Source organism: Terribacillus saccharophilus, assembly GCF_046592595.1.
GTDB lineage: Bacteria > Bacillota > Bacilli > Bacillales > Amphibacillaceae > Terribacillus > Terribacillus saccharophilus_C.
The window spans coordinates 115343-173013 of the sequence record NZ_JAWVPF010000001.1 but is presented as its reverse complement, the minus strand read 5'-3'; the positions used below and the strand labels follow the sequence as shown (position 1 = coordinate 173013).

55 protein-coding genes and 1 pseudogene (1 of these 56 cut by a window edge) are annotated in these 57671 nt (G+C 43.6%); 35 read left to right on the top strand and 21 right to left on the bottom strand.

Annotated elements, in window-relative coordinates; genetic code table 11:
• The first annotated feature begins 192 nt into the window (after positions 1 to 192).
• The 5 genes from SFC25_RS00760 (at position 193) to SFC25_RS00740 (ending at position 4326) form a co-directional block, all read left to right on the top strand.
• Positions 193 to 1176, top strand: coding sequence for a hypothetical protein (locus tag SFC25_RS00760; RefSeq protein WP_411213427.1), 984 nt, complete (start codon positions 193 to 195; stop codon positions 1174 to 1176).
• Positions 1177 to 1328: 152 nt separating this feature from the next.
• On the top strand, positions 1329 to 1940 hold the full coding sequence (locus SFC25_RS00755; RefSeq protein ID WP_411213426.1) for a pentapeptide repeat-containing protein: 612 nt from the start codon (positions 1329 to 1331) through the stop codon (positions 1938 to 1940).
• 232 nt (positions 1941 to 2172) lie between these two features.
• Positions 2173 to 2514: a toxin-antitoxin system YwqK family antitoxin gene (locus tag SFC25_RS00750; RefSeq protein ID WP_411213424.1), complete on the top strand. Its 342-nt coding sequence runs from the start codon at positions 2173 to 2175 to the stop codon at positions 2512 to 2514.
• Between the two features lie 144 nt (positions 2515 to 2658).
• Entirely contained in the window at positions 2659 to 3360 is a 702-nt protein-coding gene (locus SFC25_RS00745; protein ID WP_411213422.1) for an endonuclease V, read from the top strand.
• A gap of 321 nt (positions 3361 to 3681) precedes the next feature.
• Positions 3682 to 4326: a Bax inhibitor-1/YccA family protein gene (locus SFC25_RS00740; protein ID WP_411213420.1), complete on the top strand. Its 645-nt coding sequence runs from the start codon at positions 3682 to 3684 to the stop codon at positions 4324 to 4326.
• Between the two features lie 38 nt (positions 4327 to 4364).
• Here SFC25_RS00740 and SFC25_RS00735 read toward each other — a convergent pair whose 3' ends face one another.
• A complete protein-coding gene (locus SFC25_RS00735; protein ID WP_411213419.1) occupies positions 4365 to 5258 on the bottom strand; it encodes a fructose bisphosphate aldolase in 894 nt (297 codons plus the stop codon).
• Between the two features lie 266 nt (positions 5259 to 5524).
• On the opposite strand from SFC25_RS00735, the gene SFC25_RS00730 reads away from it, so the two are divergent.
• From SFC25_RS00730 to SFC25_RS00685, 10 genes are all read left to right on the top strand, one after another.
• The gene (locus SFC25_RS00730) at positions 5525 to 7270 is read left to right on the top strand and encodes a cache domain-containing sensor histidine kinase (protein WP_411213417.1); all 1746 of its coding nucleotides are present in this window, start codon (positions 5525 to 5527) and stop codon (positions 7268 to 7270) included.
• On the top strand, positions 7248 to 8414 hold the full coding sequence (locus SFC25_RS00725) for a response regulator (protein ID WP_411213415.1): 1167 nt from the start codon (positions 7248 to 7250) through the stop codon (positions 8412 to 8414). Before SFC25_RS00730 ends, SFC25_RS00725 begins: the two co-directional genes overlap by 23 nt.
• A gap of 5 nt (positions 8415 to 8419) precedes the next feature.
• Positions 8420 to 9685 carry an ABC transporter substrate-binding protein gene (locus SFC25_RS00720; RefSeq protein WP_411213413.1) on the top strand — a complete coding sequence of 422 codons (1266 nt, stop codon included), beginning with the start codon at positions 8420 to 8422 and terminating at the stop codon, positions 9683 to 9685.
• A gap of 175 nt (positions 9686 to 9860) precedes the next feature.
• Positions 9861 to 11330 (top strand): glycoside hydrolase family 68 protein, encoded by a 1470-nt coding sequence (locus SFC25_RS00715; RefSeq protein ID WP_411213412.1) that lies wholly within the window; start codon positions 9861 to 9863, stop codon positions 11328 to 11330.
• Between the two features lie 76 nt (positions 11331 to 11406).
• Positions 11407 to 12975 carry a glycoside hydrolase family 32 protein gene (locus SFC25_RS00710; protein ID WP_411213410.1) on the top strand — a complete coding sequence of 523 codons (1569 nt, stop codon included), beginning with the start codon at positions 11407 to 11409 and terminating at the stop codon, positions 12973 to 12975.
• Between the two features lie 210 nt (positions 12976 to 13185).
• Positions 13186 to 14409 (top strand): NRAMP family divalent metal transporter, encoded by a 1224-nt coding sequence (locus tag SFC25_RS00705; protein ID WP_411213409.1) that lies wholly within the window; start codon positions 13186 to 13188, stop codon positions 14407 to 14409.
• Between the two features lie 21 nt (positions 14410 to 14430).
• On the top strand, positions 14431 to 15153 hold the full coding sequence (gene pxpB / locus SFC25_RS00700; RefSeq protein ID WP_411213408.1) for a 5-oxoprolinase subunit PxpB: 723 nt from the start codon (positions 14431 to 14433) through the stop codon (positions 15151 to 15153).
• Between the two features lie 12 nt (positions 15154 to 15165).
• Positions 15166 to 15939: a LamB/YcsF family protein gene (locus SFC25_RS00695; protein ID WP_411213407.1), complete on the top strand. Its 774-nt coding sequence runs from the start codon at positions 15166 to 15168 to the stop codon at positions 15937 to 15939.
• Positions 15932 to 16879, top strand: coding sequence for a 5-oxoprolinase subunit C family protein (locus tag SFC25_RS00690; RefSeq protein WP_411213406.1), 948 nt, complete (start codon positions 15932 to 15934; stop codon positions 16877 to 16879). Before SFC25_RS00695 ends, SFC25_RS00690 begins: the two co-directional genes overlap by 8 nt.
• A gap of 158 nt (positions 16880 to 17037) precedes the next feature.
• The gene (locus tag SFC25_RS00685; RefSeq protein ID WP_411213405.1) at positions 17038 to 17313 is read left to right on the top strand and encodes a YqhV family protein; all 276 of its coding nucleotides are present in this window, start codon (positions 17038 to 17040) and stop codon (positions 17311 to 17313) included.
• Positions 17314 to 17350: 37 nt separating this feature from the next.
• Here SFC25_RS00685 and SFC25_RS00680 read toward each other — a convergent pair whose 3' ends face one another.
• Entirely contained in the window at positions 17351 to 17743 is a 393-nt protein-coding gene (locus SFC25_RS00680; RefSeq protein WP_411213404.1) for a hypothetical protein, read from the bottom strand.
• 182 nt (positions 17744 to 17925) lie between these two features.
• Here SFC25_RS00680 and SFC25_RS00675 point away from each other — a divergent pair, with 182 nt between their 5' ends.
• Positions 17926 to 19176, top strand: coding sequence for an MFS transporter (locus tag SFC25_RS00675; RefSeq protein ID WP_411213756.1), 1251 nt, complete (start codon positions 17926 to 17928; stop codon positions 19174 to 19176).
• A 39-nt stretch (positions 19177 to 19215) separates the two neighbouring features.
• Here the strand turns inward: SFC25_RS00675 and SFC25_RS00670 are convergent, their stop codons facing one another.
• The 6 genes from SFC25_RS00670 to ahpC form a co-directional block, all read right to left on the bottom strand.
• A complete protein-coding gene (locus SFC25_RS00670; protein WP_411213403.1) occupies positions 19216 to 19854 on the bottom strand; it encodes a YitT family protein in 639 nt (212 codons plus the stop codon).
• A 112-nt stretch (positions 19855 to 19966) separates the two neighbouring features.
• Entirely contained in the window at positions 19967 to 20758 is a 792-nt protein-coding gene (locus SFC25_RS00665; RefSeq protein ID WP_411213401.1) for an ABC transporter ATP-binding protein, read from the bottom strand.
• 14 nt (positions 20759 to 20772) lie between these two features.
• The gene (ssuC, locus tag SFC25_RS00660) at positions 20773 to 21558 is read right to left on the bottom strand and encodes an aliphatic sulfonate ABC transporter permease SsuC (protein ID WP_411213399.1); all 786 of its coding nucleotides are present in this window, start codon (positions 21556 to 21558) and stop codon (positions 20773 to 20775) included.
• An 11-nt stretch (positions 21559 to 21569) separates the two neighbouring features.
• A complete protein-coding gene (locus SFC25_RS00655; RefSeq protein ID WP_411213398.1) occupies positions 21570 to 22544 on the bottom strand; it encodes a sulfonate ABC transporter substrate-binding protein in 975 nt (324 codons plus the stop codon).
• 202 nt (positions 22545 to 22746) lie between these two features.
• Positions 22747 to 24276, bottom strand: coding sequence for an alkyl hydroperoxide reductase subunit F (gene ahpF, locus SFC25_RS00650; protein WP_411213397.1), 1530 nt, complete (start codon positions 24274 to 24276; stop codon positions 22747 to 22749).
• Positions 24277 to 24290: 14 nt separating this feature from the next.
• Entirely contained in the window at positions 24291 to 24854 is a 564-nt protein-coding gene (gene ahpC, locus SFC25_RS00645; protein WP_095221508.1) for an alkyl hydroperoxide reductase subunit C, read from the bottom strand.
• 892 nt (positions 24855 to 25746) lie between these two features.
• Here ahpC and SFC25_RS00640 point away from each other — a divergent pair.
• The 3 genes from SFC25_RS00640 to SFC25_RS00630 all read left to right on the top strand — a co-directional run bounded on the left by SFC25_RS00640 (position 25747) and on the right by SFC25_RS00630 (position 28961).
• Positions 25747 to 27378, top strand: a complete 1632-nt coding sequence (locus SFC25_RS00640) for an alkaline phosphatase (protein WP_411213395.1) — start codon at positions 25747 to 25749, stop codon at positions 27376 to 27378.
• Positions 27379 to 27557: 179 nt separating this feature from the next.
• Positions 27558 to 27833 (top strand): DUF4190 domain-containing protein, encoded by a 276-nt coding sequence (locus SFC25_RS00635; RefSeq protein ID WP_411213393.1) that lies wholly within the window; start codon positions 27558 to 27560, stop codon positions 27831 to 27833.
• A 78-nt stretch (positions 27834 to 27911) separates the two neighbouring features.
• Positions 27912 to 28961 (top strand): hypothetical protein, encoded by a 1050-nt coding sequence (locus tag SFC25_RS00630; protein WP_411213391.1) that lies wholly within the window; start codon positions 27912 to 27914, stop codon positions 28959 to 28961.
• Between the two features lie 90 nt (positions 28962 to 29051).
• Here SFC25_RS00630 and SFC25_RS00625 read toward each other — a convergent pair whose 3' ends face one another.
• On the bottom strand, positions 29052 to 30086 hold the full coding sequence (locus tag SFC25_RS00625; RefSeq protein ID WP_411213390.1) for a glycosyl hydrolase family 18 protein: 1035 nt from the start codon (positions 30084 to 30086) through the stop codon (positions 29052 to 29054).
• A 139-nt stretch (positions 30087 to 30225) separates the two neighbouring features.
• On the opposite strand from SFC25_RS00625, the gene SFC25_RS00620 reads away from it, so the two are divergent.
• On the top strand, positions 30226 to 30849 hold the full coding sequence (locus SFC25_RS00620; RefSeq protein WP_411213388.1) for a DUF2306 domain-containing protein: 624 nt from the start codon (positions 30226 to 30228) through the stop codon (positions 30847 to 30849).
• A gap of 180 nt (positions 30850 to 31029) precedes the next feature.
• Here SFC25_RS00620 and SFC25_RS00615 read toward each other — a convergent pair whose 3' ends face one another.
• Positions 31030 to 31155 (bottom strand): hypothetical protein, encoded by a 126-nt coding sequence (locus SFC25_RS00615; protein WP_411213386.1) that lies wholly within the window; start codon positions 31153 to 31155, stop codon positions 31030 to 31032.
• 77 nt (positions 31156 to 31232) lie between these two features.
• Between SFC25_RS00615 and SFC25_RS00610 the strand changes: the two genes are divergently transcribed.
• Positions 31233 to 32108: an EamA family transporter gene (locus SFC25_RS00610; RefSeq protein WP_411213385.1), complete on the top strand. Its 876-nt coding sequence runs from the start codon at positions 31233 to 31235 to the stop codon at positions 32106 to 32108.
• Between the two features lie 24 nt (positions 32109 to 32132).
• Here the strand turns inward: SFC25_RS00610 and SFC25_RS00605 are convergent, their stop codons facing one another.
• Positions 32133 to 32999, bottom strand: coding sequence for a helix-turn-helix transcriptional regulator (locus tag SFC25_RS00605; RefSeq protein WP_411213383.1), 867 nt, complete (start codon positions 32997 to 32999; stop codon positions 32133 to 32135).
• Positions 33000 to 33128: 129 nt separating this feature from the next.
• Between SFC25_RS00605 and SFC25_RS00600 the strand changes: the two genes are divergently transcribed.
• Positions 33129 to 35069 (top strand): glycoside hydrolase family 127 protein, encoded by a 1941-nt coding sequence (locus SFC25_RS00600; RefSeq protein ID WP_411213381.1) that lies wholly within the window; start codon positions 33129 to 33131, stop codon positions 35067 to 35069.
• A gap of 26 nt (positions 35070 to 35095) precedes the next feature.
• Here the strand turns inward: SFC25_RS00600 and SFC25_RS00595 are convergent, their stop codons facing one another.
• The 3 genes from SFC25_RS00595 to SFC25_RS00585 form a co-directional block, all read right to left on the bottom strand.
• On the bottom strand, positions 35096 to 35992 hold the full coding sequence (locus SFC25_RS00595; protein ID WP_411213379.1) for a manganese catalase family protein: 897 nt from the start codon (positions 35990 to 35992) through the stop codon (positions 35096 to 35098).
• 12 nt (positions 35993 to 36004) lie between these two features.
• Positions 36005 to 36226 carry a YuzF family protein gene (locus SFC25_RS00590; RefSeq protein WP_411213378.1) on the bottom strand — a complete coding sequence of 74 codons (222 nt, stop codon included), beginning with the start codon at positions 36224 to 36226 and terminating at the stop codon, positions 36005 to 36007.
• Positions 36227 to 36337: 111 nt separating this feature from the next.
• Positions 36338 to 38158, bottom strand: a complete 1821-nt coding sequence (locus SFC25_RS00585; RefSeq protein ID WP_411213755.1) for a DUF4084 domain-containing protein — start codon at positions 38156 to 38158, stop codon at positions 36338 to 36340.
• A gap of 179 nt (positions 38159 to 38337) precedes the next feature.
• Here SFC25_RS00585 and SFC25_RS00580 point away from each other — a divergent pair, with 179 nt between their 5' ends.
• Positions 38338 to 39051: a DsbA family oxidoreductase gene (locus SFC25_RS00580; protein ID WP_411213376.1), complete on the top strand. Its 714-nt coding sequence runs from the start codon at positions 38338 to 38340 to the stop codon at positions 39049 to 39051.
• A gap of 294 nt (positions 39052 to 39345) precedes the next feature.
• Positions 39346 to 40779 (top strand): Na+/H+ antiporter NhaC, encoded by a 1434-nt coding sequence (gene nhaC, locus SFC25_RS00575; RefSeq protein WP_411213374.1) that lies wholly within the window; start codon positions 39346 to 39348, stop codon positions 40777 to 40779.
• Between the two features lie 38 nt (positions 40780 to 40817).
• On the opposite strand, the gene SFC25_RS00570 is transcribed toward nhaC, so the two are convergent.
• The gene (locus SFC25_RS00570; RefSeq protein WP_411213373.1) at positions 40818 to 41540 is read right to left on the bottom strand and encodes a DUF421 domain-containing protein; all 723 of its coding nucleotides are present in this window, start codon (positions 41538 to 41540) and stop codon (positions 40818 to 40820) included.
• A gap of 115 nt (positions 41541 to 41655) precedes the next feature.
• On the opposite strand from SFC25_RS00570, the gene SFC25_RS00565 reads away from it, so the two are divergent.
• The 4 genes from SFC25_RS00565 (at position 41656) to SFC25_RS00550 (ending at position 46135) form a co-directional block, all read left to right on the top strand.
• Positions 41656 to 42201, top strand: a complete 546-nt coding sequence (locus SFC25_RS00565) for a DUF3267 domain-containing protein (RefSeq protein WP_411213371.1) — start codon at positions 41656 to 41658, stop codon at positions 42199 to 42201.
• A gap of 167 nt (positions 42202 to 42368) precedes the next feature.
• Complete coding sequence (locus SFC25_RS00560) at positions 42369 to 43406, top strand: polysaccharide pyruvyl transferase family protein (RefSeq protein WP_411213369.1); 1038 nt, start codon at positions 42369 to 42371, stop codon at positions 43404 to 43406.
• A 158-nt stretch (positions 43407 to 43564) separates the two neighbouring features.
• A complete protein-coding gene (locus SFC25_RS00555; RefSeq protein WP_411213368.1) occupies positions 43565 to 44977 on the top strand; it encodes a YfcC family protein in 1413 nt (470 codons plus the stop codon).
• Between the two features lie 18 nt (positions 44978 to 44995).
• Entirely contained in the window at positions 44996 to 46135 is a 1140-nt protein-coding gene (locus SFC25_RS00550; RefSeq protein WP_411213367.1) for a M20 metallopeptidase family protein, read from the top strand.
• Between the two features lie 38 nt (positions 46136 to 46173).
• Here the strand turns inward: SFC25_RS00550 and lacD are convergent, their stop codons facing one another.
• From lacD to pfkB, 3 genes are read right to left on the bottom strand one after another with little or no spacing between them, the layout of a single operon-like run.
• Positions 46174 to 47166 carry a tagatose-bisphosphate aldolase gene (gene lacD, locus SFC25_RS00545; protein ID WP_411213366.1) on the bottom strand — a complete coding sequence of 331 codons (993 nt, stop codon included), beginning with the start codon at positions 47164 to 47166 and terminating at the stop codon, positions 46174 to 46176.
• A 14-nt stretch (positions 47167 to 47180) separates the two neighbouring features.
• Positions 47181 to 49091, bottom strand: coding sequence for a fructose-specific PTS transporter subunit EIIC (locus tag SFC25_RS00540; protein ID WP_411213365.1), 1911 nt, complete (start codon positions 49089 to 49091; stop codon positions 47181 to 47183).
• The gene (gene pfkB, locus SFC25_RS00535) at positions 49081 to 50019 is read right to left on the bottom strand and encodes a 1-phosphofructokinase (protein WP_411213363.1); all 939 of its coding nucleotides are present in this window, start codon (positions 50017 to 50019) and stop codon (positions 49081 to 49083) included. Before pfkB ends, SFC25_RS00540 begins: the two co-directional genes overlap by 11 nt.
• A gap of 122 nt (positions 50020 to 50141) precedes the next feature.
• On the opposite strand from pfkB, the gene SFC25_RS00530 reads away from it, so the two are divergent.
• The 5 genes from SFC25_RS00530 (at position 50142) to SFC25_RS00510 (ending at position 53002) form a co-directional block, all read left to right on the top strand.
• Positions 50142 to 50924, top strand: coding sequence for a MurR/RpiR family transcriptional regulator (locus SFC25_RS00530; protein ID WP_411213362.1), 783 nt, complete (start codon positions 50142 to 50144; stop codon positions 50922 to 50924).
• Between the two features lie 21 nt (positions 50925 to 50945).
• Complete coding sequence (locus SFC25_RS00525) at positions 50946 to 51269, top strand: pyrophosphohydrolase domain-containing protein (protein ID WP_411213360.1); 324 nt, start codon at positions 50946 to 50948, stop codon at positions 51267 to 51269.
• A gap of 254 nt (positions 51270 to 51523) precedes the next feature.
• Positions 51524 to 51676, top strand: coding sequence for a hypothetical protein (locus SFC25_RS00520; protein WP_411213358.1), 153 nt, complete (start codon positions 51524 to 51526; stop codon positions 51674 to 51676).
• Between the two features lie 92 nt (positions 51677 to 51768).
• A complete protein-coding gene (locus tag SFC25_RS00515; protein ID WP_411213356.1) occupies positions 51769 to 52089 on the top strand; it encodes a hypothetical protein in 321 nt (106 codons plus the stop codon).
• Positions 52090 to 52210: 121 nt separating this feature from the next.
• Positions 52211 to 53002, top strand: a complete 792-nt coding sequence (locus SFC25_RS00510; protein WP_411213355.1) for an SDR family NAD(P)-dependent oxidoreductase — start codon at positions 52211 to 52213, stop codon at positions 53000 to 53002.
• A gap of 225 nt (positions 53003 to 53227) precedes the next feature.
• On the opposite strand, the pseudogene SFC25_RS00505 reads toward SFC25_RS00510, so the two are convergent.
• The 3 genes and pseudogenes from SFC25_RS00505 to SFC25_RS00495 all read right to left on the bottom strand — a co-directional run.
• A pseudogene (locus tag SFC25_RS00505) lies at positions 53228 to 53383 on the bottom strand (NAD(P)/FAD-dependent oxidoreductase); the annotation flags it as partial.
• Between the two features lie 49 nt (positions 53384 to 53432).
• Positions 53433 to 53873, bottom strand: a complete 441-nt coding sequence (locus SFC25_RS00500; protein ID WP_411213754.1) for an Rrf2 family transcriptional regulator — start codon at positions 53871 to 53873, stop codon at positions 53433 to 53435.
• 106 nt (positions 53874 to 53979) lie between these two features.
• Complete coding sequence (locus tag SFC25_RS00495) at positions 53980 to 54903, bottom strand: LysR substrate-binding domain-containing protein (protein WP_411213353.1); 924 nt, start codon at positions 54901 to 54903, stop codon at positions 53980 to 53982.
• 126 nt (positions 54904 to 55029) lie between these two features.
• On the opposite strand from SFC25_RS00495, the gene SFC25_RS00490 reads away from it, so the two are divergent.
• Positions 55030 to 57036, top strand: coding sequence for a YhgE/Pip family protein (locus tag SFC25_RS00490; RefSeq protein ID WP_411213352.1), 2007 nt, complete (start codon positions 55030 to 55032; stop codon positions 57034 to 57036).
• A gap of 97 nt (positions 57037 to 57133) precedes the next feature.
• A protein-coding gene (locus tag SFC25_RS00485) for a pentapeptide repeat-containing protein (protein ID WP_411213351.1) crosses the window boundary here: on the top strand, positions 57134 to 57671 show its 5' portion. The gene runs 95 nt beyond the window's last position; only the first 538 of its 633 coding nucleotides appear in the window; it begins with the start codon at positions 57134 to 57136; the stop codon falls past the right edge of the window.

Below are 57671 nucleotides of genomic sequence, written 5' to 3'. Positions count from 1 at the left end.
GAAATCACCATCGATGATATACTGAGCGGAGATAACTATTATGCCGATCAAATAAAGGCCTCTTTTGAAGAATGGAAAGTACAGAACCCAGACGAAGACATCAGTTATGAAGATTACCGCACTGCTGCCGTCAACACAAGAGCCTTTGAATATGAGTCCATTGAGGACGGGCAGTTTACAAAAGAGTTTTGGGTGAATATTGCAGCCCTCGTCGTCATTGTTGGCGTAACCGTTGTATGTCCGCCAGCTGGTGCTGTACTAGGAGCGGCTTATGCAACAGTGGAGATGGGAAGTGCTATTTCTGGTCAGGACTGGGCTTCAGGCCGGGAGCTGGACACTTCGGAACGATGGACGAGGGGTTTACTGGCACCGCTTGATGTTCTGCCTATAGGGAATGCGGTGACCAGCTTTGCTGGAACAGCGCGCACGACAAGCAAGGTAATTGATGTGGGGCAGTTTGCGAGTAGGTTAAATAGAACCGATAAGGCGGTACAGCAAGCTGACAATGTTATTGAACTGAAAATACCTGCAGATAGACTGGCGAGAACTTCTAATATGGATAGTGCCGCTGGTCAAGCGGATAATGTTGTTAGTTTGGCTGATTATGCTAATAGACAGACGGCTAATCGACTTCGTAATAGTCAGTGGGCTGTTAAGGAGCAGGATAGAGTTCAGGAGCTGCAGGTGGCTGCAGGAGCGGAGCATTTGCCGTTTAGTCAGAACCGTGCAGGTGATAATGGAAGTCCTGTAATGATGAGAAACGGGGATAGAAGCGGTGGTATAGAACCAGTAAAAGGTTCTTCGGTAAATCATGTTAGTGATAGCAATGTAGGGAAAGTACAATCTGGTACATCGAATGTATCGAGCGCGGAAGTGAAGTCAATTAAGGGTAAGGGATATACTGGTGGCAGATCGCAAGAAGAATTGGATGAGTTAGCTGGAGACCCTTCACATGGTTTTAGGATAGAAGCACAAGGAATAAAGGAGAGAGAAATCGGACTTGATTTGGAAAGTGATGGAAGGCTAGGCAGAATAGTAAGAGACCCAACTCCTGATAAAGGTGCTGAATTTATTGATACCACAACAGGTATAAAATGGGACGTAAAAAGTTTTGAGCTTATCCCAATGGACACACTTCTCCTAAAAAGGGAGCTTTTGCAGTCAATAGAGCTATGAAAAAAATTCAAGCTGAATGTAATCGAGAGCATAACGTCATAATTGATATAAGAAAATTAGTTCCTGATCATATTGCTCAGTTAAAGGAAGCAATAGAAGAAGCTGGGATATCAAATCGTATTATCTGGTATCCTGATTGAGGAGGGTTAATAATGATTAAAGAATTGGAACAGGAAGTTGTTCGGAAATTAGAATCTCATCAACACTGGGTTGAAACAAATGGTGAAAAAGGTGAAAAATTAGTAATTGACGAGGTAGACTTACAACAACTGAATTTACAACCATATAGATTAGACCAAGCAAATGTTACTGATTGCTTGTTTAATAATATGGATTTACAAGGAAAAGACTTTCACTCGTCACTTTTATGTTCTTCTGCATTTGTTTCGGCTAATTTAGTGAACGCCGACTTTTATAGGGCGGATATATCCTATGCGAATTTCTCTAATGCTAGTATGGAAAATGTAAGATTGGCTAAAGCGGATTGCTCAGAAACTGAGTTCCAAGATACAAATTTAAAAGGAGCCAACTTGGCAGCTTGCTTACTTTACCTTACCGATCTTCGGAATTCGGACCTAAGTGAGGCTGATATTAGTTCTGCTTCTTTTGAGGAAACGCTATTGAATGGTACAAGTTTAATAGCATTAAGAGGTATAGAAGAGGCTATTATAACCAGTATTAATATAGGTACTCCTGAGAACCCAATTCTTTTAGAGGGTATGGAAGCTAGGAATTGGATTATAAATAAATCGAAAAATAATTAGATATAATTTAAAAAAAGCCTTGAGACTTCATAAGCCTTCAAGGTCTTTTTGATTAAAGAGAATATAGTTTTGGTGCTTTGAGGCTATGAGAAGCAATTCGCAAAATGAAAGAATTCAATGAATAGAAGCAAAAAAATTGGACTTTATATAGAGTTAAGCAGTGAAACTTTCACATGCCCTCACTTTAATTATATAACTCAAGGATTTGAGTTTAGTTCAGAGGTGAAATGATATGGAAAAAAATATTTTTGATAAAGATTATGTGGTATCTAAGGGAACTGACTTTGTCGAAGAACTGTGGTTTTCTACACATGGCGATATAGTCTTAGATAAACCAGAGGAAGAGGGCGGTAAGCCATTTACTGGCTTGGTTTACGAGTTGTATAATAATGGTAACTTAAATTATTATGCTAACTACGTAAATGGCTTTATCGAGGGAGAATTAATTGAGTTTTATAAGAGTGGAAAGTTAAAAGCTATAAAAACATTAATTCATGGACAAAGTAATGGCCAGGAAAGAAGATGGCATGAGAATGGAAAAAAAGTTTTGAGGGAGATTATAAACTTGGTATAGCACTGCACTTTACAGAGTGGGATGAGGCAGGAGAGATAATTAAAGTGAAATCATCTCCTTCAGAAACTGAAGTAAAGCTAATTAACTCCCTCACTAAAAACTCAAAATGATAACTTTGTTAGATTTGTTGAGAGTTGGTTAGATATGAATAATAATCTTGAAAGAGAACTTAATAAAGTCCAAAATGATTTACGCTCTAAGATTAAGTTGAATAATACGTTTTCTCCCGAAGAAGTAGCTTTGGTTGCTGGAGTTGATCTCGCATATTGGACTGAAGATAATATTGATTATGCTGTTTGCTGTATTCAGGTTTTAGATTATCAAACAAAACAAGTTGTTGATAAAGCAGAATATACGGGTATTGTTGAATTTCCGTATATTTCAGGTTACTTAGCATTCCGAGAGTTGCCTTTTGTCCTTAAGGCAGTCGACAAACTGGAATATATTCCGGATATTTATATGTTTGATGGAAATGGATATTTGCATAGTCGTCACATGGGTATTGCGACACAAGCCTCGTTCGAACTAGGTAAACCTACTGTAGGGGTAGCGAAAACATACCTTAAAATAAATAACGTCGATTTTACCATGCCAGAAAATAAAGTTGGAGCTTTCAAGGATATAGTTATCGAAAACGAAGTATATGGACGTGTTTTAAGATCAAGAGTTGATGTAAAACCTATCTTTATCTCATGTGGAAACTGGATCGATTTAGATACTGCAACTGACATAACTATGCACTTTGTTGAACAGGAGAGCAGATTACCAGTGACAACTAGATTTGCAGATCTTGCTACACATGAGGCGAGAAGAAGACATCAAAATAAATTAACGCAAAAACCTTGAGGTGAATTCCTCAAGGTTTTTGAGCATTGATATATAGTTAAGACTTATACAATGATTATAGGGTACCATAGTAAGAAACCTTACCTTAGATGCTTAGGTTATTTCAAGGTATTTTTGTGAATTGCAATTAACCTTGATTTAGAGAATTTCTTCATTTGTTCTAAATTGTAGTCTCTAAGACAATCAAAATGTCTTTAAGAGAGCCAAGTCAGTTAAAAGGCATTTCTCTAGTCCATAATTCTAAATAAATTTGTGAAGAAAGTGAAACATTTGCTGACGAGTTGCGTATACAACCTAACAATATCTTTAGAAACTGGAGAGATGAACTTGGAATATGCAATATCCAATCAAAAGACAATCATGCAGAAGGTGCTGCAGACGTTCTTGATGACGCTGCTGTTGGCGACGCTTGGAATCTATGCTGGCCATTTTGTGCCGCCTGTGCTTATTCTGCCATTAATCGTAATTGAATTAGGTATGATAATTGCTGCCTTCTGGCTTAGAAGGAAAAAAGCTGTCAGCTATACGTTCATTTATATATTTGCCGTGATTTCAGGAATTACGACTTACCCGGCAGTAGCTTATTATGCTTCCATCGGTGGAGCCAATATTGTCCTGTATGCTTTCGCGACAACGTTTGTCATCTTTGGAGTAATGGCGCTGGTAGGGGTTAAATCAAAAAAAGATTTTTCCTTCCTTGGCGGATTCTTGTTTGTGGCCTTGATTGCGTTGATTGTAACAGGTTTGATCGGAATTTTTGTCCCGTATAGTGATGCGACAATGCTCGTTTTCTCGGGTATCGGTTCTGTCGTGTTTTCACTCTATATTCTGTATGATTTTAATCAAATGGCGAGAGACCATGTTACAGAAGAGATGATTCCTCTAATGGCATTGAATCTGTATTTGGACTTTATCAACTTGTTCATGAACTTACTTCGATTCTTGGGGATCATGTCTAAGGACTAATAAAAAACCGGAGAGCTGAACAGCTCTCCGGTTTTGTTTTACTTCTTATTAACAGAAGCATCATAAATCGTATCCACAGCATCCTTCAATGCTGCATCAAATTCTTCCTGAGACTGACCTGCGTTTAGCTCTGCTGCCAAAGCGCGGGAGAAGCTGGCGATTACGCCTTCGTTTTCTTTCAGCTTTTCGTTTGCTTCGTCGCGGGAGTAGCCGCCGGATAAAGCAACGACGCGGACAACGCGTGGATGCTCGGTGAGTTCTTTATATAGATTTGCTTTCGTTGGGATGGAAAGCTTGAGCATGACATTTTCTTCTTCGGACAAATCGTTTAGATGGCGGAAGATTTCATCCCGAAGGATTTCCTCGCATTTCTCTTTATCCTCGCTGTGAATATTCACTTCTGGTTCTATGATTGGAACGATACCAGCTGCGATGATACTTTTGCCGATTTCGAATTGCTGATCTACGACCGCTTTGATGCCGCTGACGTTAGGCTCTTTGATGACCGAACGCATTTTTGTTCCGAAAATATGTCGTTCGGATGCGCGGCCGAGTGTTTCGTTCAGGTTATCGATCGGTTTCATCAGCTGAACGCCGTCTTTTTCCTCTGCCAAACCTTTATCGACTTTCAAGAATGGCACAATCCCTTTTTCTTCCCAAAGGTAATCAGCTGTGTACTTGCCTTCGATTTCCCGATCCATCGTCTGTTCGAATAGGATAGCACCTAGAATCTTGTCTTTGTTGAATGCAGGGGAAGTGATGATGCGTGTTCGCATGTCGTGGACGAGCTTGAACATCTCGTCTTCGTTTGAATAAGCATCTTCGGATACGCCGTATTCTGCCAATGCTTTCGGTGTGCTGCCGCCGCTTTGATCCAATGCTGCGATGAAGCCTTTGCCGTTTTTGATGATGTCGAATTGCTTTTCGTTCATATCTGCCACTCCTTTGATTCGTTTTTTAGCTGAAAAAATGCTCCATGTTCACTGTTCCCTTTTATCCAGTGTTTTAACATTAAATGTTTGATAAGGTTTCCATTTCGGGATGTCCAGGCTGTGGAAGTGTATATGCGGGAGTGAAAACGATGTTTCGCTGTTTATCGGGACCTTTGAGTGTAACTTAAGTTGGATTGACGGCTGATTGGGCATGTTATAGGGTAAGTTTGACTATTTCAACGGACGGTATGGAAGGAAGGGCATTCATGAGCATTAGGACTCGGTTATTCATCATGCTGCTCTTATTCATCATTCTGCCTTATTTTCTCTTTGTGATTTTTATTTATGAGAATAGCAAATCGAGTATTGAGGAGCGGGATTTGGCAAGGAGCCGAGAGGAATTAAATGAGAGCGGTGCAGATTTGGAACAGTACGCAGATGAGATGGTCCGGCTGCCTTACAGCTTGTTCAATATGCCGGAGGTCCAGCAGGTACTGGAGAATGGCATGCTGGAAGAAACGACAGAACATGTGCGAGCTTTTGAAAATAGTGTGGAGACATATGCGGCGACTCGACCGGATATCCGGCAGCTGCGGTTTTATTTTCAGCAAGATCAGCAGTCTCTCACAGTTTACCAATCAAATGTTAGTGCTCCAAAGCCTGCTCCGGATTATCTGGAGCACTCACCTTTCAGGGAGATGAACGATTCGAAGGCAGCTTACATGCTGGAAACTCCTCATGTCCTCGAGAATGAAGACAAAGTAGCGATCGTTCCGGAATCGGACAATACAATCGTGCTGCCGATCCAGCATAGGATAACAGACGTACTGAGTGGAGAATTTCTAGGATTCCTGACGACTGATATAGAAGTATCATCTTTCTCGCGGCTGCTTGAGGCTGTTACAAGAGAAACAGGGACGCAGGTTTTGCTTGTAAATGGAAAGGAAGAGATCGTCTACAGCAAAGATTTTAAACAGATTGGCACTAATATGGACGAGTCTCAATTAGCAGCGGAGGGAGGAAATATCGTCCTTCGGGAGGAGCTGGGCAAGCCCTTGGCTGGCTGGCAGCTGATCAAGATTACATCAAAGGATGAGCTGTTCCGTGATGCGAGGGAGACGGCCTGGACGAATGTCGTATTAGGCATCGGCGTTGTCCTATTGGGGACCATACTGGTTCTGGTCGTTTCCCGTGTGTTTACAAAACCGATTATTACATTAAGTGAGAAGGTACGATCCATAGAAGGCGGTCAGATGAACGTCCAGCTAAAAACAGAGCGTAAGGATGAAATTGGCCACCTGTCTGCACATATGCAGGAGATGCTGAATCGTATCGATTCTCATATCGCACGTGAATATAAGCTTGAGCTAGAGGTGAGGGAGAGTCAGCTTAGAATGCTCAAATCACAGGTGAATCCGCATTTCCTCTTTAATGCACTGCAATCCATCGGAGCTGTTGCCCTGCGATCTGATGACCGGGAAGTGTACAAACTGCTCGTATCCTTATCCAAAATGATGCGGTATGCTTTGCAGGCCGATCAGCTCGTACCTGTACGGGAGGAGATTGGTTATATTGACTCCTATATCACCTTGCAAAAAGAACGTTTTGGAGCAGATTTGCCAATCGCTATTCAAGTGGAGAAAAGCATAAAGGAATACAGAATACCGAGCATGCTGCTGCAGCCGCTTGTTGAAAATTATTTTAAGCATAGCTATGAAACTATGCGAGATAAAAGCAGCTTTATCCTAAAAGGAACGGAAAGAGACGGATTGCTGGTGTTCAGTGCGGCTAGCTGCGGTGCAACAGTGAGCGCCGAAGAGGTTCGTCTGCTGCGCGAGGGAGTTGCTGGCGGAACGGGGCTGCAAAATATCGCGGAGCGTATACAGCTGCATCATGGCGATAAGGCAGCGTTTCAAATTGATAATATGAACGGAAAAGGGTTTGAGGTCACGATTTGTATTCCGGCACAGGAGCAGGGAGGTCAGAAGCATGAAGGTGTTACTCGTGGATGATGAAAGAAATGGGCGTGAGGTGCTGCGTGCGCTTGGTGAGTGGGAGCAGAATGGAATAACTGTTCTTTTGGAAGCAAGTGACGGGGAAGAGGCGCTTGAGCTTATTGAATCGGAGCAGCCGGAGATCATTTTCACTGATATCAAGATGCCGCGTATGAATGGCATTGAACTGATGGAGCAGTTGCATGCTGCTGACTACCGAGGGAAGTGCATTCTAGTAACTGGTTATGATGATTACCAGTTCATGCGGAAAGCTATTCAATTCAACAGCTTTGATTATTTGCTGAAGCCAATCGATCCGGAAGCTTTTACTAAGGTGCTGGAGAACGTGACGCAAGCCATTATCGCTGAAAAGCAGTCTTTGGAGAGCGAAGCAGAGGTTCTCGGGGATGCGAGGAGGCTGCTTTTGGAACAGCAGGTTTCGGCATTGTGCATGGGAGAGCTGAAGGATTTCACCATCTTACACAATGTTTTGCCGCAGGAAGAGAAAATCGATCTTACGTTGCTGTCTTTTTATCATATGCATCAGCCGGACCAAGTAATGGAAGCTCTGACGGGTGAATTGCATCGATATGCAATTGGTGATGTATTCCGTTTCCAGCAAGAGGATAACTTGTACGTTGTTTTGTCTGCGGCTGATCAGTGGCTGCAGATAGAGAATTGGCTGCGTCAGCATTTGGATATACCCGTACGGCTTGTACAAAAGACGCTGTGTTCTCTGGAAGAGATTTCTTCCGTATTCGAGCAGCTTACAGTAGAGCTGGCGGAGCATCGTTATCGCACCATCAGGAGACTTGAAGAACTGGAAAGTGAACAGCGCGGCCAAGACATCGTTGCTTATGTGCAGAGCTACTACATGGAGGATGTAAGCCTGGAGCGATTATCAAAGCTCTTCTTCCTGTCAAAGGAGCATATTTCACGTAAATTCAAGCAAGAGACCGGGATGACATTATCCCGGTACGTGACAGATTGCCGTATGAAGCAGGCGAAGCAATGGCTGGAGATAACCGACAAAACGATGTATGACATAGCCAGGCTGCTTGGCTATCAAGATGAAGTCTATTTCTCGAAGCTATTCAAAAAGGAAACAGGATTAACCCCGACTGCTTATAGAACTGAGCATAATGAGCAGGAGGAAAGATGATTATTATGAAAAAGAAACTGTTATACGGACTTTTTGCAATCCTTTTACTGCTGCTTTCCGCCAGCAATCTGCCGCCGGAAAAAGAGAAGAAGCAAGCAAAAGGAGCAGTCAGCCTTACAATTCGTAATCCAAAGGTGGAGGTTGCATCCGAGTTTGAGGACATGGTTGGCATGTATGAAAAGACGCATCCCCATGTTCATATCCAGGTAGAAACGGTGGGCGGTATTTCGGATGATTTCTCTGATTTAAAAACACAAATGGCTGTAGGGGAAGGTCCGGATATCTTCACTAACGTCGGCTATACTGCTACAAAAGAGTGGATGCGCTACTTGGAGGACTTGAGCGGGGAATCGTGGGTATCGGATGCTCGGGATGGTACACTCGATCCCATTACTGAGGGTGGGAAGGTGTATGGCATGCCGATGAATATTGAAGGGTTCGGCATTATTTATAATAAGGTGTTATTCGAAAAAGGGGGTATAAATGAGCTTCCTGATACGTATACAGAGCTTGAGAAAGCGGCGTCTCAGCTCAAAAAGGCAGGTGTGACACCTTTTGCGAATGGCTATTACGAGGAATGGAAGCTTGGACATCATTTAACAAGTTTAGCTTTCGCAGAGCAATCTGATCCCGAAGCGTTTATGTCGGAACTGGCAGAAGGTAAGGCAAGCTTTACGGATAATGATAGCTTTCGCAACATGCTGCGTTTTCTGGATCTGACACTTGCTTACGGAAAACCGCATGCAGCAACGACAGATTATTACGCTGAGATGGAAGCTTTCCAAAAAGGAGAGGCGGCCATGATTGTGCAAGGAAATTGGGTGGAACCTCTACTGGCAAAACAATCGTCGGATCTGGATGTGGGAATGTTTCCGATTCCGCTTGATGACGGAGTGGATGCGCAGCTGGTGACTGGTGTGCCTGGTTATTGGGTCGTCAATAAGCAATCCGGGGCAGCTGAGAAAAGGGAGGCCAAGCGATTCCTGAAATGGATGGCAGAATCTGAAGAAGGGCGTGCATATCAAGCAAAACACCTTCGCTTCATTTCTGCATTCCGCACGGTTCAGCTGCCTGAAACCAGCCTGAGCGGAGATGCGTGGAGACTATATGATCAGCAGGAGCGACGGAACTTTAATTGGTCCTCCTATTCGCCTTCTATGAAGGATGCCTTTGGCCGAATCCTGAAACAATACGTGAATGAAGAGATGTCGAAGCGGGATGCACTGCAGGACTTGGATCATGCATGGCGCCAAAATGCTTCCTCTCACTAGTGTAGAAGTCCCTGATCAGAAGGGACTTTTTGTATGGATATCAAATTTAGACAAAAATAAGATCAAGATAAGCCATCCCAGTTTTTGTTTTACTGTCCTATACTGAGCTCGTAAGTCAGGTTTGCCAAGGCTTGTCTTACACGGGATTAGCAATCATACATAGGAGGAATACGGGATGAAATTTCGGAAACGGGCGTTAAAAGCAAGTGTCGTTTCACTGAGTGCAGCGTTGGTGCTGGGGAGCAGTCTGACAGTGGCTTCGGCGAACAATGAGGGTGGAAATGTGAAGCCGTACAAAGAAACATATGGTACCTCACAAATCACACGTCAGGACATGAAGGAAATGATCGGGCAGCACGGGGACGAACGGTATACCGTTCCTAGCTTTGATGCTTCTTCTATCAAGAATATCGAGTCGGCTACAAAGATAGATGAGAATGGCAATGAAATCAAAATGGATGTATGGGATACATGGCCGCTCCAAAACCCGGACGGTACAGTGGCAGACTACAATGGATATCAAATTGTTTTCGGTCTGGCTGGTGATCCGAAAGATGCAAGTGACACATTCATTTACATGTTCTATAAAAAAGCAGGCGACGATTCCGTTGATGCATGGAAAAATGCCGGTCGTGTATTTGATGATAATGATAAGTTCAATGGGGATAAAATACTGGCTGGTCAGCAGGAGGAATGGTCTGGCTCTGCTGCCTTCATCGATGGCGAGATCCGCTTGTTCTATACAAACCGCGGCGGCTTTGATGAAAGCCAAGGCATCTTTGGTAAACAAACTTTGACAACTGCGCAGGTGAACGTGTCTGAAAAGGATACAAGCAGCTTGCAAGTTGATGGCGTGGAAGACTATAAGTCCATTTATGATGGCGGCAACGGAAAGACATATGAGAATGTGAATAAAGCATTTGAAGACCGTAATTTTGCAAACAACCACACATTGCGTGATCCGCATTACATTGAAGATAAAGGTAAGAAGTACTTAGTATTCGAAGCTAATACTGGTACAGAGTTCGGCTACTCTGGCGAAGAATCTCTTTATAATCGTGCATACTACGGCAATGGCATGAAGTTCTTCCGTGAAGAATTCAATCAGCTGCAAAACAGCGATAAGAAGTCCACAGCGGAACTGGCTAATGGTGCAATCGGTATTGTAGAGATCAATGATGATTACACATTGAAAAAAGAAATGAAGCCGCTCATCGTTTCCAACACGGTTACAGATGAGATCGAGCGTCCAAACATCTTCAAGAAAGATGGCAAGTTCTACTTGTTCACAAGTACGCGTGGTGCCAAAATGACAATCGATGGCATCGACGATGAGGACATCTATATGCTTGGTTATGTATCGAATAGTTTAACTGGCCCATATAAGCCAATGAACAAATCAGGTATCGTCCTGCATCAGGACTTGGATCCTAATGATTTGACTTGGACATATGCACATTATGTGATTCCGCAAAAGAAATCGGATGACTTCGTCGTAACGAGCTACATGACGAACCGCGGTTTCTTCCAGGATCATAAATCTACATTCGCGCCTTCGTTCCTTCTGGATATCGACGGTAAACGCTCTTCCGTTGTGGAAGATGGTATCCTGGAGCAAGGGCAAATCACGTACGAAGAGGAATAAATCAGAATCAGAAAAGGAAATGTCAGCAATATGGCATTTCCTTTTCCTTCATTTCAAATATAAGTGTGGTGACGATATGTTTAATGGATTTTCGAAAAAGAGGTGGACGATGCTTGGCGTGCTGATTTTACTAGTTGCTGCAGTGGTCGCAGCCTTTGTGCTAAGCAACGAGAAAAAAACTCAAAATCAAAGTCCAGGGAAGGCGCAAACTATCTCTTATCGTCCTGTCTTCCATTTCAGCTCACCTGATAAATGGAAGAATGATCCGCAGCAGCCGATTTATTATCAAGGCAAGTACCACTATTATTATCTCTACAATAAAGATTACCCCGAAGGCAACGGCACCGAATGGCGGCACGCGACATCAGAAGATTTAGTCCATTGGGAGGATCATGGAGTCGCGATTCCGAAATATACAACGGAAAACGGTGATCCGTGGACAGGATCTGTCGTCCACGATAAGCACAATACAGCCGGTTTTGGTGAGGATGCGCTAGTTGCGATTATGACCCAGCCGACGGGAGAGACTGGGCAGCAGGAACAGTATCTCTGGTACAGCATAGATGGAGGGGATACCTTCAAGCAGGAAAGTGAAGAGCCGGTACTTGCAAACCCCGGTACACAGGATTTCCGTGATCCGAAAGTGATATGGAATGAAGAAAAGAATAATTGGGTCATGCTTCTGGCAGAAGGAGATAAGATAGGTTTTTATGAATCTGCAGATTTGAAAAGTTGGACATTCACTGGAGATTTTCACACTGATGGAATTGGGGTACTCGAATGTCCGGACCTATTCCAGCTTCGCGCGCCGGATGGAACAATCAAATATGTGCTTGGTATGAGTGCGAATGGAGAGGGAAAAGGGGAACCAAAAACGTATGCCTACTGGACAGGAAAATTTGACGGTACAGCTTTTACACCGGATGGAGAGAATCCCAAATGGCTTGATTATGGCTTTGACTGGTATGGCGGGGTCACCTTCGAAGATGGACCGTCTGAGGATAAGCAAGCGAAACGGTATGCACTTGCTTGGATGAATAACTGGTCCTATGCCGATGAAACACCTTCGATGAAACATGACGGTTTCAATGGTACAGACTCCATTGTCAGGGAAATCACATTGCAGCAAGATCAGGATGGCTATTATCTAGCTTCCCGGCCGAATGCTGCACTGGATCATCATTTTCAATCAACAGACACAGTTGAGAATATAAATCTTCATAATGAGACGCGAACCTTGGATGTTTCAGCCGAAACATATCAATTGGATGCTGATATTTCGTGGACAGAAAGTCCGAACGTCGGGCTGCAGTTGCGGGGATCAAAGGATCACTCCCGCCATCTCGATGTTGGTATCGATGTCGCTGGAGGCTATTCATATGTGAATAGAAGCAACGTTCCCAATCCTGATCAAGCGGGAGACTACCAGGAAAGCCAGGCGCCTTTTAATACAGATAAGAAGCAGGCGCATGTCACCATTCTCGTAGATAAAACAAGTGTGGAAATGTTCGTTGATGATGGGAAAGTGGTGCACAGTCATACAGTATTCCCTCATTCGCAGGACCAAGCGATTAGCTTATATGCTGAAAATGGCAGTGCCGATTTTGATAATATTTCTATAAAAAGGATAAACAACACACAATAATTTTCTTAAAAAAGACCTGTAGCGGGTCTTTTTTTATTATCTGAAAGAGCTTTTACTTCCTGATTATTTGTGTGAGGTTATTTTACATCTTGTGTAAGCAATTATCTTCGAGTTATAATGATTATTGTTTATTAAATATTTGTGATAATGTATGAGAAGCAGTACATACTACAAATGATTTGTAAAAATCGTTACATAAGGGGGATTTACATGGCATCGAACAAAAAAGACTTACAGCAGCAGCAGTCTCCTTCCAAAGGGAAATGGGGCGTCCTGCTAGGGGCGGCCTTCCTGATGGGTTCATCCGCAATCGGACCAGGGTTCCTGACGCAAACAGCTGTTTTCACTGATCAATTATTAGCAAGCTTCGGCTTTGTTATTCTAATGAGCATCATTCTGGATGTTGGCGTGCAGATGAATATCTGGCGAATTATCGCTGTTTCCAGAATGCGCGGACAGGATATCGCAAATAAAGTCTTACCGGGGTTGGGATACTTCCTTGCTTTTGCAGTTGCACTGGGCGGTCTTGCATTTAATATCGGGAACGTTGGCGGTGCAGGACTGGGTTTGAATGTTATTTTTGGGTTTGATGCAAGAATTGGCGCTATTATAACTGGTATTATTGCCATTGGTATTTTTCTTTCCAAAGAAGCGGGCGCTGCAATGGATCAGATTGCTCGGATTCTTGGTGTAGTTATGATCGTACTGACATTATATGTGGCATTCCAGAGCGATCCGCCAGTCGGAGAGGCAATTACACGTACATTTGCTCCTACGGAGCTTGATGTATTTGCTATTATCACCCTTGTCGGTGGTACCGTCGGCGGTTATATCACGTTTGCTGGTGGTCACCGTTTGCTGGATGCAGGTATTTCGGGGAAAGAGAATCTTCACTATGTGACACGAAGCTCTATTACAGGCATCTTAATTGCTTCGATTATGCGGATATTCTTATTCCTGGCTGTATTGGGTGTCGTAGTGACAGGTGTCAACTTAGATCCAAATAATCCTGCGGCTACAGTTTTCCTTGAAGCTGCTGGTACAATTGGATATAAAATGTTCGGTCTTATTCTTTGGGCAGCTGGTATTACGTCGGTGATTGGTGCGGCATACACATCTGTTTCATTCTTAAAGACGTTATCCAAGTGGGTAGAGCGCCATCAGAAGCTCGTTACAATTGGATTTATCATCATCTCAACAATTATAATGGTATTGGTAGGACAGCCGGCAACATTGCTTGTCGTTGCGGGGGCAGTGAACGGTTTAATCTTGCCAATTGGTTTAGGAGTACTGTTGATTGCAGCTTATAAGAAATCAATCGTTGGGGATTATAAGCACCCGTTATGGTTGACGATCTTTGGGGCAATCGTGTTTATTGCAACAGCTTACTTGGCAATTGTGACGCTTATTGATAAAGTGCCGCAATTGTTTTAATACGAGAAGGAGGTCCTAAAAATGAAGCTTACCTATCATCCGTTAGGAGATACGGGCATTCAGCTCGTTTTCGGACAAACGATCTCAGAGGAAACAAATCGGAAAATCAGGCTGTTTGCAGAGCTGCTTAAAGCGGAGAAAATCGAAGGGATAATCGAATGGGTACCAGCTTATACAACGCTGTCCATTTTTTATCGGCCTGATAAGATCCGTTATCGAGCGCTGCTGGAACGGCTGGAGCGTCTATATGAAAATATCCAAGGAGGAGTGGCCGAGGCTGCTTCTCTTGTTTATGAAATACCTACCTACTATGGCGGGGAGACTGGTCCTGATTTGAATTTCGTTGCGGATCATAACGGTCTGTCTGTGGATGATGTCATCCGGATCCATACGAGCCGGGATTATTTGATTTATATGATGGGATTTGTTCCAGGCTTTCCATACCTGGGCGGTATGTCTGAAGAAATTGCGACACCTCGCCGTTCGGATCCTCGTCCGAAAATCGCTGCTGGTTCTGTTGGTATTGCGGGATCACAAACTGGTGTGTATCCGCTGGAAACGCCGGGAGGCTGGCAGCTCATCGGTCAGACGCCGGTGAAATTATATGATCCAGAAAGTAAACAGCCGATTTTATTGACTTCCGGGTCTTATCTGCGTTTTGTCCCCATTTCCAAAGATGAGTACGATTCGATAGCTGAAGCAGTGCGCCTTGGGGAATATAAGATTGTCAGCAAGGAAAAGTAAGGAGGGACTGGTATGAAGACGATTGATTTGAACAGTGATTTAGGTGAGAGCTTTGGCGCCTATACAATCGGTAATGATGAGGAAGTATTAAAGTACATATCATCTGCCAATATTGCGTGTGGATTCCATGCAGGTGACCATAATGTCATGCTTGAAACGGTGAAAACAGCCGCCGAGCTTGGTGTGGGAATCGGTGCTCACCCAGGTTTCCCTGACCTAGCAGGGTTCGGACGACGGGAAATGAAACTGTCTCCAAAAGAAATCCATAACCTGGTTGTGTACCAGCTTGGAGCAATTCAAGGAGCTGCCAAAGCATGCGGTACCTTTGTCCAGCATGTGAAGCCACACGGGGCACTATATAACATGGCCTCGAAAGACGCTGCTATGGCTGAAGCTATTGCAACGGCGGTTTATGCAGTCGATCCTGAATTAGTACTGTTTGGTCTTGCGGGCAGTGAGCTTGTACGAGCAGGTGAGAAAGCTGGTCTGCGTGTTGCGCAGGAGGTCTTTGCAGACAGAACCTATCAAGCAGATGGCACGCTGACACCACGTTCTCAAGCCAATGCGATGATTCATGATGTTACAGTAGCAGTTGATCGTGTCATCCGCATGATCCAGGAAGGTAAAGTGACTGCTGTAGATGGTACGGATATTGCCATTCAAGCAGATACTATTTGCGTGCATGGTGATGAGCCTGAAGCGCTCCTATTCGTTCAACAGCTCCGCAAAAGACTTCAGCTGGAACAAATCACAATTCAAAATTTCGGAGTCGGGAATCATGAGTGAAAAGCTATTTCAAGTGATGAAGCCGGGACTCCTGACAACTTTTCAAGATCTCGGTCGTACGGGTTATCAAGAATATGGGGTTGTTGTAGCTGGTGCGATGGATGGATTTTCGCTCCAAATTGCCAACCTGCTCGTCGGGAATCAACGAGACGAGGCAGGACTGGAAGTCACAATGATGGGACCGACATTAAAGGTGCTGAAGGATGCTGTTATTGCGATAACCGGCGGAAATCTGTCGCCAAGAGTGAACGGTCAGCCGGCGCCGATGTGGAAAAGTTTCGCTGTGAAAGAGGGCCAGCTAGTTGAATTCGGTCAGCCGCTGGAAGGAATTCGTTCTTATATCAGTGTGGCTGGAGGCTTTGACTTGCAAGCAGTGATGGGAAGTCAGTCAACATATCTGAAGGCAAAAATCGGCGGTCAGAACGGACGTGCTCTTGAAAAGGAAGACATATTGTACGGTGCAGGGAATGTGCAGGCCGTTACAGGCAGGGCACTTCATTACAATGCTATTCCGGCTTATGGGAAGGAGCTCACTGTCCGAGTCATTCTTGGACCGCATCAAGATGCTTTTACAGATCAAGCTCTCCAAACATTTCTATCTTCCGTATATGAAGTCACCCCGCAATCGGATCGCATGGGCTATCGATTAAAGGGACCGGAACTAGCGCATGAAGATTCTGCGGATATTATATCGGAAGCGGTACCGTTGGGCGGGATTCAAGTGCCTGCCAATGGGCAACCGATTATTTTGATGGCAGACCGGCAGACAACTGGAGGATACACGAGAATAGCTACAGTAATTTCATCGGATATATCGTTGCTGGCACAGGCTGCACCAGGCAGTCTTATAAGATTTAAGGAAATTTCAATCGATGAAGCGCAGGTACTGGCTGTTCACACTGATAATTTTCTTCGAGTGTTGGAATTACTTGTAATGTAGCGGCTCCTTGTCAGAATGAAGAAAAGGTGTATTCCTATATAACAGGAATACACCTTTTTTGTTTGTGGTTTCATTATCGTCGAGGCATTGCTGCAACTTGTCCTAAATGGGTTTCCTCATGCATATAATCAATTAATTCATGCGTTCAGGAGGCTTTCATGCACCCTTTATTCGAAAAAGCGATTATTGGTATGGTTATGCTGAGATTGTTATCAGGGGGGATAGAGATAACCGCAGCATTGCTTATGCTGAAGATAAATGATTTAGAGAAGGCGTTGGTGATCAACAGCTCCCTGGCATTCGTTGGACCTTTGGTATTGATTGTTACCACGGCTATTGGGGTTGCGGGTATGGCCGGCAGTGTTTCTTTCAACAAAGTGCTCTGGATTCTGCTTGGTGTCGGCATTATTTTTTATGGAATAAGACATGATTAATGATACGGGAAATCCATGGAAAATGATGCTTTATTTTCTATGGATTTTTTGGTGTGTCGTGACTGGAAACCGATAGAGTTATTTCTGAGAACAAATGCAGGATCAACTCGCTCCGTGCTAAATTGATCGGGATTTCCTTTAGGGCAAGGTCCTTGATCAGCTCCACTTTTTTCTCCTTCGATCCATCTTTCTCCACTAGCCGTTCATTCCCGTAAGAATTAAGAAGCCAAAAGGTATAATTCAAATTCGGATTTTCTTCCGGGTGCGTAAAGATAATGAGGTAATGTATATGAAAGGAGGAATCAAAAAATTGCATCGTGCCTCTTAAGTAGTTCTGATCGTTCCTGCAGGATGACAGGGAAACCCTGAAACCATGCTTTGTGCCGATTTGTTCGATTTCGTCCAGGATGTATTCGATAAATAGCTTCATATGTGTACCCTCCTTTGCAAATGTTAGTTTATCCTTGTGCAACAGTTAGTATTCGGGACAAGCTGCTTCCTATATGTGACAGAATAGGCCAACAGGGCTCCGGACAATCTAATCCAAAGAATATAAGGCGAGACAGTCGCGGAGGAGCAATAGTAAACGTGAGCAAAAAACAAAATACAGCAATGACAGTTGTTGCAATTGGGTCCATACCATTGATCATGACGCTTGGAAATTCCATGCTTATTCCTATCTTGCCTAAGATGCAATCGGAGCTGGGACTCTCTTCCTTCCAAGCAAGTTTAACAATTACTGTTTTCTCTATTGTCGCTGCTTTTTTTATTCCTATATTGGGTTATCTGTCGGATCGATTTTCCAGGAAGGCAGTAATCCTGCCGGCACTGGTACTTTATGGCCTTGGTGGTATTTTGGCTGGATTTGCAGCGTGGAAGTTTCAGCATGCCTTTACATGGATCTTAGTAGGCAGGTCCCTTCAGGGAATTGGGGCAGCAGGTACAGCTCCGATTGCGATGGCGTTGACCGGGGATTTGTACAAGGGGGCAAAGGAAAGCAGGGTGCTCGGACTGGTGGAGGCATCTAATGGATTCGGGAAAGTGCTATCTCCTATACTTGGTGCAGCTATCGGACTAATTATATGGTTTGGTGTTTTCTTTGCTTTCCCATTGGTTGTATTGATTTCCTTCATTTTGTCCTGGATCTTCATCCGTGAGAAGGAGCATGCGAAGAATCCGCCTAAACCGAGTAAGTACATCAAAGGTCTGCTGAGTGTGTTCAAACATGAAGGCAGATGGCTGTTTACTGCCTATTTGGCGGGTGCCACTTGTCTTTTCACCCTTTTTGGTATCCTATTTTACTTATCCGATACACTTGAAACCGCTCATCATATCGATGGCGTCATCAAAGGTCTGATTTTAGCTATCCCTTTACTGGTCATGTGTACGACCTCCTATATTACAGGAAGTAAGATCGGTAAAAACCAGAAATTGATGAAACGGCTCATTGTGCTGGGGTTTATTTTCTCCACCGCATCTTATGCAACGTTGACTTTCTTTGATAATCTAGTCCCATTCATTTCTGTACTTGTCGTAAGCAGTGTAGGAACAGGGTTTGTCCTTCCTTGTATCAATAGCTTCATTACAGGGGCTGTTGGACAGGAGAGGCGTGGATTCGTAACATCCTTATATGGTTCTGTCAGGTTCTTAGGTGTGGCCATCGGCCCTCCTTTGTTTGGAAGGCTGATGGCCTGGTCACATGCTGGAATGTTTTTATCCATCGCGGGATTCACAGCGTTGGTCGGACTTCTTTCTTTGCTGATGATCAGGGTGAAAAAAGAGGATGCGGAAGAAGGGGCAAAAGGAAGCGGCAGAAAAGATAAAAAAACTATCCAGATGCTTGAACCGATAGAAGGAAGGTAAAGAGAATGACCCTTACAGAGGAATGCCCTCCTGTAAGGGTCATTTTTTACGCCAAGCAGAAATTGTATTATACCAATTGAGATGGATAGGAAATGCAAACAGGAAGGTGACGATACGGGTGGAAAGCCATTGGCATATCACAGCTTGGATGACGATTTGCCAGTCGATGATGTAAGCGGTGATGAGAAAAATGCAACCATTGATCCAGAACAGCGGTTTTCCGGGATTTGTGTTACGGTACTTGGAAATGATCATCGCTATGACGCCGATGCCGCCATTTGAAACACCTTGCCGGAGCAGCAAACCGATTCCGGTCCCGAGGATTATCGACCCTGCCAGCAAATCAATCCATACATTAGTAAAAGGTGTGTTCAAATACACTCCGCATATATTGACGGAAACGGACGTGACTGTAATACCGAAAAGCGTTCCGATCGCGCTTTCGCTTCCGAGATAACGAACAGCAAATAAAAGCATAGAGGCATTCAGCAGGAATAAAGCAATACTCATCGGAATATGGAAAAGATAATGGAACAGGACAGTCAACCCCCCGGCTCCGCCAGAGGGAATAGCATTTGGAAAGAGGAAAACTGCCATCGCGAAGCCTTGAATGACGGCACCGGCAAATATGAGTATGTACTTCCTGACAAAAATGCGGGTGGTTTTTCTTGTTATCAAGGTGATCAATCCCTTGTCCGAATATGGCTTGTACACCTATACTATGCGGAGTAAATGGGTGGAATGACTAAGTTGGGAATATAGCAGACCGAAGCGGCCTGCCATAATCATATCAAGATGGTTTCGGTATGCTTTTGAAAGCAAGATTTTTTTCTTTATTTGAAAGTGCAAGCTCTTCCGGTTCCTCCAAGATTTTATTCAGGATTGTTTTCACAAGGGATGAAAAACCAATATCATTTCTTTGTCTTGGCCTGGCGAGCTTTACAGGTACGTCCAGTGCTATTTGTCCTCCTTGCAGGATGATGACCCGGTCTGCAAGTGCTACTGCTTCTTCGACATCATGTGTGACCAATAGCGTAGTAAATTGATTAACAGCTTGAATCTTCTCGATCAGTGTTTGCATCTCCAATCTGGTAAGAGCATCCAATGCACCCAGTGGTTCGTCCAGCAGCAATAAACTTGGTTTGTGGATGAGTGCGCGTGCTAATGCGACACGCTGCTTCTGGCCGCCGGAAAGTTTTGCTGGATATTCATCCTTCCGATTCTCTAAGCCGACGTGCTTCAAAACATTGATAGCTTCCTGACGGTTATTGCCTTTCAGGCCTAACTGGACGTTATCGAGTACACGCTTCCAAGGGAGAAGACGCCCATCCTGAAACATGATACAAGCTTCGCTGTTCAAACCTTCGAGCGGCTTTCCCTCAATCACGATCTTACCATCAGTAGGTTTCTCCAAGCCGGATAATAGGCGGAGAAGAGTACTCTTACCACAGCCGCTTTTTCCAACAATGGCGATAAACTCTCCTTTGTGGATAGTTAAATTCAAGGAATTCAAAACGTTATTTCCGTTATAAGTCTTGTTCAGATGATGAAGATTCAGATATACTTTTTCCGCGAAATTCATATCTCTCCTCCTAATCAGGAAGGCTTTTGGTAGCTTGGGTGCCACTTCAGCAATCGATTTTCAAAAAAGCGGGCGATGACATCAGATAGCTTTCCAAGTAGTGCATATAATAAGATACTAAGAACAATAACATCCATTTGCATGAACTCACGTGCATTCATCGCCATATATCCGATTCCCGACGTTGAGGATATGGTCTCGGATACAATGAGTGTAATCCACATGATACCCAAGGAATAGCGTATTCCCACAATTATCGATGATAATGCACCGGGAAAGATGACATGGACGAAAAGCGAAAAACCTTTGAGACCATACATCCTGCCCATTTCGATCAACCCTTTATCCACCGATTTGATGCCATGGTAGGTGTTGAGATAAATGGGGAAGAGAACTCCGAGAGCCACAAGGAATATTTTTGCCTCTTCATCAATACCGAACCACAAAATAACGAGTGGAATCAATGCCAAGTGGGGTATATTCCTCAACATTTGGATAGACGTATCGAATAGCAGTTCAGTAGATCGGAAAAGCCCATTAGCCAAGCCAAGGAGAAACCCGATGCTACCGCCGATCAGAAATCCGATTAAAGCCCTCCCAAGACTTATGCCTATATGATCCATCAGCATACCTGAATGGAAAAGGTCGATCGCGGCGAAATATACATCAGTTGGTGCAGGGAGGATGTTTGTTGAGACAAAACCAAATTTCACGGCGTACTGCCAGCCTGCTAGAAGCAGGACAGGAAGTGCCCAAGGCAGCAGCTTATTCAGGAAGAAGGAATGGAGTCTTTTCAACATGCTTCATCCTCTCATTCTGCATGGTAAACAGCTTCCTCGACAGACACTTTTTTCGGTATCAACTTAAGCTCAAAGAATGTATCCGCAATGGATTGCTGTTCTTTAATTATTGCCTCATCAATTTCTTCAACGCCGTATTCCCGCCGTTCAACTGCGATTCTCATCGAGCTTTCCTCAATACCCAAAACCCCTGAGAGCATTTTCGTCAGCTCCTCTGGATGAGTGTTCGCCCATTCGCATGCTTTTTGAATTTCTTCGATCATGATATTTACTGTCTCTTCATGCTGTTCCAGGAGCTCAGGTGAGGACAGGAAGTAATCGCGATCGGATGTCAGACCTTCTCCGTTGACGAGGAGGCGGGCATCTGCTGTGTTTTCGGTATCAGCGGTAAAAGGATCCCATACAACCCAGGCATCGATATCGCCTTGTTCAAATGCAATACGAGCATCTCCCGGGGATAGGTAAGCTGGTTCGATATCACTGTAAGCAAGACCAGCCTTCTGCAAGGCCTTTACTAATAAATAGTGGGAGCTGCTTCCTTTTGCAAAACCGATTTTCTTTCCTTTCAGGTCTTCTATCGACTGGATAGCAGAATCCTCCTTCACCAAGATACCCGAACCTTGAAATTTGGATTTGCCTGCTGCGACATACTTCAAATCTGAACCTGAAGCTTGTGCAAAGATAGGTGGTGAATCTCCGGATCGCCCAAAGTCGATACTTCCTGTATTCAATGCCTCCTGCAAGGCAGGTCCTGCTTGGAATTCGTACCATTCTACCTTCAACCCAAGATCTTTTAATCTTTTTTCAAGTGTCCCCAGCTCTTTCACTATCAGTAAGGGTCCATTCTTCTGATATCCGATCCGGATTGTATTTTCCTGTGCTGCGTTCTCCGAGTCTTGTGCTGGAGAACAGGCTGTCAAGAATATAACAAGAACGCACAGTATCCCCATAAAAGCTGCTGGCGTACTCCGCTTTCTGCGTTTCAAGACGTGGTCACTCCCCCTCAAATAATCCAATTTTTCTTAATAAGCTATGCATGGAATTTGGTTGTGCAACCATAAGCGGTAAAGATGTGGGGATATTCGATGAAAGATGGATTGTTTTGACTGGGTTGCAAGTGGAACCTCTACTGTGAGAAAGCAAAAGAAGCTTATTGCCAAATAATTCGGCAATAAGCTTCTGGAAAAATCAATTGCGGATCAGATAATCAAAAGCACCCAGTGAAGCAGTCGCGCCAGATCCCATAGAAACAATGATTTGTTTGTATGCTGTATCTGCACAGTCTCCTGCTGCAAACAGGCCAGGTACATTCGTTTGTCCATGTTTGTCAACGATGATCTCACCCATTGGAGTGCGCTCAACGATGTCAGCTAGGAATTCTGTGTTCGGTACAAGACCGATTTGGACGAAGACACCTTGCAGGGCAATGTGTTTTTCTTCATTTGTGTCGCGTTCTACATAAGTGATACCGTTGACGTTATCGTCACCAGTGATTTCCGTAGTTTGTGCGTTTGTGATGATAGTTACGTTCGGCAGGCTGTAAGCGCGCTTTTGCAATACTTCGTCTGCTTTTAATGTATCGGCGAATTCAAGGACTGTAACGTGGTTCACGATACCAGCCAAATCAATGGCTGCTTCGATACCGGAGTTACCGCCGCCGATGACAGCCACGTCTTTTCCTTCGAATAGCGGGCCGTCACAGTGTGCACAGTAGGCAACACCTTTGTTCTTGAATTCCTGCTCGCCAGGAACATTGACATTACGCCAGCGTGCACCTGTAGAAATGATGACGCTTTTACTTTTCAGTGTCGCGCCATTTTCCAGCTCCAGTTCAAATAAATCGTTTTTCGCGATTTTAACAGCCTTCTGCAGGTTCATCACATCGATGTTGTATTCTTTCACGTGCTCTTCCAGGCTGGCGACAAGCTTCGGACCTTCTGTTTCCTTGACAGTTATGAAGTTCTCGATGCTCATTGTATCCAATACCTGGCCGCCAAAGCGCTCTGCAACGATTCCAGTACGGATTCCTTTGCGGGCAGCATAGATAGCTGCGCTGGAGCCAGCTGGACCGCCGCCGACAACAAGAACGTCATATGGATCTTTGTTATCGAACTCGGATGCATCTGCACCAGAACCCATTTTCGCTAGCATTTCTTCAAGCGTCATCCGGCCGCTTCCGAAGTTTTCGCCGTTCAAATAAACAGTCGGAACGGCCATGATGTTCTTGCTTTCTACTTCTTCCTTGAAGGCTGCACCATCAATCATTGTGCTTGTGATGTTCGGATTCAGTACGCTCATCACGTTCAACGCCTGTACGACATCCGGGCAGTTATGACAAGTCAAGCTGATATAAGACTCAAAGTGGAATTCACCTTTGATGTTCTTGATTTGGTTGATCAGTTTCTCATCAACCTTCGGCGCACGACCGCTCACCTGCAAGAGAGCAAGAACAAGTGAAGTAAACTCATGTCCAAGCGGAATACCGGCAAACGTGATACCAGTATCTTCGCCAACACGGTTTACAGTGAAGCTAGGGGTACGTGTAAGTTCTGCTGTTTCTACTGTAATCTTAGACGACATGGCTGCAAGCTCTTCAACTAGGGCAAGCATTTCCTTGGAAACGTCGTCTGCACCAGCACTCACTTTAAGAACGATAGGGTTCTCCATAAGCGCCATGTATTGGTTCAATTGAGCTTTTATGTTTGCATCAAGTACCATTTTCAACGCACTCCTTAGATTTTGCCTACAAGATCCAAGCTAGGTGTTAGTGTTTCAGATCCTTCTTCCCATTTCGCCGGGCAAACTTCGCCTGGATTTTGACGCACGTATTGTGCTGCTTTGATTTTATTCACAAGTGTGCTTGCATCACGGCCGATACCGTCTGCATTGATTTCAACAGTTTGGATGACGCCATCTGGATCGATGATGAATGTGCCGCGGTCAGCAAGACCAGACTCTTCATTCAATACATCGAATTGACGGGAGATTGCTTGGGATGGATCACCGATCATTGCGTATGTGATTTTACCGATTTTTTCAGAGCTGTCATGCCAGCCTTTATGTACGAAGTGTGTATCAGTAGATACTGAGAATACTTCCACACCAAGATCTTTTAGTGTGCTGTATTGATCTTGAAGATCTTCAAGCTCAGTCGGGCATACGAAGCTGAAATCTGCAGGGTAGAAGCAAACAACACTCCATTGACCTTTAAGACTTGCTTCTGTTACTTCGATGAAATCTCCGTTTTTGTAAGCTTGTGCTGTGAATGGTTGTACTTCTTTGCCGATAAGTGACATAAAAAAATAGCCTCCCAAAATAAATTAATAACTAAAAACTTAGAATTACTTAGACATAATCATTCTAAATTTATATTTATTAGTAAGGGTAGAATACTAGAGAAGTTGTGTCAAGGGATTATGTGAAATCAGTCACAAGGGAAATGCCGAAATCACGCTGTTTGTTCACCATTTTACGTGATGGTTAAATTTATGTGACATTAGCTTTGGAAGATAAAAGGTATAACGTCGCTTCTTTTTCAAAGCATAGTAGTTATTATCAATTACAGCCATTCTTTGAGAAGAATGAAATACATAGTAAGAAAGCTAGCGTACTTTTCGATACTTGCGTGAATGGCCGACCATGATTGCAGCTAACAGTAATATGGCAGCTAATTCAAATTATATATCGTAAAGAGTTCAAAAAAGGGGTTGCTTAATTTGATATTTATTAAAAATAGATTTTTCAAATCTAATGACTCCATTTCAGACATCATAACGATAGTAATATCGCAGTTGTTGAGAGCGGGGAGCATTTAACGTGTCTAACTTTGTTAATTTAAGAATGGGTAATTATATCTGGATGGAATTATGTTATTGTGTTGATGGGTAATTTATACTATGTAGAGATAATAGTGATAAAAGTATGGTCTACCGCAATTTGTTGTCTGAGAATATTTTATTTACAGCGTAAATGCTAAGTCTATATCACTATTAGCAAAGTATGTATAGGCTTACATACACCCTTTTACTGCCAAAATTCCCATTATATTAATTAACGATAGCTTTATATATCATTAACATCCCGTTAACAATCAGCCTATACAATTACTCTCGTACACGACCTGATTCTATTAACTTTATTGGTGTGTTAGTAAGGGTTTTTATAACTGATAATATGGAGGAATGAGAGATGAAGCTAAGCAAAAAATTACTTGGTGTGACGTTAGCGGGGACGCTGGCGGCCGGTTCAATCGGTTTGACGAACTTGGAGCGGGAAGAAGTAGAAGCGAAAAAAGATCCGAAGGTAAAGAACGTCATCGTACTCGTTAAGGATGGTGTGAGCTCTACAACAACAACGTTATCTAGATGGTACAAAGGCGATGATTTGGCAATGGATCAGATGGCCTCTGGTGGTGTGCGTACATATTCTGCTGAGTCTGCTGTGACGGATTCTGCCCCTGCCGGTACTGCGATGGCTACGGGTAATAAAACAAATGACAAGTTTGTCGGTGTCCTTCCAGAGAAGATTGCTTCTCCAGGAGTGGATGAAGATCTTGCGAACGATCCGTACCGCCCTGTGACAAACGTGCTGGAAGGGGCAAAATTAAGCGGTAAAGCGACTGGTCTTATTTCAACATCCGAAATTCAGCACGCAACACCGGCTGCCTTTTCGTCTCATGCAGAGCATCGCCAGCAATATGATAATATCGCTGAGCAGCAAGTCTATCAAAATATCGACGTTGTCCTTGGCGGCGGAAAGGAATCCTTGGAAAATGGCAACCGTGATGATGGCGAGGATTTGCTAGGGGTAATAGATGATAAAGGATACGATTTTGTTGAAACGCGGGATGACTTGCTAGATTCTAAATCAAAAAAACTCTGGGGCTCCTTCGCTCCAGCTGCTCTGGCTTACGATATGGATCGGGAAGCAACGCAGCCAGAAGAACCGACATTAGCCGAAATGACGAAGAAAAGTATCCAAACTTTGTCTAAAGATAAAGATGGTTTCTTCCTCATGGTAGAAGGCAGCAAGCCGGACTGGGCAGCACATGCAAATGACCCTGTCGGTATGATCAGCGATACGCTGTCATTTGATGACGCGGTGAAAGAAGCACTGGATTTCGCCAAGAAAGATAAAAATACGATGGTCATCGCTGTTTCTGACCATGGTAACAGCGGAATCTCCATCGGAAATGAAAATACAGATGGCACGTATTCTTCTACACCTGTATCCGCTTATATAGATCCGTTGAAGGAAGCAACAATGACGCTTGAAGGAGCTATGTCTCAGTTGAATGAGGATGGATCCAACCGTTTGGAAGTAGCGGAGCTTTATGGTATTACGAACCCAACTGCAGAAGAAGCTGCTGCTATTGAAGAGTCTGATGACTTGGGAGGCACATTGGTAGACCTTCTTGCAAAGCGTGCTAACCTTGGTTTCACGACTGGTGGTCATACAGGTGAGGACCTGTTCCTTTACTCCTATGGACCTGGCAAACCGTCCGGTATGATTGAGAATACGGATATTGCACATTCAGTAGCTGACGCCATGGGCTTCAAGCTGGATAAACTGAGCGGTGATATGTTCATCGAAGCAGAAGAAGCATTCGGTAAGTGGGGCGAAGTGAGTGTTGATTCTTCTGATGAGGCGAACCCGGTATTGGTAATAGAAAAAGGGCGTAAAAAAGCAGAATTCCCTGTGAACAAGAACATCGCTATTGTAAATGATCGTGAATATGAACTGGATAGTGTAACAGTCCAGAGCGGCGGTAAGTTCTATGTTTCGAAGGATGCAGTGAAGCTTGTGAAAAAAGCAAAGTAAATAGATTACACCCCCGGCACCTGGAGTGCGGGGGGTGTTTTATTTAAAATGGAAAATAAATAAAAAAATTCTTATACTGATAAAATATAGGAAATAGTATGGTCTAAAAGAATTATATCTGATATGATTAAGGAGCAATTTTACCTATACATATAAAAAAAGAGGAAGGAGGAGTTCAGATGGAACAACAACATACTGTAGTTGTCACAAAACCAGAAGGCAACGGCCTAGCGGTTACAGCCCTTGTGTTAGGGATTGTTGGATTGGTTCTTTATTGGGTACCGTTCTTACCATATCCATTAGCAATTTTAGCAATTATTTTTGGTGCAATTGGTGCGAAGAAACCAATTAAAAAAGGACTTGGTATTACTGGTATTGTCACTGGTACAATAACAATTATACTTAAAGTTATTTTTTGGGTAGTACTAATCGGCGCTAGTGCTAGTGCTGCATAATTCTAATGATAAAACTGCCATTCTTTAACGAGAATGGCAGTTTTATTTTAGGTCTACATAAGGATAGGGGTTTTTTAGATGAAATTCATTTTACCAACTCTTCTATTAGCTGTTTTATTGATAGCAGGTTGCAATAGCGAGACTAGCAATACAAAGGCTGAGCAAAATAATATTGATCAACAGGAAGAAGAAAAAGCAACGCCGCCTACATATAAGCTCTATTTCCAAAGTGAACAACACTACGAAGATTTCAAACAGGCTGTTAAAGATGAGAACTTGGAGTTTGAGCTGCTGCAGCAGGAACCTCAGTTGGATTACGCTTATTACGGGAAGCTGACATATTATCCTGATGAAAAATTTGCAGTGAAAAATATGACGAAATACAAAGAAGGTCTGGACGATACGGGGAATGCAATGGCTGTTGATGGATTTAATGATTTTTACTTTGATGATTCTGCTAAGGATGAGAATTTCTGCGAAGTCACGAAAGAAGAATTGGAATTTGCTGATAACCTTGTAAACATCCAATCGGGTCAGCCGGTCAATGGAGCTCGTAACCCAGCCGATATTGATACTGACTTTGCACCGACTGAAGAGAACTTTAAAAACAATGAACATATAAACAGCTTATACGGCAGCGTGATAGCTGAATATCATGGTGTGCATGAAGGCTACATGAGCGCGTACATGGATTTAGATAATCGTGAAGTACCAAGTGCTGGTGTTGATGATGCATTGGATATTGCACTTATTAGTAGCATTTATGAAAAGCGTGAGAATATTGAAGGACAAGTGGTTCTCAACAGTATGGATGATGAAGCTTACGACAAGCTCAATGTATTGGAAGCAATCGCAGGTCTGCAAGATCGTAAACAGGCCTTGGAGGATGCGGAGAATGATGCCGTTTATGAGCGGGATTCATTTGAAAAAGTTTATGACTACTATAAAGCTTTTGCGGAATATAAAGGAGAGACATTCGACGAAGAACCATTGGGTGCAGCTTTCCTGAAAGAATACAAAGACGGTTACGACACTTACTTAGACAAAGTGAAAGAAGAGCAAAAGCGTTTGGATGTGCTGATTGAACAAGTAAAGGACAGCGAGTTTGCTTTCCTATTGAAGCAATAAAAGATTGATCTGTGTAATTGAAGACACCCTGAAAGCAAATTTCAGGGTGCTTTTGTGTTTATATCGATTTGAACAGTTTATTTGCTGTACTTATTTTAGTCCTTCCTCTATGGCTTTCCAGAAAGATTCCGACTCATGTCCCAGTGCATAAACAGATATACCTGCAAGATCATAGGAGTTCGTAAGAGAACTTTTTTTCTGCAAGGAATCCTCATCCTCAAACCAGACGATATGTTCCTGATTTTCCTTCATATATTCAAAATGCGTGGACGCGGTTTCTTCATCATATATAGGTTCTATATCATAATTATCTAGTGTGGAATGTATTTTATCCCATTCTATCATTGTGTTTTGTTCGGGATCCGATAGATTCCAATCATAGCCATATGCGGGCACACCCATAATGATTTTATCGGGGGCGATTGATTCTGTGGCGAATGTTAACATTTGTTTCATCCAATCGATACTTGCTACAGATCCTGATTCGCTCCAAGAACCGTTTTCATCATACGTCATCACTTGTACATAATCGGCATATTCTCCGAGTTCTGCATAGTTATATGGCCAGCTCCAATCATTTGCGGGGTCATCAGCAGCCTTGGCTGGCACAGATACCATAGTTTCTATGTTGTACTCTTTCAGCGCATTGGCGGTATCCTTGATAAGCTCCGAGTAGAGATCCCTATCCTCTGGATAAACAGCTTCAAAATCTATATTGAATCCAGTAAACCCTTTTTCTGATGCAAGCTGTACCAACTGATTCATGAAATTGTTTTTCGCGTTCGGGTTAGCCATGACAGCATGAGCTAAATCTGGGTCGAAATCAGTCTCACCGAAGTTGGATATCACAGCATAGGTATTAATATGATGCTGCTTTGCATAGTCAAGCTGGTCTTCTGGTGCTTCACCAAAAAGGTTGCCATCGGTGTCAAAAGCGTATGTATCCATTGCGATGGCAGTAAGATACTCATGATAATCCTTTAGAGACAGTAAGGATGATTCCTCTGAAGTGGTATAACCGAGGACCATCTTATCGTTTGTCTTAGTATTCGTTTTTAACTGGCTGTAAATGAGACCTGCTGCTGCAATTAGCAGAATGAGCCCAATGATTACATACTTTTTCATGGTGTATCCTCCGTAATAGAAGTGGGAGATTATCTTACCATGTTTTTGTATTCTATATAAGGATCTATTCCTGGAAGCTTAGCAAAAGTATTCATATGATATTCTTAACACAATCGAAAAATTAATAAGGAGTGGCATCATGTCTATCCGTACTTTATACAAAATGCTGCTTCTGTTCGTTAGCATTTATATCATTTATACATTTGTGGATAATTATATCCTCGATAATCGGGCCTCCTTTTTCCTTGAACAAAAGATTGATCTGCGTGATTCCTTCCACTTACCAGTGTGGCTGGATGTCATGTATGTACATGTATTCGTCGCTTGTTTGGCAACTTTGAGTGGAGCGGTTAACTTTTCCCGGGGACTGGCATGGCATAAACGAAAGTTCCATCGTATCAACGGCTATGTGTATGCTGTTTCAGTAATGCTTGTTTCGTTGACATCCGGTTACCTGGCCCCGTATGCCACTGGAGGCAAGCTGGTCAGTGTACCGTTTAACTTGGTGAATTTGTTTTGGCCGATCATGGTTGCAGCTGCCATTATCCATGCCAGGAAAGGCAGACTGGACAAGCACCAAAACTGGATGATTCGCAGTTATCTATTTTGTTTTACGAATATGTTCATCCATTTGATTTCCGATGTCCTGTATAAAGCAGGGGTGGGCTATACGCAGAGCTATACCATTGGCGTCTATGGATCAATAGTAGTGAACCTGGTGATAGCAGAAAGTATCATCCGTTTCCTGCGTCGTAGAAGGTAAGTTATTCACGTTTGAGCAAGAAATAATTCGTCACAATCATTTGTATGATGGCCAGGAGGAACAAAACTCCTATGAATAGCAGACTGCCATGATCCTCTTCCATGAAAAGTAGCATATAGACAAAAGCTCCAGAAACCGTATAGGAAGATAAAGATACCGTTGAAAGCAGCAAATGCCTTCCTATTTTTTATCCGGCTTTGTTTCACCTGACCATCCAGCAAGAATTTTATATACATGCTTTCTCCAAATTAAGTAGCTTAATACGGTAAAGATACTAAAGAAGAAAAGAGCTAATGCAAGTTTCATGTATGATAACCTCCTTTAATTCGTTACAGAATGCTAGAGTTTCTGGCATGATGGAAAAAAGAAGCGAGGGGAGAGATATGATGGCCATTAAAACAGCACCTTTATTCGTTCTGTTTGCAGCAATACTCTGGGGAACGACTGGAACGGCACAGGCATTTGCTCCAGCTGCAGCTCATCCAATTGCGATTGGAGCTGCAAGACTTGTGGTTGGAGGTGTGTTTCTGCTTTTGGTTGCCTTATTGCTCGGAAAATTAAATATAAAAGGCTGGCCAATCGGACCGACGCTTCTCGCAGCGCTTAGCATGGCATGCTATCAACCACTGTTCTTTTCGGCAGTCAATCAGACTGGTGTAGCGGTAGGTACCGTCATCGCTATCGGAAGTGCCCCGATCCTGTCTGGGCTGCTGGAAGCAATATTTTTCAGAAGACGGCCGAGCTCTATTTGGTGGGGAGCGACAGCTTTATCGATTATTGGCTGTGTGCTTTTGTTTCTGACTGGAGATACAGTAGTGATAAAGCCAATGGGTATTCTGCTTGCGCTGGGAGCTGGGTTGTCATTTGCTGGCTATACATTAGTAAGCGGGCAAATCGTAAAGGGCAAAGGCCCGCTTGAGACAGCGGCTGTTATCTTTGGAATCGGCGGCGTTTTCCTTATGCCGTTCCTTTTCTTGTTTGATATGCAGTGGATCTTACAGCCACGCGGCATAGCTGTAAGTCTGCATCTGGGAATTATTGCGACAGCATCTGCCTATTTTTTGTTCTCAAAGGGGCTGCAGCAAGTGCCTGCATCTTCGGCTGTGTCACTTTCCTTGGCTGAACCGTTTACGGCTGCTATCTTAGGTGTTGTCTTAGTTGGCGAGGAATTGAATCTACTATCGTGGGTAGGCATCGGAATGCTATTGGGAGGTATTATCTTACTTTCATCTGCCTCCATAAGGAGTGAGCCTGCATGATGCAGATTACAGAAAAGAACGTGATTAAGCTTTACCCAAGTCCTGTCTGTACTGGCTTGGTGTTAAGCCGTACTTCGCTTTGAAGCTTTTCGAGAAATAACCTTGTCTTGTAAAACCTACTTCCTCCGCAATCTGCTGCACTGACCAGTCTGTTGTTAAAAGGAGCAGGCGTGCCTGATGCAATCGGTAAGAAGCTAAGTAAGCAATCGGAGTGCAAGAAAAAGCTTGTTTCATGCATCTCGCTAAGTAGTTTTCATGAACATGGAAGTGCTTTGCCAAGGTGGCATTCGTGATGTATTGGTTGTAATGCTGTTTTATAAATATTTCAACATGTTCTGCTAATTGTAACGATGTATGCTGAGGTATGGGATTATAAGCTAAATGCTGCAGCACTTGCATAAACAATTGCTGTGTTTCCCAAAAGGCGAAGGACCGCGGCTGAGTGGTGGATTCCAGCAGATTCTCGACCGTATTATAAAGGACATGCGGGTGCTGTACATGCTGATATTTCGGCAGGTGTATGGTTGCAAAATCCGTATGGTAATGAAGTGACGATATTCTCTCAGTCGAGGTGATAGGGGTGCAGGCAGATTGTTCTGTCCAAGATGCTGTACTTTGCATATGCAGCCAATAGAACGTCGTATCTGATGCACAGCGCGCTGTCGGATAATGATACTTGTTTGGTTGCAGGATCAATGCCTCACCGGCGGAAATGTCCCATTGCGATGCTTCTTCGCCGATGTGTAATGTGCCCTCCTGAACAAGGATGATATCGAAGAATCCTAGTTTTCTTCGTGCGGGATGCTGTTGTCCTTTGTGAAAGGTTGTGCTGTTCCCTTCCACGAAATATGGCAGGGGTGGAGCTGAGAATGATAAATAAGAACTCTCCATTTCCTGTCGCCACCTTTTGGGTGAAATAGTATAAAACGAAGTTGAATCTGGTGCTATGTCACTTCTATTGTAGATGCTAAACTGTGTTTTGGAAACGCTTAACTTTTGTGTGCAGGAGGAGTGGGCAATATGGAACTTTCCAGTGTGAATAAGAACCAAAAAGTAACTGTCGAAGATGCATTTTGGTCGAATTATAAGCAGCTTGTAGCTGAACAGGTTATCCCATATCAGTGGAAAGCACTGAATGATCAGCTGCCGGATACAGCTCCGAGCCACGCTATCGAAAATTTCCGCATTGTGGCTGGGGAAGCAGCAGGAGATTATTATGGCACAGTCTTTCAGGATAGTGATGTAGCGAAATGGCTGGAGACAGTCGCGTATAGTTTACGCAGTTTTCCAGACCCGGAATTGGAAGAAGCGGCAGATGAAGTCATATCGTTAATGGGCAGGGCACAGGCGGAAGACGGTTATCTTAATACCTATTATATGCTGGTGGAACCTGATCACCGCTGGACAAATCTGCGAGATAATCATGAATTATATTGTGCAGGTCATCTGATCGAGGCGGCTGTTGCTTATTATGAAACAACTGGCAAGTACGTGTTCCTGGATATTATGGAGGAATATGTGGATCTGATACGGCGTACGTTCGGAAAGGAAGCTGGAAAGCTGCAAGGCTACCCAGGGCATCCGGAAATCGAGCTGGCATTGCTTCGTTTATTTGATGCTACAGGGAAGCGTGAGCATCTGGAGCTTGCGGCGTATTTCATCGAGCAGCGCGGACAGGAGCCGCATTACTTTGACATGGAAAAAGAGCGGCGTCACTCCTTGGATGCCCCGCCAACGTGGAATGACCAGAATACCAACTTCGGGCTCGGTTATGCCTATATGCAGGCGCATCTTCCTGTACGGCAGCAGGAGGAAGCGGTCGGACATTCTGTGCGGGCGATGTATCTATATGCAGCAATGGCATATCTGGCACGCAAGACGGATGATGCGGAGCTGCAAGCGGTTTGTGATGTGTTATGGGATGATGTGACAAACCGGAAGATGTATATAACAGCAGGCCTCGGCTCAGCTGTTAATGGTGAGGCTTTTACAGATGCGTACGATCTGCCGAATGACAGCATGTACTGTGAAACATGTGCATCCGTCGGACTTGTCTTCTGGGCCAAGCAGATGTTATTGCTTTCACCAGATAGGAAATATTCAGATGTGCTGGAACGGGCAATTTACAATGGAACGATCAGCGGGATGGATTTGGATGGCAAACGATTTTTCTATGTGAACCCGCTTGAGGTCAACGCGTACCAAGCTGGACGCAAGGATCAGGAGCATGTGAAACAAGGGCGGCAGAAATGGTTTGCATGTGCATGCTGTCCTCCGAATCTTGCTCGATTGATTGCATCCATCGAAAATCATGCTTATACGCAGACAGAAGATACCTTGTATACACATCTCTATATTGCAGGAAGTATACAAACCAAGATTGGTGAGGTGCCGGTTAAGATCACGCAAAATCACCAATATCCATGGTATGCTGGCATCACCGTAACTGTAGAAGGAGAAGGGGAGTTTAAGCTGGCATTTCGTATTCCCGGCTGGTGTGAAGGAGCTGCGGCATCCATCAATGGGAAGGCTGTTGGGATTAGTGATCTGGAAAAAGGCTATCTGGTATTGGAGCGAATGTGGGCGAAAGATGATCAGATTGCACTGTCTTTTCCAATGCCGGTTATGCGCATATACAGCAATCCGAAGATAGGTATGAATCAAGGACAGGTTGCCTTGCAGCGCGGGCCGGTTGTCTATTGTCTGGAGGAAGTGGACAATGGGAATCGTCTTGCAGGATTAAGGCTTCCGCGGGAGAGCGAGATTACCGCGGCTTTTGAAGAAGACGTGTTAAACGGAGTTGTGATCCTGGAGGCAGATGGGTTGAGAGCCGAGGAATCAGAGGTACTCTACCAGAGTCATTTGCCAGCAATGGAGTCTGTAAAATTGCGTGCTATCCCTTATTATGCCTGGTGTAATCGAAAAGCAGGTGAGATGCGTATCTGGATATATGAAACATAAAAAAGGCTGCCGGATACCGGCAGTCTTTATAAGTTCTCCATCAAACGCTTCGCAATCCGCTCATAGTCATCCCGGTCGATGCCAGGAGCGAATTCCTCTGGCAGTTCCTCTAGATCTGGAATCGGACCGCCTCGCGGTACACCTTGCTTGACGACAAGCTGACTGCCGTTTTCCGGATTTGTTCCTTTCCATATTTTGCGTATGTCTGCATATTCGCCCATGTCATTCCATGTAAAGAGGATATTGCCGAGTCCTTGATTTTCGAATTTACGAGCATGGTCGAATTTCGTGTTGGACAGATCAGGTACCGGCACCATTTTAGATACGTCAACTCCTGTGGCAATTTCCAATGCCTTCGCATATGCCAATACATGGGTGCCGCCGCGCACAAGCAGGTAGCCGATCATTTCCCGGGCTGTTTCATGTTCTGTCATTTCATAAACGCGCATCTTATGCGTTCTGGCACCGCATTCCAAAAAGAAGTTATGCAAAAGATCCAATACAAGATTTCCGCTGGAAAAGACATTGTCACCTGTCCAGGGTTTGCCCATTGAGTCTCCTGCCAATGCGGTCTGTGCTGTCGCGATGAACTGATATGTATTGCGGCTGTCTTTCCCTGTTCTGAGAGGTGTGGCATCGGGATCGCCGGTATAAAACGTGTTGCCGCGTGATAAAAGATTGATTGTATTGGCAACAAGCTCCACATGGCCGAATTCCTCTGCTGTGATGCTGGCAACTAAGTCATAAAAGGGCTTCAGTTTTTTCTTGTTGCGAAAGTTGAAGGATTGGTACATATAGTTATTCAGAGTCGACATCTCGCCAAACTTTCCGCCTAGCAGCTCTTGAACGGCTGCTGCGGCGTTAGGATCGCCGTGTTCCGGTATCGGCAGATCGATGGCGAGTCTGTTTTCACGTTTGAACATTGCTTTTCCTCCTTATCCTCTTGGAATGACCCAGACAATTTGAGCAGTACGGATAAAAAAGGATGAACCGCCTGACTCAACGACAATATGATCAGGGCGCACAGTTGTCAGTTTGCCGGTAACGGATCCGCGTACGGTCTCCACAACAATCTGCTTGCTTTTCACTCCTTGTAACGTTTGATATACATACGGATCGACGCTGCTCACATAGGTTGTCTGCTGGGGTTGATTCATGCTGATCGCTCCTTTATAAGTAGAAACGCTATACTTTATGCGAATGATGGATGTCCTCATACGTTTATCAGGAAGATAAATAACCTGTGTCTCGGCGAGACACAGGTTAAGTTATTTGTTATAAAAGCGAAAATTTCCTTTCCCATTCATTTTCACCTTGTACATTGCTTGATCTGCGTACTTCATAAGTTCTGTCCATGTTTGTCCATCCTCAGGATAAAGCGAGATTCCTATACTTGGAAGGCATTGTATGTCATATCCATCGATATGATGTACCTGTCGGAGCGAGAGGAGGATATCTTTTGCTAGTTTGTGTGTTTCCTCCTGATTTGAAAGCGGGTTAAGTAATATTGTAAATTCATCCCCGCCATTGCGTGCTGCGATATCAGACCTCCTGATACATGCCTTTAGTCTTTGTGCTACAGACTGCAGCAGTTTATCTCCGATATCATGGCCCAATGTATCATTAACTTTCTTGAAATTATCTAAATCAATGAATAAAATAGCAAACTGCGATTTGTTTTCCGAAATAGCTTTTCTAAGAGATTCCTCAAAAAGAGCGCGATTGGCCAGGCCTGTCAGCGGATCATGATAGGCGAGGAATTGGATCCTTTCCTCGTTTTTCTTCTCAACTGTAATATCTTTACCGATACCGAATACCCCAACCAGCTTATTCTTTATCATAATAGGGATATTCGTCATACTGATGTTGTGAAATTTACCGAGTCTATTGCGCAGCGTAAACTCATAGGCGAGAGGTTTACCATTCTTCATCTGATCAATCTTGTTGGTGACAATGGGCTGGTCTTTACTAACAGCAAAGGAGGCGCTGGCTATACCAATCAATTCATCCTGCCTGCATCCTAGTAAATCCATCCCTGCTTTGTTAGCCCCTTGAATTCTTCCATCAAGATCGAGCGAGAAAACAGATTCGGGATGATGTTCGAATAATGATTTATACTTTTGTTCACTGATCTCCAGCGCATCTGCTTTAGATGATATCTCCAACAGAAGCTTCTGATTTTCCTTTATGACAAGAAGCTGTCTTGCAATAACAAGGATGATAGCTATACCTGCACCAAGACTTACAGCATCTAGCTGAGTGGATTGAGTGATCAAGAATGCAAATAATAGAATAACACTCGCATACGGATAAGCAAGCTTCCAGATACTCATACGTTCTGGAGTAGATACTGCTTCTTTATGATAATCATCCTTTTGTTTGAGCCAGCCGGCGTAACCGATGAATAGATTGGCAAGCATAAAAAATGGATCAAGCCAGCTGCCAGAATAGTAACTATCAATGGAAACAAGATACAGATAAATGGAGTCAGTTATAATCTGCATGTGTAATCCAATGAAAATCAGCCAAACAACAGGGCTGGCTAACATATTCTTTGCATAATACAGCGAATAAGCACCGAATAATAAAGCAAGATCTCCTACTGGATAGGCTAGTGACACACCAAGGGTGAACGACGTGATATGACCAGAAATCACCATTGGCTGAATGAGAAAGCGCCAGCTGAAGGTGGCTGCCACAACCATGATTATTAAAATATCAAATAGAAAAGAAAAACGTTGCTTATCCTTTCTTTCTGTCCATATCTTTTGGCAGAAAGCAACCAGGTACAGACCGTATTGCAACAGATAGAATACATCTGGAAGTCCTGGGAACGGCACCTCCAAACGGAGCAGGCTCTCAGTAACCAGCCACACGAATTCAGCTAGGAATCCACAAAGCATACCTGCTGTCATGAGTAACCAGAAGACACGGTCACCCTTGTTCATTATTCTTGCCGCCCTGAACAATAAGAATGAGGCAGCGAGGCAAGCAAATACACTCAGCAGGTTACCTCCCCAAGTCAACATGGTTTCGTTTTCATGGAAAAGGAGAATCCAACCATAATATACAATTAAATATGAGGTCATAAAGGCGAACGGCCGTAGTAAAAGTTTATGATGATCCATCAGCGCTTCCCCTTGATTAATATTATTTTTCTGTATCATACCCAGATTCACCAGTTACGTAAAGACTAATTTCAGGCATCTATTTTTGTGGATAGTCCAGTCTGTGCTAAAATCATCTTAATGTGAAAAGGGGTGCCACGATGAAAATTGAAGTATGGTCAGATTTTGTCTGTCCTTTCTGTTATATAGGGAAACGAAAGCTGGAGCTTGCGCTCGAACAATTTGAGCACAAGGACAGTGTGGAAATAGAATTTAAGAGCTTTGAGCTGGATCCAAATGCTGGAGTGTACAATGGAAAAAGCATCCATGAAGCACTTGCTGAGAAATACGGCATGTCAATCGAGCAGGCAAAAGTGAACAATTTGCAAATCGGTCAGCACGCAGCTGAAGTGGGGCTTACATTCAACTTTGAGGAAATGAAGCCGACGAACACATTGCATGCACATCGCTTGGCTAAGTTTGCCGAAACAAAAGGTAAAGAAAAAGCGATTACCGAGAAACTGCTGTATGCATATTTTACAGAATCAAAGAACCTTAGTGAAAAAGAAACGCTGCTGGATGTCGCAGAAGCGTCTGGTTTGGACCGCAAAGAAGCAGCAGAGATCTTGGATAATGAATCACTTCATTTGGATGAGGTAAGAGCCGACGAGCGGTTGGCCCAGCAATACGGCATCACTGGTGTACCTTTCTTCATCTTCAATAATAAGTACACAATTTCTGGTGCGCAGCCAATGGAAACATTCATGGGTGCATTGAACCAGGTTTGGAAAGAAGAAAACGAGCAGCCGAAGTTCAAAGATTTCGGATCTGATAATGCTGCTGGCGTATGCACAGACGATAACTGTTCGATATAAGCCGGAAAGATCTGCATAGTTGCAGGTCTTTTTTGTTTATGGAATGGAAAGGCCTGTTAAACAGAAGATACAGCATCATATTGGAGCATATGTAAGAACATGCAACATATATTCGGTTCTGACAGGCTGAGCGAAGTCTACACTGCTTAACAGCAGCTGATGCTATTTTCACTCGATGCAGATATGCTGTAGCATTATAAAGGTGAGTTTTAAGAAACGGCTGATCGGGTACAAGAACAAAGTTGTGCTTTTGTTCAGCAAAAATAAACAACCTCAGGTTGAAGGAGTGGTTGGTTGGAAACCGATAATAAAAAATCTATTAAGAAACCTTCTTTTATGTATGCTTTGATGATGCTTTTGTCGATTGTGGCAGTAGTATCCACAGGAATTCTGGCATTTGATGCACCGATTCAAATACTGATGTTCATCAGCATGCTGGTCATCATACCATTTATGCTTGGTCTTGGATTTACGTATAAGCAAATCGAGAAATCCATGGCAAGAGCAATGGGAAGAGCATTGATGCCCGGTGTCATTCTTTTGACCGTCGGCATTTTAATCGGTGCATGGATCGCATCCGGAACTGTGCCTACTTTAATTTATTATGGTGTGCAGGCAATTACACCGCAGTTCTTCTTAGTGACGACATTGCTGTTTTGTTCCCTGGTATCTGTTGCAACAGGTACTAGCTGGGGTACGGTTGGTACTGCGGGTGTTGCGATGATGGGCGTTGGTACGGCACTTGAAATTCCAGCAGGATTGATTGGCGGTGCAATTGTCAGTGGTGCTTTCTTTGGCGATAAAATGTCTCCGCTATCTGATACAACGAATCTTGCGCCTGCAGTAACGGGAGGAAACCTATTCAAGCACATCAAGCATTTGCTTTGGACGACAGTGCCTTCTTATCTGATTACAGCAGCTATCTTCCTGTTTATCGGCTTACGTTATCATGGCACAGGAACTGATTCACAAAGTGTCAATCAACTGACAGCGTATCTGGCGGACAATTTTCAGTTGGGGATCGTTCCATTAATCCCTATAGTTGTGTTAATTACGTTATTGGTCATGAAAAAACCGGCTATACCATCTATCTTCGCGGGTGCAGCGGTCGGCGGACTGATTGCGATCTTCTATCAAGGGTTTGGTTTTTCCGAAACATTAAACACCTTTTATAGTGGATATACGGTGGAATCTGGCATTCCTGTTGTTGATGAGCTGCTGATCCGCGGTGGATTGACAAGTATGCTGGAATTAATTGCACTATTCTTATTTGCACTTGGATTGGGAGGTCTTCTGGCAGATGCAGGGGTATTAGAAACACTAATTGCTTCCTTCGCGATGAAAATCAAGCATACTGGTGTTCTGACAATAGTGACGATAATTGTAAGTTATTTGACGCTAGTGCTCGGTGGAACAGTTTACTTCTCCACGGTAATGGGTGGAACACTTATGAAGCCGATATTTGAACGGCTAAATCTGGAACCTGAAAATCTCTCGCGTATTTTGGAGGACACGGGTACACTGAGTGCGCCGCTTGTACCATGGACGGGTGGCGGTATTTATACTGCCGGAGCTTTAGGTATTGCGACAGTCACTTACTTGCCATTTTGTTTCCTGGCATTCATCACGCCGTTGTTTACCTTGCTGTATGGTGTCACTGGCTGGACAATCAAGGAAAAGAAAAAAGTAAAACAGAAAAAACCGAACATAAAAGTAGCAGAAGCATAATAACTGGTGAGCACTATCTTGACAGGGTAGTGCTCTTTTTAATGGTTGACCGGAGGAGTGTGCAGCTTCTGGTTCTTCAAACTGATATGAAGACGCTTTGAGGGTGAAATGGACGCAAAGAAGACTTGATTCATACCAATGATGTTTTGTTCAGCTAATTGTTTTCTTAGCCATTCTTCATCCAAATTGAAGTGAGTCAAGGTATCGCGGTGTATATATCCTTCGGAAATGACAGGAAAGGCAATCGCTGATGTGTGCTGCCAGAGCTGGAGGTCTTCCCGTGTTGCAGGCAGTTTGCTTGGTTTTTTTAAGACACTTAGCGTTCCGTTTGGTTCGATCATTGCTGTCTCTACGTCACGTATATCGAAAACATCTTTCTGGCGCAGCATAAACAATATATTGTCTATAGAATATTGGATTTTCTGCATATTCTCATGAAGTAAAATTCCGTCTTGAATGACGATTGTCGGACCGAGTGTCAGCAGCTTGCCGATTTTACGATTAGATATTTTCCACTTTACGATTGCTTTTTGGAATAAGCCAATGGCGATTATAGCAACGGCAGTAGGGAAATGTTCGATTTCTGGATCGGCAATATCAGCACCAACGAGTGCCCCTAAAATAACAATGATAAGAAAGTCAAAGACCGGCATTTCACCAATTGCTCGTTTGCCCATGTATAAGGTAACAACCAGCATTAACGGAATGATGGTTATAATCCGGCCGATAACAATCAAATTATCATGGATAAATTCAGTCATAGAATGCTCCTTTCTACTATTCAGCCTTACCAGTCATATAGGATACCAAACGGATAGCCTCAAATTATTGAAACGATAGTGCTGCTGATTCGTAAGAACTTAGGAGGTGTTTAGCGTGAAAAAGCGAGAAGTATTGTTCGATATGGGAAAATTGCAAAGACAAGCGATGTACCTGACAGCTGGATTGATGTTCGCAGCTAGTTTTATTTATTTTGCTTTTTACGGATTGGAGTTCCGCATAACACTTTTTGGACTTTTACTATTTCTTGTGCTTGTTGTTTTAGGGATCATTCTGCATGAGCTCTTGCATGGAATCGGATTTATCGTATTTGGGAAAGCGAAACCAAGACAGATCAAATACGGAATCTCATGGAAAGACGGTGCTGCTTATGCGCATTGCATGATCCCGATTAAAGTAAGTGCTTATCGTGTAGCATTACTTTTGCCTGTAATTCTGACAGGTCTGATTCCGTTAGTGATTTCTTTTATCGTAGGAAACGGAGTACTTCTTACTGTTTCCGTAATACTGACGGCCGGAGGGATAGGGGATTGGCTTATCTTTCGCAGCCTGAAAATATATAAGGCAAGTCAGCTCGTAAAAGATCATCCGACCAAGGTTGGCTACTATATTTATACAGACACTGCTGATGAAAGTGATTAAACAACATAAGGATCTTTTTGCATACCAATATAGTTAGAAAAAAGGTGCATCTAGAGATGGATCAATAGTTCATGGTAAAAATTGAGAGGCTGCTGAGGCATAAATTCTTTTGATTCGGGGTATGGAATAGTACGAATAAAAGAAGCATTGCTTAGGAGGCATTTCATATGACGATACAACCAATTGAGACGAATAATATTGCAAAAGGCATCGGGCCGAATGTTTCGCCGGAAGCCTTCACGAATGATAAACGCAAGGTATTTCTGTTCGGTTCTCCGAGCTATACCAATATCGGAGACCAGGCAATTGCCTACAGCATCGAGAAATTCATCCAAAGCCGGTTCCCTTATTACGAGTACATTGAAATAATGGATTATGCGACAGATGAAGGAATTGAGTTTGTTAAAGGTATCATCCATGAAGATGATATCGTCATGTTCACAGGCGGCGGAAACCTTGGCAGCCTGTACTTGGATATTGAGGAAGATCGCCGGAAGGTCTTCGCTGCTTTCAAGGATTATAAATCCATCTCTATGCCACAGTCCGTGTTCTTCGAAGATAATGAACATGGTGAGCAGGAGAAAAAGAAAACACAAGAAGCATATCATCAGAACAAGAACCTGGTTATTGCTGCCAGGGAATCACAGACATTGGACGTAGTAAGGAATACATTTGAGTCTGAAGTAATGTATACACCTGACATGGTGATGTCCCTTGACGTTGTTCCCCGTGAGCAGGAGCGGGAAGGGGTTATGTTCTTCCTTAGAGCGGATAAAGAAAAGGTGATGGAAGAGGACTTCGTTTCCGAACTGATGGAATGGACAAAGAAATTTGGATCTGTCGATCGCACAGATACGGTTCTGGATGAAAATATCGTCCCTGCCATTGATTATGCAGATCGTGAGAAGCATTTCATTGAAATGCTTGATCTAATCAGCTCCAAAAAATTGATCATCACCGACCGCTTGCATGCGATGATCTTCTCCATTATTACAAAAACACCATGTCTTGTATTCGGAAACAGCTATGGTAAAGCTAAGCATTCCTATCGTGACTGGCTCGACTCCATCAACTTTGTTGAATACACAGATTCCAAAGATGTGAAATTGCTTGAGAAAATGGTAGAGAAGTTGATGAAGGCAGAACCAAATGACATAGATCTGCGTAAAGACTTTAAACCTTTGATTGACTTCTTCCGCAGCTGACTTTAAAAGCTAGAATCTTAGGATTCTAGCTTTTTTATGGTTCATTTGCATAATAAATCTATAAAATTTATTAATATACGGTTGTATTATTATATGAATCGTTGTATATTTATTAAACAATATACAACGAAGGATCATCCTTGAAGGAGTACAACTAGATGAACAGCTTACAAGATTCGCAGCAGCAAGCTGCTGTCAAAAAGAAACCAAAACACTTTAATGTCTACGTCATGATCTTTGCATTCATCATCGTGGCAGCAATTTTGACATATATCATTCCAGGCGGAGCTTATGACCGTATGGATCAGGATGGCCGCAGTGTTATCCTGCCGGAAACATTCCACTACATCGATGGAGAAAATGTAGGCCTTCTAGGCATATTCAATAGCATTCATACTGGTATGGTAAATGGTGCCAACATTATCTTCTTCGTCCTGATTGTCGGCGGAGCGTTTGGAATCTTCACTGCTACTGGTGCACTTGATGCTTTTATTTATATGCTCTCCAGAAAGATGGCGAATAAAGAGAAGCTGCTAATCCCTGTATTGATGCTGTTCTTTGCAGCAGCAGGTGCACTAATGGGTATGTCAGATGAAACAATCGTGTATGTCGCGATTTTGGCCCCGATGGCTATAGCACTTGGATTTGATGCATTGACCGGATTTGCAATTGTTGTACTCGGAGCAGGTGTCGGATTTACGGCAGCAGTCATGAACCCATTCACAGTAGGAGTAGCTCAGGGAATCTCCGAGCTGCCGACTTTCTCCGGAATCGGCTTCCGGATCGTCCTTTTTGTTATTCTTTATCTGGCAGCCGTGTTCTATGTGATGCGTCATGCAAGTAAAGTGAAAAAGAACCCAGAGCTTGGCGTATACGGGAAGTTCAGCAGAAAAGCTGATACTTCCGCACTGCAGTCTCATAAAATGACAACACGTCATAAGCTTGTTCTATCGGCTTTCTTGATCAATTACGTTGTGCTGATCATTGGTGTATTAAAATATGGCTGGTATATAACTGAGATTGCTGGGTTATTCCTATTGTTCGGTGTCATCATGGGTATCCTTGGCGGCATTTCTTTCTCCGGTATTGCCGATAACTTCATCCTCGGAGCGAAGGACTTGCTTGGCGGTGCGCTGATCATCGGTTTCGCGCAAGCGATTCTAGTAATCTTCAATATTTCCGGCATGATGGACACACTTCTGCATTATGCTTCTGGTGCGCTTGGCGCTATACCAGCTGCATTGTCGGCAGTCGGCATGCTATTTTTGCAGATGGGCATCAATTTCTTTGTACCATCAGGAAGCGGACAAGCTGCATTGACAATGCCGCTGATGGCACCATTGGCTGATATGATCGGTGTTACAAGACAAACAGCTGTATTGGCATATCAATTCGGAGACGGTATCTCCAACACAATCTTGCCAACAGGCAATATCATCGCATTGCTTGCTATCGCAGGCATTGGCTATGGGAAATGGGTGAAGTGGTTCCTGCCATTCTTCCTTATTCAAATTGGCATAGCAATCATCGCGCTGATCATAGCTCAAATGATTCAATACGGACCGTTTTAATAGAAGGAGTAATGTAACATGGAATTAGAGAGATTAGTAGAACAGGCTATTCAGGATCGCCGGCATATTCATCAATACCCGGAGCTATCAGGGGAAGAGTACGAAACAGGCAAATACGTACGTAACAGACTGGAGAAGCTAGGCATTGAGATACTAGATTTTCAGCCGCCGAGCGTTGTCGGGTTTGTGAAAGGCACCAAAGGAGAGAAGACAATCGCGCTTCGTGCAGATATGGATGCACTGCCGATGGTAGAAGAAGGGGATAAACCTTACATCTCCAAGCATCATGGGGTAGCTCATACTTGCGGACATGATGGCCATACAGCTATCCTGCTTGCTGTAGCAGAGTGGATCACATTGCATAAGGAGGAAGTGAGGCCGAATATCGTGCTAATCTTCCAATCTTCTGAAGAGGCATCTCCGAGCGGTGCGGATAAGCTGATCAAGGAAGGTGTATTGAATGGAGTTGACAGCATTTACGGCATCCATGTTGATGCTGAATTGGAAAAGGGTCAATTTGGCACGCGTCCTGGAGCTATGATGGCATCCGTTGATGACTTCGAAATCAAGATCCAAGGCTCTGGCGGCCATGCTTCAACACCGCATTTGACAGTGGATCCGGTTTACATTTCGACACATGTGATCCAAGCATTGCAAAGTATCGTCAGCCGTAAGCTCAATCCGATGGACGCAAGTGTCATCTCTGTCGGAAAAATCGAAGCGGGCAACACATATAACGTCATTCCAGACTCAGCTAAAATCATCGGGACGATGCGCTCCTTCTCTGCAGAAGCAGTACAGACGATCCAAGAACAGATTGGCAAGCTGACAAAAGGGATTTGTGAATCATTTGGTGCTGCAGCCGAAGTTGATTTCATCATCGGTACACCGCCACTGATCAATGATGAAAAAGAAGCAGCCTTTGCAGAAGAACTGCTGCAAAAAACATTCGGTGCAGAACGCTACGAACAATTGGAGCCAGTCATGGGCTCAGAAGATTTCTCTTACTACTTGCAGGAAATTCCGGGGGTATTCGTCAAGGTCGGTATGCAAGGGGCGAAAAGCCAATATCCGCACCACCATCCGAAATTCGATATTGATGAAGATGTGTTTGGGGATGCGATCAAGGTATTTCAGCAGTTTATCTTAAATCAATAAGTAAGAGGAGCATATGGGATAGCCCATATGCTCCTTTTTTATGCTAGTATTTCAGCTTGTCTCCAGGATGTTGCTGTTTGTTTCAATACTTCATTTAACTCTTTTACATTAGTTCTGCCTTGCTGCTGCAGCCATTGTTTCCCTGCAGCTTCTCCGTCACGCCCAAAGATGGATACACTATCCTTCCAAGTTGCCCGGCCGCATAAGACACCATTAAAGCTGGAACCTGCTTCTTTTGCAAAACGTAATGTCTCTTGGAAAAGGGAGGCACTAACGCCTGCACTTAAGAAGATGAACGGCAAATCAGTTGCTTCGCTTTGCTCTTTGAAATAGCGCTGTGCTTCTTCACGGGAGTACACAGGTGTTTCTTCAGAGAATCCTTCTACATATTGCATGTTTACTGGTACTTCAACTTTCAGCACATCCACTTTATATTGAGGTTTGGAGAACTCTATCATCATATCATTTACTTTATGTGGTTTTACTTTGGCGTATTCTGATCCCTTTACATCATCATTGTCAGCGTCATAAGAGACGAGCTCCAAGAAGAAAAGAATATCCTCTGCCTGACATTCGGACCCGAGACGTTCCACAAAGATATGCTTCTTCTCATTAATGCTTGAATCCTCATCCACATCATAGTACAAAAGGAATTTCACCGCATCTGCTCCTTGAGCCTTGATTCGCTGAACAGACCAGTCATCGAGAATATCCGGCATGCGCCCAGGCTGTGTTGCATCGTAGCCGGTTTTTTCATAAGCAAGAAGCAATCCGGCATTTTTATCGCGTTTCTGTGCTGCGGGCAAACCATACTCAGGATCAAGCAAGATAGAGGTTGCATATGGAGTAAGTTCCTCAGAAATCAGTTCTTTAAAAGATACGATTGTATCGTCTCCCTGATTTGTTGTGCTTTCCTGCTGCAGCATCTTTTTCAAGGAGCCTCGCTGATCAATAGCGAGGGCTCCGATGATACCATTTTCGTCTGATAGTCTTTCAAGTGCTTCTCGTTTAGCGGGTGTTAGATGTAACATCTTAGCAGCTCCTTTTAAGCAGATAGTTTAGTAGAGAACAGGGCAAGAATATCTTCCGGGTCAACTGCGTGATGCAGTTGATCGATCGTTTCCTGATGTACGAGCATTTTAGATACCTCTGACAAGTAATACAGATGGTTGGAGGCTGTACCTGTTGGGATGAGCATGGCAATTACGATTCGTATTGGCTTACCATCTAATGCTTTCCATTCGACGCCGTCGGCCAGTTTGAAGATGATGATTGCTGGTTTCAGAACTTCGCTGCGCTCGGTATGAGGAATGGCGATACCTTGTTCCATACCGGTTGTACTTTCTTTTTCTCTCTGGAGAAAACCATCCACAATAGCACTCGGATCTGTAATGATGCCATGCTGCTTCGCTGTGGCAGCAATTTGCTGGAAGACTTCTTTCTGCGTAGCTGCTTGCACATCTACCTTGATTGTGTCGATGGACATTATCTGACTGACATCTTGTACTGGTGTAGCTGTGTTGTCTGTCACAGCTGCAGTCTCTGCAATAGGTGTTTCCTTTGCCTTGTTTTTAGCAGCTGTTCGCTTTTGATCCATCCCGATCAAGAAGCCGCTTACAACTGCACCAGCTAGGATCGCCAGAACCCAAAGGAAAGGATGTGTAACGATTGGCAGCACGATAAAACCGCCGTGTGGAGCTGGCACCTGTACTTTGAATAGATAAGTCAGAATTGCTGCAATAGAGGAACCGATCATTAGAAACGGAATGACCTTCAGCGGCTTCTTCGCTGCAAATGGTATGGCTCCTTCGGTGATATGTGTTGAGCCGAGCAGGAAGTTGACCAGACCTGCACTGCGTTCACTTGTGCTGTAAGCTTTACCGGCAAATAGTGTTGCGAAGCCAGTGGCAATCGGAGGTACGATACAAGCAGCTGATACGCCGGCCATGAAGAAATAGTTTCCATCTGACAGCAGTGCGGTTCCTGTTACATAAGCTGCTTTGTTGACAGGACCGCCCATATCGAATGCGCACATAATTCCTACAACAAGTCCTAATACAATTGGATTGGAGTTCTGGAAGCTTGCTAGGAAATCCATCATTGCTTGGTTGATCCAGCCCATCGGAGCTGAAATGAACCACATGGCAAAGCCGGCGATGAAAATACCGAAGACTGGGAATAAGAAAATTGATTTCAAGCCGTCAAGCTGTTTTGGAAGAGCTTTGAACAAGTATCCAAGTCCGAGAATGATATAACCGGTCATAAAACCGCCGATTATACCGCCCAAGAAACCAGTACCATTGGTGAAAGCGACCATCCCGACGATGAAACCGATAATGAGACCGGGCCGTTTGGCTATCGATTCTGCAATATAAGCACATAGCACAGGTACCATCAGATTCATGGCGATACCGCCAATGGTGTTCATATAATAAGCGAACTCGTTGTACTGCGAACTTTCCGGATCGGCAGAGTGGATACCGAACATGAGCGAGATGGCAATCATGACACCGCCCGCAACGACTATTGGCAGCATATGAGAGACACCGTTCATGAGCGATACGTAAATACTGCGCAGGATGGAATCCTTTTGATGCGGTTCGGAACCTCCAGCAGAAGCAGCGCGCTGTCCATCTTTATAGATAGGTGCTGTTTGATTGATGATGCTATCGAGCAGTTTATCTGGCTCTTTGATTCCTTTGCTGACAGCCACATTCACCATTCGCTTGCCGATAAAACGATCGCGATTTACATCTTTGTCGGCAGCGATGATGACACCATCAGCTGCATCGATTTCGGCTTGTGTCAGTGCATCTTGTATACCATCCTGTCCATGTGTTTCCACCTTTATGGAGATGCCGCGTTTTCGTGCAGCTTCTTCCAATGCTTCTTTTGCCATAAAGGTATGGGCAATACCGGTAGGACAGCCGGTTGCAGCAATAATTTTATACGTCATGCTTTACACCCCATTTTCTGGTTAGTTGAATTTGACCTGCCAAGCCAGGAATATCACTAAGGTCAGACAAACCCGATGTGAAAGCTGTGGAAGAACCCGCAGCTGTTGCAAAAATCAAAGCTTCTTCTTCCGAATCCCCAAGCATTAATCTGCCTGCAAAAGCAGCCAGCATCGTATCTCCAGCACAAGCAGTGTTCACTATCTTGCCGGAAGGAGCATTTACAGCCAGTTCCTGCTTCCTGTCGCAGTACAATGCCCCCCGGGAACCACAGGATAATAAGACACGCTGTGCACCTCGCTCCAGCAGCTGTTCGGCTGCTGTTTGCAGTTCTGACTGGTCCGTATGATCGGAAAGATGGAACCAATTTGCTATTTCTTCATCATTCGGCTTAATGAGATAAGGCTCATAAGCGAGACAATCCAGTAAAACAGGAGAGCTGATATCGAGTACAAGTTTGACTCCTTGCTGATGAGCAATTTTTGCGATCTCGATATGGATTTGATCATCTATGCCGCGAGGAAGACTACCTGAGACAAAGAGCCAATCACCATTTTTTAAGTCTCTTACTTGTCCGAGCAGCAGCTCTTGTGCCTGCTGTGAAATGACTGGTCCTCTGTTTACTGCTTTGTATTCCAAGCTGTCTGCACGAATAAAAGTATTGATACGAGTAATGCCATCCACTTTTATGAATGCGGTTTCAATTCCGGCAGCTTCAAGCTCGTTTTCAATGAAATCCCCGGTAAAACCGCCTAGGAATCCGGTCGCCATATTGGAAATTCCTAACTTCTTCAACATAAATGAGATATTGATGGCTTTTCCATTCGGCTGATATTCTTCAAATATGCTTCTATTTACGACGAAAGGATCAAAAGAGGCAAACTCAGAAAAAAGATCGATCGCTGGATTCATCGTACATGTATAAATCATCCGCATCACTGCCTATCTGTGTTTTTCTTACAACATCATTATGGCATGACTCATGATGTAAATGTTTTCAACATTCGCTTATTTCGGTACAATATTAGTAAACGTTTACATGGGGGAACATCATGAACGGAACCTTTCTGACACGGATCAGTCAATATACAGAGAAAATGAGTGAAGCGGAAATGTATTTAATCCGCTATATCCGAGAAAATCTCAATACAATTCCCAAATTGTCTATCGTGCGGTTGAGTGAAGAAGCGAATGTGTCTACAGCGACCATTGTCCGTACGATGAAAAAGCTTGGCTATAACGGGTTTACGGATTTTAAGATTCGGCTGAAGGATGAGAATGATCAGAACCCAAACTTTACAATCATTGAGCAAGTGGACGAAGAAATAAAAGATGCCATCTTAAAGAATGAACAAGAGGTTATGCGAACAATCGAAATGCTGAATAGCGGATTAATAGAAGACACCGTACAAAAAATTCGCCACAGCAAACGCGTTATTTTATTTGCACGGGGTTTTTCGGAGCTGATTGCAAAGGAAATGGAAGTGAAGCTGCAGCTGCTGAATAAATATGCGGAGCTGCATGATGATCCAAATATCATTCGTACAAAAAGTAAGAGACTGGAGGAAGGGGATCTAGTCATATTTGTTTCGCTGAACGGGTATACCGAAGAACTAGTAGACGCAGCAAATAACTGTCACCTAAATGATACAAGTATGATCGCCTTGACTTGTAACAAAACCAGCCCGCTCGCATCCCTGGCTGAATTAACATTAACCGGCTATAAGTCAGAAACATCCTATTTTCCGGATTACGAGGTGAGATCGAGACTTCCGCTTCAGGTTATATCGAGAATACTGCTGGATGCTTATGCCATACGTGCAGGAAAGTCTTAACTTACGGAAGGAGAGAGGTTTGTGCCAACTTACAACAAGCTTGTACGAAATCAGATTCCAGCCATTATTCAGCAAGCAGGGAAATTGCCTAAGACTACAGTTCTTGATCAAGTAAGATATGTGGAAGAATTAAAGGTAAAGCTGTTAGAGGAAGCTAATGAATTATGTAAAGCAGACGAACAAAATGAAGTAGTAGAAGAAGCTGCTGATTTATTGGAAGTGTTGTATGCTCTGCTCGATGCAAAGGGCATAACATTGGAAGATATTGAACATGTGCGCCGGCAAAAGAAAAAAGAACGCGGCGGTTTTGAGGAAAGGATCTTTCTGAAGGAAGTGAATAAATAGCCTTTAATACAGCAGTTCAAAATGGGCTTGGACAAAGTGTTTTGACCAAACGAAAATCCGAACTACGCAAATTTGTCAGTGAATTTGCTTAAGTTCGGATTTTTACTTGAATTGCGAGTAAGAATCCCGCTCCAGCAACATAAGCAACAATATTGAAGCTGTCCCGAATGTTGTAATAATCTGCATAGCTAAAAGAGGCATCTTGTTTTTTAACAATTGTTTTACGTTTCCCGTGCAAAGGAGTAAGCAAATCGGTGAGAACTATTCTGTTTGTTTTCAAAGTCGGGCGGACTATCGTCGGCAGATGTGGCTGTCTGATTATGGCTGCAGCCGATAAGGAGCAGGAGTATAAGAATAATGATAGCGTAATGTCTGTTCATATGATCGAGCCTTCGGTTATGTGGTGAATAGTATAGAAAAGTCTTGCTGTTGAAATATGAAAATATTAATATAGTAAAAGTGTGCAATTATTACATAATTAGGTATTGGAGAGATTGAATTGAAAAAGACATTGTTAAGCATGCTTCTTTTGTTGGTCATCGTACTAGCAGCATGTGGAAAGCCGAATTTAGAAGGAACTTGGAAGGGCGAGGATGAATATGGAATTGCTACAACCATCACATTTCATGATGATGGTACAGCAATTATGAAAGATGAATTAATGGAAGATGAAATTGAGTACAGCTTGAATGAAGAGGCTGACGAACTTACGCTCACGTATGAGGGAGTAGACGCGAAAGTTGGCTTTGAGCAAAAGAGCAAGGATGAAATAGTATTAACAAATGATAGTGATGAAACAATCACACTTACAAAGCAATAAGTAAGAGGTAGCTGACCGGTAATATTGGTCAGCTTTTCTTATTTCTATAAGCATATCGGAACCAACACATGGAGATGACTTGTATAATAATCAGCAGGAAAAGTCAGAGAGGAAGTTACATATGGATTTACAACTTCAAGAAAAATTAGTCGTGGTTACAGGTTCCACAGGCGGCATCGGTAAAGGTATTGCGAAATCATTTTTAAGAGAAGGGGCAACTGTAATCATCAATGGACGGAATGAGGAACGTGTCCGATTAGCTGCGGACGAGCTTTCGGCGTTTGGCAAGGTGCATGGTATTGCGGCCGATCTTTCCGACGGGGAGCAAGCAGATATTTTTATCCGTAAGGTGAAAGAATACGGAACAGTCGATGTTCTGGTCAATAACATGGGTATCTTTGAAGTGATGGATTTTGCCAAGGTTTCAGATGAAGAGTGGATGCACTATTTCAATATGAACGTCCTTAGTGTCATCCGGTTATCTCGTGCATTCCTGCCAGACATGCTGAAACGAAATAGTGGGCGAATTATAACGATTTCCAGTGAAGCGGGCGTGAAGCCACTACCGCATATGATTCCGTACTCTGTTTCCAAATCAGCGCTTATAAGCCTTTCCCGCGGAATGGCGGAGCTGACAAAGGGTAAGAATGTGACTGTGAATAGCGTGCTTCCTGGACCTACATGGACAGAAGGGGTAGAAAGCTATATGAAGGGCGCAGCAGAAGCTGCGAAGCAGGAACTAGATAGCTTCACTGCCGACTATTTCAAAGATAGTGAACCTACTTCATTGATTCAGCGCTATGCATCAGTAGAGGAAGTTGCTGATACTGTTGTATTCCTGGCATCCAAGCAAGCATCTGCAATCAATGGTACCGCTCAGCGCGTAGAGGGAGGAATCATCCGTGCGTTATAAAAAAGAAGGACTCAAGCTCGAGTGAGCTTGAGTCCTTCTTTTTTAGGTTTTGCTCCATCCAAGCACTGACATTTTCCGGCAGATCAATCTGATAGGATGGTTAGCCTTTTTTCAGGCAGACCATGATTGGATCCAGGATACTAATCAGTTTCGTTGTTTATTCCAGCGCTAAAGTGCCGTGTACATTTTATTCGTTTGGCTCAACGGACGGCGGAAATCCTTCTATATGCCATCCCTTGTAAGGAACCCATGGGATTCCTGTGTTACTGCATTTCTTGGTTTTCCATTATCAAAGAGTACGATATTTCTCCTGGCTCTTCCTAATAAAAGTGCTGCATTCAAGCCAGCAGGTCCACGGCCGGTAATAGCGCAATCCAATATTTTAAAGGTATTAAGGATTATTTATATCTACAGTTGGTGTAAAAAAAAATCAACCTGCTTCAGATTGAAGATAATCTGAAACGTGTTGGTCGATTTTTTGCAATACTAGCGCTATCGTTTGGGATTGCAAATGTTCTTCCATCTTCTTCTCAGCGTCGTTCATTGTCTGCTGGATAAAGCAGTTTTCCCTGTCATGGACATGATTATCCAAGCTGCAGTGGAATAATGGGTTCAAGCCTTCTACAGCTTGAATGACATCCAGGAAGGTGATGTCCTCGACATCCTTCAGCAATCTGTAGCCGCCTTTTACTCCAGGTGCAGAGACAATCAGACCAGCTTTGACAAGGGTGGTCAATACTTTGGAAAGATAGGTAGGAGATACTTTCTGTATCTCGGCCAGTGGTTTGACGCCAATAGCCTTTCCCGAAGGAAGCAATCCCAGATAAGCGATAGTATGGAGTGCATAGTTAGTGGCTTTGGTGTATTTCATCATCCCACACTCCTAATTATAGATTCAATGAGTCCATAATAGACGTTAATGATTCAATAGTCAATTGCAAGAACTAAATTAGATTATCTTTGCTTTGAATTCTTTCTCAAGATTCACTGCTTAGAAGAGCTGCAGTTTTTCGCAGTTCTTTCTCAAGGGTTTTGAAATAATCGGATAAGAAATCCTGAAATCTTTGTGCAACTGGGCTAAGATACCTTCTAGTGGACCAAGCCAAGCCGATTGTCCTTTCACAGATAGGATCCTGCAGACGAATGACAGGTAAGCGGGCGGTTTTATTTCCGATTAATGAAACAGAAGGAATAAAGGCTATACCGAGGCCCTTGTCCACTAGTTCTCCGATGACACCAGGTTCGTCTCCTTCAAAGGCGATATGAGGCTGGAAACCGGCTAGCTGACAATAGCTGTCGGTTAAATTGCGAATGCCATAGCCTTCATTCATGCTGACGAAGGCTTCATTACGTAGCTCGTGTAGTGAAATATGGCTCTTGGTCTCAAGCCAGTGACCAGGAGGAGCAATCAGCAAAATCTCCTCTGTCATGAGCGGCTGCCATTCAATATCCTCAGCCTGAATCGGAACGGAGGAGATGCAGAAATCAAGCTCACCGCTTCGCAGCTTTTCTGTCATTATTGGCACGGATTGTACGTATTGCTTGAAGTGAACCTGAGGGTCTTCGTTTAAAAAGCTGCTGATCAAATCAGGCAATACCCGGGGGATAGTGACAGAAAGACCAATCGTATGATTGGCTTTTTGATTGGAATCACTCAGTTCCCGCCGTGCTTCCTGCAGCTCATGAAGGGCGGCATTAACACGACGGAGGAAGATCCTGCCGTTGTCATTTAACTTAATTTGCCTATTATATCGCTCAAAAAGCTTAACTCCTAAATCCTCCTCCAAACGGCTGATTGCTTTGCTGAGTGAAGGCTGAGCGATATTCAATGCTTCTGCAGCGTGCGTCATATGCTCTAGTTCAGCAACTTTCTTAAAATAGTGCAGCTGTAATAATTCCACTAAAACCCTTCTTTCAGATAGTCTAAAAGCTATTATTTATAATGATATATATATTATACATTATACAGCTTAGCAGTTATGCTAATTAGATGCTCAATATTTCACAAAGGTAAAGGTGAGGAAATTATGAAAGGATTAAAATTAGGTTTTTTTGATATAAAGCGGATGTTTCAGCATAAGCACGGGCGAATTGCACTTATATTCTTGCTGATCATTCCCGTGATTTACGCTTCGTTGTTCCTAGGCGGCTACTGGGATCCATATGGCCATATCGAAGATTTACCTGTGGCAGTGGTCAATCAGGATGAGGGTGCCAGCATGGATGGGGAAGAAATGCATGCAGGTGATGATTTTATGAAGGAATTGAAGAAAAGCAAGGCGCTGGACTTTGATTTCGTATCAGACGAAAAGGCAGAAGATGGATTGGATGATGGCAAGTACTATATGAAAGTGACCATCCCGAAAGATTTTTCTAAGAAAGTGACAACCCTGATGGAAGACAAGCCAGAGCAGGCGGAGCTTACGTATGAAGTCAATCCAGGGAAAAACTTTGTCGCTGCACAAATCAGTTCTTCTGCAATGGAAGAAATGAAAACAAAATTGGCTAGCAGCATTACGAAATCATATGCAGACAGTGTGTTTACAAGCTTCCATGAAGTAGCAGACGGGTTACAGGATGCTGGTGATGGAGCTGGTGACCTTCATAAAGGGATTACAGATGAACAGAGCGGTATGAAAGATTTGCAAACAGGAATCGCTGATTTGAACAGTGGTGCTTCAGATTTAGCAGATGGCGCAAATCAACTGTCTGGTGCTGAAGGTAAACTTTCCGACGGCATCGCCAGCCTGCACACAGGTGCATCTGATCTAGCGAGCGGTTTAGGTCAATTGGATGATGGAGCATCTACTCTTCAGACGAATACTGAAAAAGTTGCTGATGGCTTATCTGATTGGAAAGAGCAAAGTGATAAGCTTTCGGATAGCCAGGATACGTTCACGTCTGGATCTGAGGACTTGAGCAAACTGGTGGCATCGTATATGGAAGAACATCCAGAGCTTAAGGATGATAAGACATTCCAGCAAATAGCAGCAGCATCTGATCAGCTGGCAGATTCCTCTGCCAAATTAGCAGACGGTCAGCAGCAGCTCGGTGAAGGAGCTGATAAGCTTTCTGCAAGTGAGCAGAAATTAGCGGATGGTATGGATACATTCAGTGAAAAACTCGGTTCAGCTGTCAGCGGAGCAGATAAGTTAGCTAGTGGTGCCAACGACTTGAATAGCGGCTTTGACGAATATACAAAAGGCTTCGGTTCCTTGCAGAGTGGCGCAGTACAGCTAGCTTCTGGTACTGGTGAACTTTCGGATGGAGCAGCACAGCTTGACGATGGTATGAGTAAGCTGTCCGATGGATCCGATGAGCTTGCCACCAGCCTGCAGGATGCGGCAGATAAAACAAGCAACATTCAGTCTAGCGATGCGTTGACTACTATGTTCTCCGACCCGGTCAAGCTTACTGAAAAACAGTTGTCAGATGTACCGAACTATGGTGTCGGCATTGCGCCGTACTTCTTGTCACTTGCTTTGTTTGTTGGTGGTTTGATGGCAGCCAACATCCTCCCGCTTGGAAGAAGACAGGATATGCAAGTATCCGGTACAGTACAATTCTTCAGTAAACTGACACTGGTTTATGTGGTCGCAATTGTACAAGCGGTTATACTTGATCTGATCTTCTTGTTCGGGTTCCAAGTAGATGTGAAGAGTGTTCCGTTGTTCTTCTTGTCTAGTATCATCGTGTCCATGACAGTTATGACGATCATCCTTACACTTGTAACGTTATTCGGCAACCTGGGTAAACTGCTCGCCATTGTGCTGCTGGTTCTGCAGCTTGCAACCTGTGGCGGAACGTTCCCGAGTGAACTGACTGTGTCTGCATTGGCATCTGTTGGTCAATACTTGCCGATGGCTCATTCCTTGCATAGCCTGCAGGAAGCAATCACGCTCGGTGACTGGTCTGTACTAGGCCACCAGCTTGTAGATCTATTTATTTATCTTGTTGTTGTCGGTGTCATTGGATGGGTTGTATCTCATCTGCAGCACAGACCGAAAAAAGAGAATCAGCTGGAAGCAGCATGATAAGGAGCTCGCCTTAATGGCGGGCTCTTTTCTATTGACACCGTATGATAGACTGTAAACAACAAATAGAGAGATTTCATAGTAAAGGATAGAGATCATGCAGATTGATAAACCAAAATTAGCGACAGAATTGCCTGAGAAAAGGATGCACGATATCTTCTTTGAGGAAGAACCAGAATTGGAAATGTGTCAGGTACAGCAAGCAGATTTTGCGAATGAGTCAGTGTACAGGCTGCGATTGTCAAAGGTAGTGGTGCGCAATAGTCGTTTCAATAATACAGACTTCACCGGTATGGACCTGCTGGATGTGCGGTTCGAGAATTGCGATTTTTCCAATGTGAAAATGGGTAAGTCCTCCATCCACCGGGTGGAATTCCACGGCTGTAAGATGCTTGGAGCCGATATGACCGAATCTAGTCTTGGAAATGTTTCTTTCCGTGATTCATTGGTTAATTTAGTATCGTTCGGCCAATCCAAAATGGAGAAAGTAATATTTTCCTCCTGCGGATTGCAAGGAGCGGACTTCTATGCTAACCGAATGAAAAAGGTGGAGTTTACGGATTGTGATCTGAATGAAGTGAATTTTGAACAGACATCGCTCAAAGGGATTGATCTCAGCACAAGTAATTTTCAGC

Excerpts from the sequence above, each read along its gene's own strand:
- SFC25_RS00755 (WP_411213426.1), top strand. The coding sequence starts at position 1,329 with ATGATTAAAGAATTGGAACAGGAAGTTGTTCGGAAATTAGAATCTCAT.
- SFC25_RS00750 (WP_411213424.1), top strand. The coding sequence starts at position 2,173 with ATGGAAAAAAATATTTTTGATAAAGATTATGTGGTATCTAAGGGAACT.
- SFC25_RS00745 (WP_411213422.1), top strand. The coding sequence starts at position 2,659 with ATGAATAATAATCTTGAAAGAGAACTTAATAAAGTCCAAAATGATTTA.
- SFC25_RS00740 (WP_411213420.1), top strand. The coding sequence starts at position 3,682 with ATGAACTTGGAATATGCAATATCCAATCAAAAGACAATCATGCAGAAG.
- SFC25_RS00735 (WP_411213419.1), bottom strand. The coding sequence starts at position 5,258 with ATGAACGAAAAGCAATTCGACATCATCAAAAACGGCAAAGGCTTCATC.
- SFC25_RS00730 (WP_411213417.1), top strand. The coding sequence starts at position 5,525 with ATGAGCATTAGGACTCGGTTATTCATCATGCTGCTCTTATTCATCATT.
- SFC25_RS00725 (WP_411213415.1), top strand. The coding sequence starts at position 7,248 with ATGAAGGTGTTACTCGTGGATGATGAAAGAAATGGGCGTGAGGTGCTG.
- SFC25_RS00720 (WP_411213413.1), top strand. The coding sequence starts at position 8,420 with ATGAAAAAGAAACTGTTATACGGACTTTTTGCAATCCTTTTACTGCTG.
- SFC25_RS00715 (WP_411213412.1), top strand. The coding sequence starts at position 9,861 with ATGAAATTTCGGAAACGGGCGTTAAAAGCAAGTGTCGTTTCACTGAGT.
- SFC25_RS00710 (WP_411213410.1), top strand. The coding sequence starts at position 11,407 with ATGTTTAATGGATTTTCGAAAAAGAGGTGGACGATGCTTGGCGTGCTG.
- SFC25_RS00705 (WP_411213409.1), top strand. The coding sequence starts at position 13,186 with ATGGCATCGAACAAAAAAGACTTACAGCAGCAGCAGTCTCCTTCCAAA.
- pxpB (WP_411213408.1), top strand. The coding sequence starts at position 14,431 with ATGAAGCTTACCTATCATCCGTTAGGAGATACGGGCATTCAGCTCGTT.
- SFC25_RS00695 (WP_411213407.1), top strand. The coding sequence starts at position 15,166 with ATGAAGACGATTGATTTGAACAGTGATTTAGGTGAGAGCTTTGGCGCC.
- SFC25_RS00690 (WP_411213406.1), top strand. The coding sequence starts at position 15,932 with ATGAGTGAAAAGCTATTTCAAGTGATGAAGCCGGGACTCCTGACAACT.
- SFC25_RS00685 (WP_411213405.1), top strand. The coding sequence starts at position 17,038 with ATGCACCCTTTATTCGAAAAAGCGATTATTGGTATGGTTATGCTGAGA.
- SFC25_RS00680 (WP_411213404.1), bottom strand. The coding sequence starts at position 17,743 with ATGAAGCTATTTATCGAATACATCCTGGACGAAATCGAACAAATCGGC.
- SFC25_RS00675 (WP_411213756.1), top strand. The coding sequence starts at position 17,926 with ATGACAGTTGTTGCAATTGGGTCCATACCATTGATCATGACGCTTGGA.
- SFC25_RS00665 (WP_411213401.1), bottom strand. The coding sequence starts at position 20,758 with ATGAATTTCGCGGAAAAAGTATATCTGAATCTTCATCATCTGAACAAG.
- ssuC (WP_411213399.1), bottom strand. The coding sequence starts at position 21,558 with ATGTTGAAAAGACTCCATTCCTTCTTCCTGAATAAGCTGCTGCCTTGG.
- ahpF (WP_411213397.1), bottom strand. The coding sequence starts at position 24,276 with ATGGTACTTGATGCAAACATAAAAGCTCAATTGAACCAATACATGGCG.
- ahpC (WP_095221508.1), bottom strand. The coding sequence starts at position 24,854 with ATGTCACTTATCGGCAAAGAAGTACAACCATTCACAGCACAAGCTTAC.
- SFC25_RS00640 (WP_411213395.1), top strand. The coding sequence starts at position 25,747 with ATGAAGCTAAGCAAAAAATTACTTGGTGTGACGTTAGCGGGGACGCTG.
- SFC25_RS00635 (WP_411213393.1), top strand. The coding sequence starts at position 27,558 with ATGGAACAACAACATACTGTAGTTGTCACAAAACCAGAAGGCAACGGC.
- SFC25_RS00630 (WP_411213391.1), top strand. The coding sequence starts at position 27,912 with ATGAAATTCATTTTACCAACTCTTCTATTAGCTGTTTTATTGATAGCA.
- SFC25_RS00625 (WP_411213390.1), bottom strand. The coding sequence starts at position 30,086 with ATGAAAAAGTATGTAATCATTGGGCTCATTCTGCTAATTGCAGCAGCA.
- SFC25_RS00620 (WP_411213388.1), top strand. The coding sequence starts at position 30,226 with ATGTCTATCCGTACTTTATACAAAATGCTGCTTCTGTTCGTTAGCATT.
- SFC25_RS00615 (WP_411213386.1), bottom strand. The coding sequence starts at position 31,155 with ATGAAACTTGCATTAGCTCTTTTCTTCTTTAGTATCTTTACCGTATTA.
- SFC25_RS00610 (WP_411213385.1), top strand. The coding sequence starts at position 31,233 with ATGATGGCCATTAAAACAGCACCTTTATTCGTTCTGTTTGCAGCAATA.
- SFC25_RS00605 (WP_411213383.1), bottom strand. The coding sequence starts at position 32,999 with ATGGAGAGTTCTTATTTATCATTCTCAGCTCCACCCCTGCCATATTTC.
- SFC25_RS00600 (WP_411213381.1), top strand. The coding sequence starts at position 33,129 with ATGGAACTTTCCAGTGTGAATAAGAACCAAAAAGTAACTGTCGAAGAT.
- SFC25_RS00595 (WP_411213379.1), bottom strand. The coding sequence starts at position 35,992 with ATGTTCAAACGTGAAAACAGACTCGCCATCGATCTGCCGATACCGGAA.
- SFC25_RS00590 (WP_411213378.1), bottom strand. The coding sequence starts at position 36,226 with ATGAATCAACCCCAGCAGACAACCTATGTGAGCAGCGTCGATCCGTAT.
- SFC25_RS00585 (WP_411213755.1), bottom strand. The coding sequence starts at position 38,158 with ATGACCTCATATTTAATTGTATATTATGGTTGGATTCTCCTTTTCCAT.
- SFC25_RS00580 (WP_411213376.1), top strand. The coding sequence starts at position 38,338 with ATGAAAATTGAAGTATGGTCAGATTTTGTCTGTCCTTTCTGTTATATA.
- SFC25_RS00570 (WP_411213373.1), bottom strand. The coding sequence starts at position 41,540 with ATGACTGAATTTATCCATGATAATTTGATTGTTATCGGCCGGATTATA.
- SFC25_RS00560 (WP_411213369.1), top strand. The coding sequence starts at position 42,369 with ATGACGATACAACCAATTGAGACGAATAATATTGCAAAAGGCATCGGG.
- SFC25_RS00555 (WP_411213368.1), top strand. The coding sequence starts at position 43,565 with ATGAACAGCTTACAAGATTCGCAGCAGCAAGCTGCTGTCAAAAAGAAA.
- SFC25_RS00550 (WP_411213367.1), top strand. The coding sequence starts at position 44,996 with ATGGAATTAGAGAGATTAGTAGAACAGGCTATTCAGGATCGCCGGCAT.
- lacD (WP_411213366.1), bottom strand. The coding sequence starts at position 47,166 with ATGTTACATCTAACACCCGCTAAACGAGAAGCACTTGAAAGACTATCA.
- SFC25_RS00540 (WP_411213365.1), bottom strand. The coding sequence starts at position 49,091 with ATGACGTATAAAATTATTGCTGCAACCGGCTGTCCTACCGGTATTGCC.
- pfkB (WP_411213363.1), bottom strand. The coding sequence starts at position 50,019 with ATGATTTATACATGTACGATGAATCCAGCGATCGATCTTTTTTCTGAG.
- SFC25_RS00530 (WP_411213362.1), top strand. The coding sequence starts at position 50,142 with ATGAACGGAACCTTTCTGACACGGATCAGTCAATATACAGAGAAAATG.
- SFC25_RS00510 (WP_411213355.1), top strand. The coding sequence starts at position 52,211 with ATGGATTTACAACTTCAAGAAAAATTAGTCGTGGTTACAGGTTCCACA.
- SFC25_RS00500 (WP_411213754.1), bottom strand. The coding sequence starts at position 53,873 with ATGAAATACACCAAAGCCACTAACTATGCACTCCATACTATCGCTTAT.
- SFC25_RS00490 (WP_411213352.1), top strand. The coding sequence starts at position 55,030 with ATGAAAGGATTAAAATTAGGTTTTTTTGATATAAAGCGGATGTTTCAG.